Source organism: Bradyrhizobium sp. S3.7.6, assembly GCF_054061875.1.
Genome location: NZ_JBSSEQ010000001.1, coordinates 561,330 through 618,370, shown reverse-complemented (window position 1 = coordinate 618,370; position 57,041 = coordinate 561,330). Strand labels below are relative to the sequence as shown.

Below are 57,041 nucleotides of genomic sequence, written 5' to 3'. Positions count from 1 at the left end.
AGGTCAGGTGGAAGACGGTGCGAAAGCCGAGCGCCTCGGCGCGAAAGCGGTTCTCGCGGATCGCCTGGAGCACGCGTCCGAACGGCGAGTTCACGACACGCAACAGAGCGAGGATCATCAGGGCTGAGACGGCGAACACCAGGTAGAAGGTGAGGATGCGGCCGTTGATCTCGAATCCGAACAGGTTCTTGGAGATCAGCACCGTGCCGGGCCGCAGCAATTCCGGCAGCTGGAAGCTGCGCCCGTCCTCGCCGCCCGTCAGCCAGGAGAGCTGCGAAGCCAGCACCTGGAAGGCGGAGGCGACCGCGAGCGTGATCATGGCAAAGAAGATCGCGGCCACCCGCAGCGAGAACAGGCCGATCGCGAGCGTGAGCAGCGCCGCGAGCGGCAGGCCGACGACGATGCCGGTCGCGACCGCGGCCCAGTTCGGGCCCATCCCGTACAGCGCGATCGCGATGGCGTAGCTGCCGATGCCGTAGAACATGGTGTGGGCGAACGACACCGAGCCGGTATAGCCGAGCAGGAGGTCGTAGGAGGCGACCAGCGCGGCGAAGACGCAGATCTTGGCCGCGACGTTCAGCGCCTTGGCACCCGGGAACAGGAACGGCGTCGCCGCCAGCGCCAGGATGATGACGATGAGGAGGAGCGTGAGCACGCGGCTCTTCGGCGGATCGCCTGACAGGAGCATCATCGGCTGGTCACCGCATAGAGGCCGCGCGGCCGCCACATCAGAATGGCGACCATCAGCAGGATGTTGGAGACGAGGGCGAGTTTCGGCACCAGGAAGCCGCCGTAATTGGCCACCATCGCGACCAGGATGGCGCCGATGAAGCAGCCGCCGATCGAGCCGAGGCCGCCGATGATGACGACGATGAAAATCAAGACGGTGAGGTCGTCGCTCATGGAGGCGTGGACCTGCTCGCGATACAGCGCCCACATCACGCCGCCGAGGCCGGCGAGCGCCGATCCCGTCATGAACACGCCGAGGAACAGGCGGCGGATGCGATAGCCGAGCGCCTCGACCATCTCGCGGTTCTCGACGCCGGCGCGGATCAGCAGGCCGAGCTTGGTGCGGTTGAGCACGAGCTGGATCGCGATGAAGACCGCGAGGCCGACGAGCATCGCCAGCACACGGTATTTGGCGATCGCGACGTCGCCGAGGATGAAGGAGCCTCGCAGCGAGGTCGGCAAGGGTGTCGGGATGATCTGCGGTCCCCACAGCGCATAGAGCGTCTGCTCGGCGACGATCAGGCCGCCCGTCGTCATCAGGATCTGCTTCAGGTGCTGGCCGTAGACGGGCAGGATCAGCACGCGCTCGACGACCAGGCCGAGCGCGCCGGACACCGCCATCGACAGCAGCGCTGCCGGCGCCAGCACCGCGAGGTTCGTCCACAGCGAATCCGCCTGCATCGAGGCCGCGAACGGCGCCAGCACGAGGGTTGCCACATAGGCGCCGACGGCGATGAAGGCGCCGTGGCCGAAATTGAGCACGTCCATCAGGCCGAACACCAGCGTCAGCCCCGAAGCCATGATGAAGATCATCATGCCCATGGCGAGACTCGCGGCGGTCAGCGTCAGCCAGGTGCTGGGTGACCCCACCAGGGGAATCATCGCAAGCGCCAGTGCGACCGGCAGCAGGATCGGCGCGAGATCGCGCTTCGGCTTCGGCAGTGGATCATTTGCGGCGAGTTCAGTCACTGATGCGCCTCCAGGCTCAGGCCGAGCAGCCGCTCCTGCAGCGGCACGTCGGCGGCGAGCGCCGCCATCTCGCCGCGATGGACGATGGTGCCGTTGTCCATGACCAGCACGTTGTCGCCGAGCTCGCGGGCGGCAAAGAAATTCTGTTCGACCATCAGGATCGTCGCGCCCTTGCGCTCGATCTCCTTCAGGCACTCGATCAGTGCCATGACGATCGCGGGCGCCAGCCCCTTGGTCGGCTCGTCGATCAGCAGCAGCTTGCGCGGCTCGACGATGGCGCGCGCGATCGACAACATCTGCTTCTGTCCGCCCGAGAGGCTTCCCGCGCGCGACAGCCAGAACCGGCGCAGCGCGGGGAAGAAGCCGAAGATCCAGTCGAGCTGGGTATCGTCGAGCGGCCCGTCGCGCGCCGCCAGCACCAGGTTTTCCTTCACCGTGAGGTCGGAAAACACCGCCATGCTCTCCGGCACGTAGCCGACGCCGAGCCGCGCGATGTCGGGCGTGGCGCGGCTCTCGATGCGCTCGCCTGCGAGCGTGATTTCGCCGCTGGAGGCCTGCCACAGGCCCATCACGGTGCGCAGCGTCGTGGTCTTGCCGGCGCCGTTGCGGCCGAGCAGCATGGTGGTCTGGCCCTGCGGTACCGCGAGGTCGATGCCCTGGAGGATGTGGTAGCGGCCGATATGCGTGTGCACGCCGGAGAGTTTGAGCAGATCTGTCATGCGGCACTCTTTGGAGCAACGCCGAGATAGGCTTCCTGCACGATCGGTGAGGCGATCACCTCGGCCGGCGGACCGTCGGCGACAAGTTGTCCGTTGTGCAGCACGATGATGCGGTCGGCGAGCGAGCGCACCACGTCCATCTTGTGCTCGACGAGGAGGATGATCTTGCTCTTGTCCTGCTTGAGCTGGGCGATCAGGTTCAGCACGACCGGCACCTCGTCGATGCTCATGCCCGCGGTCGGCTCGTCGAACATGAACACTTTGGGTTCGAGCGCGATCATCAGCGCGACCTCGAGCTTGCGCTGGTCGCCATGCGACAGCGCAGTGGCGGCGACGCCGCGGCGATTGCCGAGTGCGACCTGGTCGAGGATGGCATCGGCGCGGGCGATCAGGTCGCGGCGGACCATCCAGGGCCGCAGCATGTCGTAATGGGTGCCGCTGGCCGCCTGCACCGCGAGGCGGACGTTCTCTTCCACGGTGAGATTCGGAAACAGGTTGGTGAGCTGGAAGGCGCGGCCAAGGCCCGCGCGGGTGCGCAGCGGCGCGGAATGTTGGGTGATGTCGGTGCCGTCGAATAGGATGCTGCCGTGTGAAGCGCGCAGCTGGCCCGAGATCAGGTTGAAATAGGTGGTCTTGCCGGCGCCGTTCGGCCCGACGATGGCGGTGAGCTCGCCGGGGCGGAACGTGCAGGTGACGTTGTTGACCGCGACATGGCCGCCGAAGCGGATGGTGAGGTCGCGCGTCTCTAGCGTCAGGGCCATGAGGATAACTCTGGAATAGGGAAGGATCCTCTCCCCGCACGGGCGGGGAGAGGGGATTCGATATCAGCGCTTGTTGCGGACCGGAACGTCCATGTCCTCGATCTTCAGCTCGCGTACCGGCTCGAGCACGGCCCAGGCGACGTTCGGATCGACCTTGACCTTGAAGTGATACATGCTCTGCAGCGCCTGATGGTCCTCCTTGCGGAACACCATCTTGCCCTTCGGCGTGTCGAACTCCAGGCCTTCCATCGCCGTGATCAGCTTCTCGGTGTCGGTCGACTTCGCCTTGGTGACGGCGGCGACGACGGACATCGCGGCGGCGAAACCGCCCGCGGTGAAGAAGTCCGGCGGCGCGTTGAAGCGCTTCTGGTGCTCGGCGACCAGCCAGTCGTTCACCGGGTTCTTCGGGATGTCGTAGTAGTAATAGGTCGCGCCTTCCATGCCGGGCAGGCCCTTATACGCCGCGAGCGCCGGCAGGATGTTGCCGCCGGTCGAGAGCTCGATGCCGTAGCGCTTCGGGTCCATGTCCTGCAGCTTGGCCAGCGGATTGCCGGCGCCGGCCCAGATCACCCAGATCACCTTGCGGCCGGGCTTGTCCTTGAGAGCGTCGAACAGGCGCTGGCCGACCGCGGTGAAGTCGGTGGTGTTGGTCGGGGCGTATTCTTCCGCGGCGAGCGTCGCGCCGGTCTTGGCGAGCGCCTCCTTGAAGGCGGCGACGCCGTCGCGGCCGAAGGCATAGTCCTGCGCCAGCGTGGCCACGGTGACGCCCTGCTTGCCGATCGCGACCGCGTTCGAGATTGCGTCCTGCGACGAGTTGCGCGCGGTGCGGAAGATGTAGCGATTCCACTTCTCGCCGGTAATCTGATCCGCGACGGCGGGCTCGACGATCAGGATCTTCTTGTTCTCCTCGGCGACGGGGAGGATGGCGAGCGCCGCGGCCGACGAGGTCGTGCCGATCGCGATGTCGGCCTTGTCGTCCTGATAGGCTTCCGCGAGCGCGGCTTTCGACAGGTCGGGCTTGCCCTGGTCGTCCTTGGTGATGACGACGATCTTGCGGCCGTCGAGCATCATGGTGCCCTTGGTGGCGTATTCAAAACCCATCTGCAGGCCGGTTTCGGTCTGCTTGGCATAGGCTTCGAGCGGGCCGGTCTTGCCGTAGATCAGCGCGACCTTGAGGTCGTCGGCCTGCGCGGAGGTGTTCGCGGCCAGGCCGAGGATGGCTGCCGTGAGAATGAGCGATCGACGCACGATGATTTCCTCCTTGAATGAACTGCCTTGATCACAGCGATTTGCACAAGTGTGCATACATTGCAATTCCACCTTCCGGCGGAGCTTGCACGAGGCTCATGTGACAGTCTCTTGACGTGCGCGTGCCGGATCGTCGCAGGCCGCGATGAGTTCGCGTTAACGATCCCCTGGCTTCACATCAGCCCATGCGTTTCCTCAGGCCGCCTCAGAGCAAGCCCTGCGCCAGATCCGGAGTTTTGCGCGGGAATGCCTGAAATTGCGGCGGATCGCGCGCGAATGCCACAGGCGAGTGCCGATATGGCGGTGTCAGGAGTCCGAGACTCCGGACACGTGCCGTCTCGAAAGTCAGACAGGCGGCGATCCCGACGCCAGTCCGAACTTGGCGAGCTTCTTGTAGAACGTCGCGCGCGAGATGCGCAGCATCCGCGCGGCTTCCGAGATCTGGCCGTTGCTGGCGGCGAGCGCATGTTCGAGCGTCTGCTTCTCGAACTCCGCCTCGGCTTCGGCATAGGGGACGACCGAGCCGGTCATCTGCGGCGCCGGTCCAGGGCCGGCCTCCGCGCTGACCGGCAGGATGTGAACGAAATCATCGCCGGTCAGGCGCCCGGAATCGCTCAGGATCAGTGCGCGTTCCAGAATGTTGCGGAGCTCGCGGACGTTGCCGGGCCAGTCGTAGCGCGCGAGCGCCGACAATCCGCTCGGCGTGATCCTGGCATTGAGGAAATCGCCGGAGGCGCTGATGTCCTCGATCAGCCGCGCACAGATGTCGGGCAGATCGTCGAGGCATTTTCTCAGAGGGGGCAGGTCGATCGAGAGCACGTTGAGGCGGTAGTAGAGATCGGCGCGGAAGGCGCCGTCGCTGACGCGCTTGCGCAAATCCACATTGGTCGCGGCAATGACGCGCACGTCGACCTTGCTGATCTTGTCCGAGCCGAGCGGCTCGATCTCGCGCTCCTGCAGCACGCGCAACAGCTTGGCCTGCAATTGCAGCGGCATCTCGCCGATCTCGTCGAGGAACAGCGTGCCGCCATCGGCGATCCGGAACTTGCCCTCGCGCCCCCTGCGGTCGGCGCCGGTATAGGCGCCCGGAGCAGTGCCGAAGAATTCGGACTCGATCAGCGTTTCCGGGATCGCCGCGACATTGACGCTGACGAACGGTTTTTCCGCGCGCGAGGACGCATTGTGGATCGCCTGCGCCAGCAGCTCCTTGCCGGTGCCGGTCTCGCCGGTGAGCAGCACGGTCACGCTCTGCCGCGCCGCGCGTTTGGCGAACTCCTTGGCCTGCGCGATCGCCGCTGTCGTGCCGACGAAATCGGCAAGGGTGAAGCGCGCCGCGCGGGCGTTGGACAATTGCCGCCGCGCCAGCCGCAGATCGCTCTCGAGCTGGGTGACGCGGGCAAGCAGCGGCTTGAGACTCTCGAGGTGGTCGTAGAGCACGAACCCGATCGCGCCGATGACGTTGCGGTCCTCGTCCTCGATCGGCATGCGCGTCACCACGAGCTGTTCGCCGCCGAGCTCCATGATGTCGAGCAGGATCGGCTCGCCGCTCTCGGCGACGTTCCGCATCAGGCTGTTCGGGATGATCTCCTCGATCGGCCGGCCGATCGCTTCGGTGGTCTGCTTGAGGCCCAGCGACGCCAGATATTTCTCGTTGACGTAGATCACCCGCCCGCCGCGATCGATCGCGATCGCGCCCTCGCACAGATGCTCCAGCCGCTCGAACAGCGTCACCATCGCCCGCGCGCGGACATAGGCGGGATCGCTGACGTCGGGGGAGGAGGGCATGGCGTACCTCAGGGAAGTCCGCCCGTGTATTAGCAAAAGGGCAGTAATTTCAAAGGGGGAAATGGGTGTTGCGGATGCGAGCCGCCCCCACCGCTGTCATGCCCCGGCTTGACCGGGGCATCCAGTACGCCGCGGCCTATCGGTTCAACCACAACCGTCTCGGCGTACTGGGTCGCCCGGTCAAGCCGGGCGACGACATCGAGATTGGAGCGGCGCTTGGGCTCTTACCGCCGATACCCGCTCGCCCGAGAATAGCCCTGCCGGTTCTGCTGCGTCGGGCGGTTGGACACGCCGGGACGGGATTCGCTGGAGGTGGGGGTGGCGAGCTTGAGCTCCTCCAGGAAGATCGGCCGGGCGAAATAATAGCCTTGCGCGTAGCGGATCTTGGTCGCGGCCTGGAGATAGGCCAGCTCCTCGTAGGATTCGAGGCCTTCGGCGATCACGGTCATCCCGAGCGCTTCGCTCAGGGATTCGATCGCGCGCAAGATGCCCTGGCTGCGCGGACGCTTATGGATGTCGGTGATGAACGAGCGGTCGATCTTGATCTCGTCGGCGGTGATGTCGGCGAGCGCCGAGAGCGAGGAATAGCCGGTGCCGAAATCGTCGATGGAGATGCCGACGCCGAGCTTGCGGAACATCGGCAGGATCTCGGTCTGGAAATGATTCTTGGCGACGAAGGCGTCTTCCGTCACCTCGATCATGAAGCGCTGCGGAAAGCCGGTCTCGTCCAGCGCCCGCGCGAAACTGCGCATGAATTCGGGATTGCCGGCCTGCTTGGCGGCGACGTTGATGCTGATGGTCGCTTCCGCGCCGAAGCTGTCGTTGATCAGGTCGATCGACTTGACGATCTCGGCGAGCACGAGATGGGTGAGCTCGTCGATGAGTCCCAATTCGCCGGCAAGGTTGATGAACGAGCCCGGCGCCTGGATCACGCCCTCGTCGTCGCGAAGGCGCACCAATGCCTCGATGCCGGTCACGGCCTGGGTGCGGATGTCGACCTTGGACTGGAACGCGCAGCAGAAGCGCTTTTCGAGGATGGCGAGCCGCAGCGACTGCTCGATCTTCATCCGCGCCAGCGCCTCGCGCTCCATGCTGGCGTCGAAGAAGGCCGCCGAGCCCTTGCCGCTGTTCTTGATGCGGTACATCGCGATGTCGGCGTTCTGGCGCAGCGTCTCGAAGCTGCGGCCGTGGTCGGGATAGAGGCTGACGCCGACGGAGGTGGAGGCGAAGACCTCCGAATTGTCGATGAAGAACGGTGCGGTCAGCCGCTCCAGCGTCGCTTGCATGAATTCGGCGACTTCCTCCTGGCTCTGGATCGGGGAGAGCAGCAGCAGGAATTCGTCGCCGGAGATGCGCGACAGCATGTCGGAATCGCGCAGGTCGCGCCCGAGCCGCTTCGACAGCTCGACCAGCAGCGCATCGCCGACGGCGTGGCCGTAATAGTCGTTGATGTGCTTGAAATTGTCGACGTCGAGAAAGGCGAGCGCGAAACGCTCGCCTTTGCCGTCGCGCGCGAGCAGGCTGGCGGCGCGATGCTCGATCACGCGCCGCGAGGGCAGGCCGGTCAGCTCGTCGAAATAGGCCGAGCGGAACAGCTGGTCCTCGAAATTCTTCTGTTCGGTGATGTCGGAGGAGGCCGAGATCAGCAGCTCGCGTCCGGCAACGCGGACGGGGCGATGGGTGGTCAGCAGCACCTGGCGTGCAGCTCCATCCTGGAGCGCTTCCTCGGAGATGACTGCCTCGCCGGACCTCAGTGCCCGCTGGCAGGCTTCCCGGCGCGGCGTCAGATCGGGCGACGGACGGCTGCCGTCCATGCCGAGCTGAGCGGCCGCGACATCGTTAACCAGGAGAAGCTCGCCCTGCGCGTCCTGCACGGTCAGACCGGCAGGCAGCATTCTAACGATTTCCTTGAGAAATCCGAGTTCGGCTTCACTCGCGCCGGAATATCTGTTGTCGTTCATAGAAGTCATGAATCTTGTTGTTTCAACGCGCCTTTGCAATGGACGCGATCTTGCGCAGTTCCCTCTTAGGTTTGGTTAAGGGGTACGGAGAAATGCGGGGGTGTTTTGCGGCGATGCGACGCGCCCGACCCATCGTCATTAACGGAGCGTCAACGCGCGCAACGAAACTGCGAGCGGGGCGCGCGTCTCTTGCGCTCGTGCCGCGTCTAACCGTTCTGCGGGATGCGGCATTGCATGATGCAATGCAGGCCGGTCTTGAGATACGAGACCTCGGACTTGCCGTCGAAAGCCGACAGCGCTGACTTCAGCAGCTTGGTGCCGAAGCCGGGCTCGGAGACCTTGTCGATGCTCGGGCCCTCGGTTTCGTCCCAGGTGACGGTCAGACGGTCGCCGCTGACGGTCCACGACACCTGCAATAATCCGCGCGGCGCGGAGAACGCACCATATTTGCCCGCGTTGGTGGCGAGCTCGTGAAACATCAGCGACAGCGTGACCGCGAGCTTCGGCGGCAGGAACAGCCGGTCGCCGTTGAGCGTGAAGCGGACATGGCCGTAAGGTCCGAGCTCTGCGATCAGGAGATCGCGGATATCGCAGCCGCCCTTGTCGATCCGCGAGATCAGATCGTCGGTTGCAGCCAGCGACCGTAGCCGCGGATCGATCCGGGCCCAGACCTGCGGCTGGTCGTGCAGCACCTGGTGCAGCACGGCGTGCGCGGTCGACAGCTTGTTCTTCAGCCGATGCTGCAGCTCGTCGACCAGCAGCTTGCGGTATTCTTCTTCCTCGATCAGCCGTTTGGAAATCCGGCGCTGTTCCGCCAGCATCCCGCGATAGTGCTCGACGCCCCAGATCGTGAGTGCGGAGACGCCCCAATAAAGGGTCAGCAAGGTGAACCTGGAGCGATCGGCAAGAGCGTCGCTGAAATTGACGACGACGCCGAGCACGCCGCCGATCAGCGCGGTGATGATGCCGATCCGCAAGCCGCCGAACGCGGCGGCAAAGAACACGGCCGGAAAGTACGGGGTGAAGTAGACGTCGGGCCGCACATGCGCGAGACCCCAGCGCGCCACCGTCGCAACCAGCAGGCAGGCGACCGCGAAGCCGAGGCTCAGAGCGAGGGATGGCGCTGCCACGCCCTGCCAGCCCTTGCGGAATTCGTCGATCAGCTTCTCCATGCCCGGCCCGGTTGCGCTATGCGCGCGTAAATCGAGAAAGGAGCGGGAATGTTACGCATGTCGCATGCACAAGCAAAGCTTGCCTTGTCGCAGACCGGCAGGAATAGTGACTGTCGCGGCGCCGAGATCGATCGGCGTCCGCCATTTGACATCAAATCATTCGAAAACAGGAACATTCCATGGGTAGGTTGGATGGCAAGGTTGCGGTGATTACGGGCGCGACGAGCGGGATCGGCCTGCGTACCGCGGAAGTCTTCGTTGCCGAAGGTGCCAAAATTGTGATCGCGGGGCGGCGCATACCGGAAGGCGAGGCGCTGGCGAAGCAGCTCGGGGTCAATTGCATCTTTCGCCAGACCGACGTGACGGTCGAAGCGCGGATGCAGGCGCTGATCGCGCTCGCGGTCGAGAAGTTCGGCCGGATCGACTGCCTGTTCAACAATGCCGGCGGCCCGGCGCAGACCGGGGGCATCGAAGGCCTCGATGTCGAGCGGTTCGACGCGGCGATGGCGACCCTGGTGCGCAGCGTCATGCTCGGCATGAAGCATGCCGCGCCCGTCATGAAGAAGCAGGGTTCTGGCAGCATCATCAACAATGGCAGCATCGCAGGCCGTCTTGCCGGCTTTTCCTCGTCGGTCGTCTATGGCGCGGCCAAGGCGGCGGTGATCCATCTCACCAAATGCGTGGCGATGGAGCTCGGCGAGTCCAACGTGCGCGTCAACTCGATCTCGCCCGGTGCGATCGCGACCGGCATTTTCGGCAAGGCGCTGGGGCTCGCGACCGATGCGGCGGAGGCGACGCCTGCCGTGATGCGCGAAGTCTTCAAGACCGCACAGCCGATCCCGCGCGCGGGCCTCCCCGATGACATCGCGCAGGCCGCGGTGTTTCTGGCGAGCGACGAATCCAGCTTCGTCAACGGACACGATCTCGTCGTCGACGGCGCCGTCACCGGCGGCCGCAACTGGAGCCAGCAGCAGCAGGGTTACGTCGCCATGCGCAAGGCGTTCGATCAGGAGGCGTAGTAGCGGCAGGTGACGGTGCCGTAGGGTGGGCAAAGCGAAGCGCGCCCACCAATTCTTTCTTCGCGAGGAATGGTGGGCACGGCGCTACGCGCCTTTGCCCACCCTACGAAAACGGTGCCTAAACCGTCTTCACCCGCACCCGCAAGCCATCCCGCGGCTTCGGGATCGGCCACATCTGCCAGTCCGGCTTGTAGCCCGGCTCCAGCGACACTTCGAGGTTCTGCAAAAAGTGCCGGGCAAAACACTTCGCCTGCATGTAGGCGAAGTGCAGGCCGAGGCACATATGCGCGCCGCCGCCGAACGGCACCCAGGCGAAGCGATGCCGGTTGCGCTGGGCTTCCTCGGTGAAGCGCAAGGGATCGAAGCGATCCGGCTCCGGCCAGATGTCCTTCATGTGGTGGGTGTAGAGCGGATTGACGCCGACGGCGGTACCGGCCGGAATCGTAAAACCCTTGAAGGTGAAATCGCGCATCGCACGGCGCGGCATCGACGGCACCGGCGGCTTGATCCGCAGGGCCTCCTTGAACGCCATCTCCGACAGCGGCATTTTTTCGAGGTCGTCGAAGCTGCTCGGCGAACCCGGTGCGAGCCCCAGCGCAAGAACCTCCGCGCGCAATCTATCCTGCCAGTCCGGATTGGCGGCGAGCTCGCCGATGAAGGAGGTCAGCGACGAGGTCAGCGTGTCGTGCGCCGCCATCATCAGGAAGCTCATATGGTCGATGATGTCCTGCTCGGAGAGCAGGGCGCCATCCTCGTGGGTGGCGCGGCAGAGCTGCGAGAACAGATCGTCGCCGCCGTGATTGCCGCGTCGCAGCGGGATCTGCTCGCGGAAATAGGCGACGATGCGTTTGCGTCCCTTCACGCCAGCCGCCATCTGCGTGCCCGGCAGCGGCCGGCGGATCGGGGCGACCGCGGCCGCGACCATGTCGACGAACGCGCGGTTGATCTCGTCGACCTCCGGCCCGATATCCGCGCCGAGGAACGACGCCGCCGCGAGGTCGAGCGTGAGCTGCTTCATCGCCGGATAGAGCTTCATCTCGCCGGGCTTCGCCTTCCACTGCGCGACGCGCGCGGCGATGCCGTAGTCGAGATCGCTCAGATACGACTTCATCGGCCCCGACTTGAACGCGACCGACAGCGCCTTGCGATGCAGACGGTGCTCGTCGAAATCGAGCAGCATCAGGCCGCGCGGAAACAACAGGCCCAGCACCTTGTTCCAGCCATGTGTCGACGAGAACAGCTTTTGCTGGTCGAACAGCACGAGCTCGTTGGCCTCGGGCCCGAGCAGCACGACATTGGTCTCGCCGAAAATATGGGTGCGGTAGACCGGGCCGTATTTGGCGCCGTTCGCCTCGATATGTCCCTTGGGGTCGGCGAGCACCTGAAAGGTCTTGCCGATGATCGGCCAGCCCTCGTCGCCAGGGATGTGCGTCAGCTCGTTGCGCCTGGGTGCGGTGAACGGAAGCGCAGGGGCGACATTCTGCATCGACATGACGATTGCTCCGGTTGACCGACCGAACAGGCGCGCGAACACAGATGACTACGACCCGCGCCAGCTGACCGGGGTCAGCATAGCACAGGCCGGTATGTCTTTCTTGTGAACGTCGTTACAAGCGTAGTTCCGACGGGCCTACCGCTTCGCCGCTTCCTTCTGCAAATCCGGGGCGTTGACGGCGGGAATGGCGACGCGGCCGGCGCCGGTCACCTTCAAGGCCTCTGCAGCCTTTTCGTTCTCCATGATCTTCGCCATCACGGCCTGCCCGGCGCGTTCGAAGATCGCGCGGTTCTCAATCACGAACTTTTGCGACTTCCGCAATCCGTCGATATAGCCGTTGATCTCCGGCACGACGTAGCGCGCCACCAGGTCCCAGCTTCGGCGGGTATTTTCGGGATTGGCCCAATCGTGCACGAAGCCGATCACGGCGCCGACGCCGCCCGACACCTGCATCACGTTCTTGATCATCTTGACGAGGTCGTCGGGCGTGCCGATCACGGAGGCCGCACCGTCGACGAAAGCGGTCTTGTCCACGGCCTCGTCGGGCGAGGCGAACGCGGTCAGGCCCGGCCGCTGCAGCGTGCCGACATTATATTCGTTGTGCCAGCGCATCAGGCCGGCGCCGGCTTCGCGGCGGGCCTGCTCGCGGGTCTCGGCGAGGTGCCAGGTCAGCAGCACGCGCCAGTTCGCCCGATCCACCTTGGTGCCGTGCTTCTTGGCGGCGTCCTCGGCGAACTGCCATTGCTGTTGCAGGGACATCAACCCTTGCGTCGTCATCGAGCCCAGCGAGATGATGCCGATGCCGTATTTGCCGGCGAGCGTCATGCCCGACGGCGAGATCTGCGAGGCCACCACGAACGGCATCTCCTCCTGCAAGGGCAGGATCTGGAGTGCGGCGTCGTTCATGGTGAACCAGTCGCTCTTCGCGGTGACGCGTTCGCCGTTGAACAGGCGGCGGATCACGCCGATGGCCTCGTCCTGGCGGTCGCGCTGCGTCATCGGGTCGATGCCGAGCGTGTGCGCGTCCGACGCCAGCGCGCCGGGGCCGGAGCCGAAGATGGCGCGGCCGCCGGTCATGTGGTCGAGCTGCACCATGCGCTGGGCGACGTTGAAGGGATGATGATAGGGCAGCGACACCACGCCGGTGCCGAGCTTGATCCGCTTGGTGCGCTCGCCGGCCGCGGCCAGAAACATCTCGGGCGAGGCGATCATCTCCCAGCCGGAGGAATGATGCTCGCCGCACCAGAACTCGTCATAGCCGAGCGCGTCGAGCTGCTCGACCAGGTCGAGATCGCGCCGGAACTGGAGCATCGGATGCTCCCCGATCGGGTGATGCGGGGCAAGGAAGGCTCCGAACTTCAGGCGCGCCATGGCGTTCTCTCCGGCTGAATTTTCTGTTTGTTGAGGCGATGAGGCTACGTGCTGGCGATAGCGAAGGCAATCGCGCGGTGTCCCGCGCGGCGGAATGCAGGCATGCGTTGAGACGCTGCAACGACCTGCCTGGCCTGCATGGTTCGAGACGCCCGCTTCGCGGGCTCCTCACCGTGAGGGTCTAACACCTCGCCGCGAAGCGAGACCTCATCCTGAGGAGACCGCGCAGCGGTCGTCTCGAAGGATGGCCGCAAAGGGACTGTTCACCAAATTTGCCGCGAAGAACGCCGCTACCGCGTCATCCTGTTCCACGCATCCAGCCCGGCGATCTTGTACGCCTCCGCCAGCGTCGGATAGTTGAACGTGTTCTGGATGAAATAGTCGATGGTGCCTTTGAGGTTCAGCACGGCCTGGCCGATATGGATCAGCTCGGTGGCGCCTTCGCCGAGGATGTGCACGCCGAGCAACCGGCGCGTCTTGGTCGAGAAGATCATCTTCATCATGCCGCTGTTCAGCCCCATGATGTGGCCGCGCGAGGTCTCGCGGAAGCGTGCGATGCCGACCTCGTAGGGAATGCCGCGCGTGCGCACCTCTTCTTCGGTGAGTCCCGTCGTCGATATTTCCGGCACCGAATAGATGCCGTAGGGGAAGAACTCCGGCGGCGCGAGCGGCTCCATGCCGAGCGCGTGGCAGGCGGCGACGCGTCCCTGCTCCATCGAGGTGGAAGCAAGGCTCGGAAAGCCGATCACGTCACCGGCGGCGTAGATGTGCGGCACGCTGGTCTGCAAGGTCACGGGATCGACCGAGATGCGGCCGCGATGGTCGACGACGATGCCGGCCGCCTCTAAGTTTAGCCGGTCGGTCGCGCCGACGCGCCCCGCCGCGAACAGCAGCATTTCCGTGGTGACGTGCCGCCCGTCCGACAAATGCGTGACGATGCCACCCTGCGCAGTCTTCTCGATCGAATTGACCTTGGCGCCGAGCCGCAGCGCGACGTTGCGGTCGCGCAGCTCGTGCACGAATTCGTCGATCAATTCCTTGTCGATGAAATCGAGGAAGGTCGGCCGCGGCTCGATCAGGGTCACTGGCACGTCGAGCGCGCTGAAGATGGTGGCGTATTCGACGCCGATCACGCCGGCGCCGATCACAGCCAGGCTGCGCGGCAGCTTTGCCAGCTCGATGATCTCGTCGCTGTCGAGCACGGTGGTGCCGTCGAACGGCACGTAGTCGGGGCGGAACGGGCGCGTGCCGCAGGCGATCAGGATGAAGGCGGCCGACACCACCTTTACCTCGCCAATTGAGCTCGTGATCTCGACCTCGTGCGGTGAGACCAGCCGCGCCTCGCCATTGGCGGTGCGCACCAGGTTGCGGCTGAACTGATGCTCGAGTACCTCGACCTCATGGTCGAGCGTCTTCTGAAGACGGATCATCAGGTCGCTCGCCGCGATGTCCTGCTTCACCTTGTAGGAGCGGCCGTAAAAGCCACGCTCGCGCCAGCCGGAGAGATTGAGCACGGTCTCGCGCAGGGTCTTTGAAGGAATCGTCCCGGTATGGACCGAGACGCCGCCGACCCGTCGGCCCTTCTCCACCACCAGCACGGCCTTGCCGAGCTTGGCACATTGCACCGCGGCCCGGCGCCCCGACGGGCCCGAGCCGATCACCACCATGTCGTAGTCGTACATCCGGAAAACTTCCGAGCCCGCGAAACCAGCGGGAATTGCCATGCAGCAATCGGGCCAAAGCGGCAAGTCCTACCTCGGAGGTAATCGCGCCAATGACGCCGATCTGCGAGTTTTGCGCGCAAATAAATCGCCGAAGGCTCGCGCGAAAATGCATCAAACCGTCACAAAACAAGTCGATTCGTCGCGCCGCTGGGCCGTGCTGGCGATCGTCGTCGCTGCTCAATTCATGTTCGGCGTCGACGCGTTCATCGTGAACGTCGCCATTCCCACTATCGCAGTGGACCTGCATGCGACGCCGGCGCAGATCGAATCCGTCATCGCGATATATCTGATCGCCTACGCCACGCTGGTCGTCACCGGCGGCCGCCTCGGCGACATCCACGGCACGAAGAATGTCTTCCTGGCCGGCGTGCTCGGTTTCACGGTGACCTCGCTGTGGTGCGGGTTGGCGCAATCGGGCGCGGAGCTGATCATCGCACGGCTGGCGCAGGGCGCGACTGCAGCGCTGATGGTGCCGCAGGTGCTGGCGACGCTGCATCTGCTCTTCACCGACGAACAGCGCAGCCGCGCTTTCGCCATCTACGGCATCGTGCTCGGGCTTGCGGGCGCCGCGGGCTTCCTGCTCGGTGGTCTCCTGGTCACGATCGACCTCGCCGGTACCGGCTGGCGCTCGGTGTTCTTCGTCAACGTGCCCTGCGGCCTCGTCATTGCGGCCGCCGCCTGGTGCATCATGCCGTCGGTGCCGCGCCGGGCCGGCACGCGGCTCGATATCAAAGGGAGCGTGGTGCTGTTCGCGGGGCTGTTGTGCCTGATCGGACCGCTGCTGTTCGGTCACGATGTCGGCTGGGCGCCGTGGCTATGGGCCGTGATGGCGGTCGGCGGCGCGATCCTTGTCGCGTTCCTGAAGCTCGAGCATGCGGTGGCGCGCGCCGGCGGCATGCCGCTGATCGATCTGACGCTGCTGTCCGATGCAGCCTTCCTGCGCGGGCTCGGCGCGGCGTTCTTTTTCTTCGTCGCCAACCTCTCGTTCTATCTGGTCATGACGCTGTTCATGCAGCGCGGCCTGAAGATCCCGCCGCTCGCAGCCGGCATGGCCTTCATTCCGCTCGCGCTGGCTTTCGTGGTCGCGTCGCGCCACAGCGGCGCGCGGGCGCGCCATCGCGGGACCAAGGTGTTGATCGAAGGCTGCATGCTGCAGATCGCGGGCCTCGCCGCACTCGCGCTGGTCACGGGGTATATCGATGCGCCCGCGCCGATCCTGCTCGCGCTCGTCATGATCATCTTCGGCTGCGGCCAGGGGCTGGTGATGGCGCCGCTATCCGGTGCGGTGCTCTCGACGGTGAAGCCTGTCGCGGCAGGCTCGGCGTCCGGCATGTACGGCACGACGGCGCAGATCGGAAATGCGGCCGGAGTGGCCGCAATCGGCGCGGCGTTAATCACGATCTGCGCCGCATTTCTGGCGTGGATGCGCCGCGTCTCTGCACGAAGTTGAGGCATTGCGGTTAATTCATGCGTATTCCTGCGGATTTTTGCGTGATTTCGGGTGATAGACAGCACACGGGCTTTTTATTTTGCACCGCAGCAACTATTTGGTTTGGGTGAACGTTGAACGTCGCCTGCCAGGAGTTGCCGTGTCGCTTGCCAAAAATCTCGCTCTCTTGAGACATCTGCCAAAGGTGGATGGTCTGCGCCTTGCCGAATTCGGCCGGAGCGCGGACGTATCCAGCCCGTTGGAAGAAGTCACGGGCTTCGGCGACAATCCCGGAAACCTGCGCATGTTCGCGTTCGTGCCGGCGCAACTCCAGAAGCCGCGCGCGCTCGTTGTCGTGCTGCATGGCTGCGGCCAGACCGCCGCTGCTTACGATCTCGGCGCGGGATGGTCGACGCTCGCGAAGCATTACGGCTTCGCGCTGGTGATGCCCGAGCAGCAACGCGTCAACAATGGCAACACCTGCTTCAACTGGTTCAATCCGGAAGACACTGCGCGGGACGGCGGCGAGGCGCGGTCGATCCGCGAGATGATCGCGCATATGGCCGAAGCGCACCGCATCGATCCCAAGCGCGTCTTCATCACCGGTCTCTCCGCCGGCGGCGGCATGACGTCGGTGATGCTCGCGACCTATCCGGAAGTTTTTGCGGCCGGTGCGGTGATCGCCGGGTTGCCCTATGGCATCGCCTCGAATCTGCGCGAGGCGCTGGACGGCATGTTTCATTCGCCGCAGCGGCCGGAGCGCGAACTCGGCGACTTCGTGCGGCGTGCCTCGAACCATCGCGGGCCGTGGCCGAAGATGTCGGTGTGGCACGGCAGCGCCGACCGCACCGTCAATCCCGGCAACGCCAGCGAGATCGTCAAGCAGTGGCTCGATTTGCACGATCTGCCGGCCGTGCCGATGGCGGAGACCATTGTCGACGGCTATCCGCGCCAGGCCTGGTGGAACAAGGACGGCGAAACCCTGGTCGAGTCCTACGCCATCACCGATATGGCCCACGGCACGCCGCTCGGCCTCGCCGACAATGATCAGCGCTACGGCATCGAAGGCGCATTCCTGATCGAGGCCGGTATTTCCTCGTCGTACAACATCGCAAAATTCTTCGGCCTCACCGGCTGGATTCCGGACGCGGCCGGGAAGAAGGCCGGGCCCGGGACGTCGAAGCCGGCGCTTTCACCCGCGCCGCATCTCGCCCGCTCGATCCGTGCTGCAGTCGCCGTTGCCGAAGAGCCGGCCGAGCCGAAGCGCGCGGCGGCGCGCGGCTTCGATCTCGGCCAGATCATCACGCGCGCACTGACCGCCGCGGGATTGATGAAGTAGTTCGTCGCTCGATAAGCGACGGCTACGCCGTCTGATCGATCCATTCGATCGGCGCCACCGTCACCTCGCCGCCGGCGACCTTCCGCGTCATCTCCTGATAGGCCTTGAAGAAGTCGCGCGATTGCAGCGCTTTTTGCGCAGCCTCGTCGGTGACGCTGGCGAGGTGGAAGTAGCTGGCGTCGTCGCGGTTCTTCGGGACCCGATAGCCGATCCGCCCCTTCAACTCCGGATCGCCCTCGATCGCCTTGATGAAGCGGCCGATCTCCTGGTGCCAGGCTTCCGTCGTGCCGTTTTTGAATTCGTACCTGATCATGAAATGCTTCATGTGACGCTCCCTGTTCGTCATGTGCGCCATCATCTGCGCCTTGCGGGCGATCCTGCAAGTATGGACAAAATTGATAGTATGGACTTTTTCGACGTCGCTCCTATCCTCCCGCAAGCTGGCTGCGTATGGAGGAGGCGACATGGCAAGGGCAAACCCGGCGCGCACCTGTCCGGTTACGGCCTTTCAGAAGATGATCAGCGGCAAGTACAAGCTCCGCATCGTCTGGGACCTCAAGGACGGTCCGCGCCGCTATGGCGAGATCAGGAGCGGCCTGTTGCGCGGCATGGCCGGCAGCGCCGAGATCACCCCGCGCGTGCTCAGCCGCGAATTGAAGGCGCTGACCCAAAGCGGCCTGATCGACCGCAAGGATTTTGGCGAGGTGCCGCCGAAGGTCGAGTATCGCCTGACGCGCAAAGGCAAGAGCTTCGTGCCGGTCGTCGCCGCGATCCGCGACTGGGGCGAACGCAACCTCAGTGACACCGCGGCGTTGGCGGAGGCCGCCGAGTAGAGCATGATCCGGAAAAGTGTGAAGCGGTTTTCCGAAAAGATCATGCTCAAGTAAAAGGCTACATCTCGCCGGTGATGAACGGATTGGTCATCCGTTCCTGGCCGATGCTCGAGCCGGCGCCGTGGCCGCAGATGAAGCCGACGTCGTCGCCGAGCGGCAAGAGCTTGGTCTTGATCGAGTTGATCAGCGTGGCGTGACTGCCGCCGGGCAGGTCGGTGCGCCCGACCGAGCCCGCAAACAGCACGTCGCCGACATGGGCAAAGCGCAAGTCCTTGTTGAAGAACACCACGCTGCCGGGCGAGTGGCCCGGGCAGTGCAAAATATCGAACTGCAGGCCGCCGATCGACACGCTGTCGCCCTCGTCGAGCCAGCGGTCCGGCTCGAAATTGCGGCCGCCGGTCATGCCGAAGCGCGCGCCGCTCTCGACCACGTTGTCGAGCAGGAATTTATCCGCGACATGCGGCCCCTCGATCGGCACCTTCAGCGCATCGCGCAATTCGGCCGCGCCGCCGACATGGTCGATATGGCCGTGGGTCAGCCAGATCTTCTCTACGGTGACGCCGGTCTGCTTGATCGCGTCCAGAATCTTCGGCACGTCCCCGCCGGGGTCGATCACCACGGCCTTCTTGCCGGGCTCGTCCCAGATGATGGTGCAGTTCTGCTCGAACAGCGTCACGGGGACGATGATCGCGCCAGCCTTGGCTTGCTGTGATTCTTGGGTATTGTTTTGCTCGGTCATGGCCTCACAATGCCGATTTTTGCCATGCCGCCAAGCAAAAGATTTGTGTCGTAGCCCCGGGAACAGCCGGTCGTCACACGGCCGTCCCAATTGGCCTGCTGGTTTGAACCGGGGCGTTCCTTTCGCGTTTTCTCGCGCAGGGTAGATTAGTGAGTGGTATTCCGGCCATGGCTCAGGGCGGCGACAATTGGTGGCGCGACGGCATCTTCTATCAGATCTACCCGCGCTCCTTTCAGGACTCAGACGGTGACGGCGTCGGCGATCTCGCCGGCATCCTGCGCCGGCTGCCTTACGTGAAATCGCTCGGCGTCGACGCGATCTGGCTGTCGCCGATCTTTCCCTCGCCGATGGCCGATTTCGGCTACGACATCTCCGACTATACCGGCATCGATCCGCTGTTCGGCACGATGGCGGATTTCGATGCGCTGCTCGCGGCTGCGCATGAAACCGGGCTGAAACTGATCCTCGACCTCGTGCCGAACCACACATCAAGCCAGCATCCCTGGTTCGTCGAGAGCCGGTCCTCGCGCGACAATCCCAAACGCGACTGGTACGTCTGGCGCGATCCGGCCGCCGATGGCGGTGTCCCGAACAACTGGCTGTCCGAATTTGGCGGCAGCGCCTGGCAATTCGACGAGACGACAGGTCAATATTACTACCACGCCTTCCTTGCCGAGCAGCCGGACCTCAACTGGCGCAATCCGGATGTCCGCGCGGCGATCTACGACGCGATGCGGTTCTGGCTGGAGAAAGGCGTCGACGGCTTCCGCGTCGATGTGATCTGGCACCTGATCAAGGATGCCGAATTCCGCGACAACCCGCCGAACCCGCATTACGTCGAGGGCCGGCCGCCGAACGAGAGGATCCTGACGCAATACTCCACCGACCAGCCGGAGGTGCATGACGTCATCGCCGAGATGCGGCGCGTCACGGATGCGTATCGCGACCGCGTGCTGATCGGCGAAATCTATCTGCCGCTGCACCGTCTGATGGCCTATTACGGCAACGATCTCACCGGCGCGCAGATGCCGTTCAACTTCGCGCTGCTCTCGACGTTCTGGAGCGCGCGCTCGATCGAGACAATCGTCGAGGATTACGAGAAGGCGCTGCCGAAGGGCGCCTGGCCGAACTGGGTGCTCGGCAATCACGATCGTCCGCGCGTCGCGAGTCGTGTCGGGCCGGAGCAGGCCCGCGTCGCCGCCATGTTGCTGCTGACGCTGCGCGGTACGCCGACGCTCTATTACGGCGACGAGATCGGCATGCATCAGCTGGCGATCTCCCCCGAGGACGTGCGCGATCCCTTCGAGAAGAATGTGCCCGGCATCGGAGTGGGGCGCGACGGCTGCCGTACGCCGATGCAGTGGGATGCGTCGCCGGCCAGCGGCTTCTCCGGCGTAAGGCCCTGGCTGCCGCTGCCGGAGGACCATATCCGCGAGAACGTCGCCGATCTCGAAGCCGATTCGCGTTCGATCCTCAGTCTGTACAAGCGGCTGATTGCCTTGCGGAAGGCATCTCCGGCGCTGGTCGAGGGCGACTACCATCCGATCGCCGCGCAAGGCGATCTGCTGGTCTATCGCCGCGAGGCCGAGGGCACCGCGATCATCGTCGTGCTCAATCTCGGGCCCGACCCGATCGCCGTGACCACCAGCGCGATCCGTTTCAACAGCGAGATCTTGCTGTCGACGTTTCTGGATCGCGAGGGCGAGAGGCTGGAAGGCGTGCTGGATCTGCGCGGGAACGAGGGCGTGGTGGTGATGCCGCCATATATCTAGCCGTTCGCGGGGACGACAGATGAGCGTGTGGCCGCGGTTCATCGGACAGTGTCCGCACCAACCGGAATCGGCTAAGCTCCCCCCATGGACAGCCCCGCCCGCAACATCGCTCTCGTTCCGCCGCCCGATCGCCGCCAGTCCGAGACGGCGCTTGCGATCGCGCGCGGCACGGCGCGGTTGCTGCGCTCGCTCGGCTTTACCTGCATCAGCGAATTACCGCTGCCGTCGGGCCGGCGCGCCGATCTGGTGGCGCTCAACGAGCGCGGCGAGATCTGGATCGTCGAGATCAAATCGTCGGTCGAGGATTTGCGTGCCGACCAGAAATGGCACGAATACCGCGCCCATTGCGACCGGCTGTTCTTCGCCTTCACGCAGGATCTGCCGTGCGAGATCTTCCCGCAAGACACCGGCCTGATCATTGCGGACGCCTATGGCGCGCACATGCAGTGCGAGGCGCCCGAGCACAAGCTTCAGGCCGCCACGCGCAAGCAGATGACGGTGCGTTTCGCGATGGCGGCAGCGCTCCGGATCAACCGTCTGGTCGACCCGCAGGGCCACGCGGATTTTTGGGAATGAAGTCGTAGGGTGGATTAGCGTAGACGCCGTAGGGTGGGCAAAGCGTAGCGTGCCCACCATCCAAGCCGATCAAAATTGAAGCAGAGTTGGTGGGCACGGCGCTACGCGCCTTTGCCCACCCTACGAGACCGTTACCGCGGCGCGCGCTTCGCCAGAATCCGCTGCAACGTACGACGGTGCATATTCAGCCGGCGCGCCGTCTCCGAGACGTTGCGGTTGCACATCTCGTAGATGCGCTGGATGTGCTCCCAGCGGACGCGGTCGGCGGACATCGGGTTGGTCGGCAACTCGGATTTCTCCGAGCTGGTCGAGAGCAGGGCGGCGACGACGTCGTCGGCATCCGCGGGCTTCGACAGATAATCGATCGCACCCATCTTCACGGCGGTCACGGCGGTGGCGATGTTGCCATAGCCGGTCAGCACGATCGCGCGGGCTTCGGGGCGCTTCTTCTTCAGCGCGGAGACGACGTCGAGACCATTGCCGTCGCCGAGCCGCAGATCCACGACGGCGAATGCGGGCGCGGCCTTGCCGATCTGCGCGAGGCCATCCGAGACGGTGTCACACGACGTCACCGCAAAGCCACGGGTCTCCATCGCGCGCGACAACCGCTCCAGGAACGGCTTGTCGTCCTCCACGATGAGAAGCGAGCGGTCGGTCTGTTCGTTCAGTTCGGCGATGGCGTTCAAGGTGTTGTCCTCTCTCTGCACATCTACATATGGCGTCGCAATCAGGCGGTGCCAAGGCCGCAAATAGTCGATCGGCCCTGCTGTGCGACGCAAGGTCGCGGCCTATCCTATTGTTTCTTCGAGCGTCTCGATAGTCTCAAAACGCTCTCTCGGCCAATTGATGTGAACCACAGCACCGTGTTCCGGAAAGGTCCGGTTGGTAAACGAGACCTTGGCCCCGGTGCGTTCCAGCAAGGTGCGCGCGATGAACACGCCAAGCCCGAGCCCGCGCCGCTCGCCGCCGCCGTCATCCAGATTGCGCCGCCGCGACAAATAGGGCTCGCCGATCCGGTTAAGGATATCGGGCGGAATGCCCGGGCCGTCGTCGGAGATCACGAGCTCGATCGTGTCCTTGTTCCACCATGCATTCACCTCGACGGTGGTGCGGGCGAAATCGACTGCGTTCTCGACGATGTTGCCGACGCCGTAGAGGATCGCCGGGTTGCGCGAGCCGATCGGCTCGGCGAAGGCCGCCACCGCGATCCGCACCTTGATGTCGACGCCGAAATCGCGGTGCGGGGCCACCACCTCCTCGATCAGCTCAGACATTTTCATGCGGTCGAACGGCGCGCCTTCGGAGGAAAGCTGGGTGATCTTGCTCAAGATGTCGCGGCAGCGCTGGGTCTGCTCGCGCAGGGTTTTCAGGTCGGCGGCGAAACTTGGGTCCTTCACCGTCTTTTCCAGCTCGCGCGAGATCAGGAAGATGGTCGCGAGCGGCGTGCCGAGCTCGTGCGCGGCTGCGGCGGCCAGGCCGTCGAGCTGGGTCAGATGCTGCTCGCGTGTCAGCACCAGCTCGGTCGCAGCCAGCGCGTCGGCGAGCTTGCGCGCCTCCTCCGTCACCTGGAACGAGTAGAGACTGGTGACGCCGATCGCGAGCACGATCGAGAGCCAGATGCCGATGAGATAAATCGGCGGCAGCACCAGGGGATCGTCGGAATCCCAGGGCAGCGGCAGATGGAAGAAGAACAGGACCGAAGCACAGGCCACCGCGAGCAGGCCGAGGCCGAAGGTGAGGCGGGCCGGCAGCGCCGTGGCCGAGATCAGAACGGGCGCGAGGAACAGGAACGAGAACGGGTTCTGCAGCCCGCCGGTGAAGAACAGCAGCCCCGCCAGCTCCACGATGTTCAGCGCGAGCAGTCCGGCCGCCTGCATCGGCTCCAGCCGTTGCAGCGGATTGGACACGGTCTGGAGCGCCAGGTTGAGCGCCGCCGACAGCGCGATGATGCTGACGCAGGGGACGATCTCGACGTTGAACTCCAGCCCCTGCGCCACGATGAAGATCGCCGCGAGCTGGCCGAGCACCGCGAGCCAGCGCAGCCGCAGGATCGTGTCCAGGCGGATATGCCGCTGTGCGTGGCGGAAATCGGTATCGGCAGTCTCAGTCATCTCGGCCAATGTGGCGGTGCCTTCTCGGTCACAAACGCGGGGCTCGCGGAACCACCCGGATTACAAGCCTTGCGCTATCCGCTGCAATAGCAGAAGAACGGCTAGCATGACCGGGAATGACAAAGCTTCAAGTCCGCCGACTGTCGCGGAGCGCGGCTCCTCTGCGGCCATTGCGGTCGATCACCTCGTCAAGGTCTACAAGCAGACCCGCGCCGTCGACGATATCTCCTTTTCGCTGCCGCGTGGCAGCATCACCGGGCTCCTGGGCGGCAACGGCGCCGGCAAGACCACGACCATCGCGATGATCATGGGCCTGGTGCTGCCGACCTCCGGCCGCGTGCAGGTGCTCGGGCATCGGATGCCGGAGCAGAGCGCGGCGGTGCTGGGGCGGATGAATTTCGAGAGCCCCTATGTCGACATGCCGATGCGCCTCACGGTGCGGCAGAACCTCACCGTGTTCGGCAAGCTCTATGCGGTGAAGAACGTCTCCGATCGCATCGCCAGGCTGGCCGACGAGCTTGATCTCACCGAATTCATCGACCGCGCCAACGGCAAGCTCTCCGCCGGGCAGAAGACCCGCGTCGCGCTGGCGAAGGCGCTGATCAACCAGCCCGCGCTTTTGTTGCTGGACGAGCCCACCGCCTCGCTCGACCCGGATACGGCCGACTGGGTGCGGGCGCATATGGAGCGCTATCGCAAGGAGAACAACGCCACCATCCTTCTGGCTTCGCACAACATGCTCGAGGTCGAGCGTCTGTGCGACCGCGTCATCATCATGAAGCGCGGCCGCATCGAGGACGACGACACGCCGGAGGCCATCATGGCGCGCTACAACCGCACCACGCTGGAGGAGGTGTTCCTGGACGTCGCGCGCGGGCGGGCGAACGGTGCGAAGGAGGCGGCGCGATGACCGAGCTCTCCCTCCACCGCGGCATTTCCATCCATCGCATCGGCGCGATGATCCTGCGCTACTGGTATCTGTTGATGTCGTCCTGGCCGCGGCTGCTCGAGCTGCTTTATTGGCCCGCGCTCCAGGTCATCACCTGGGGCTTTCTCCAGCTCTACATCGCCGAGAACGCCAATTTCTTCGCGCGCGCCGGCGGCACGCTGATCGGCGCCGTCATCCTCTGGGACATCCTGTTCCGCGGCCAGCTCGGCTTCTCGATCTCGTTCCTGGAGGAGATGTGGGCGCGCAACATCGGCAACCTCATGATGAGCCCCTTGAAGCCGATCGAGTTTCTGCTGTCGCTGATGATCATGAGCATGATCCGGCTCGCGATCGGCGTCATCCCGATGACGCTGCTCGCGCTGTTCCTGTTTCACTTCAACGTCTATGCCCTCGGTCTGCCGCTGATCGCGTTCTTCTGCAATCTGATCTTCACCAGCTGGGCGGTCGGCATCTTCGTCTCGGGGCTGGTCTTACGAAACGGCCTTGGCGCCGAGAGCATCGTCTGGACCCTGATGTTCGCGATCATGCCGCTCGCCTGCGTCTACTATCCCGTCAGCGTGCTGCCGGCATGGCTGCAGTACGTCGCCTGGTCGCTGCCGCCGACCTATGTGTTCGAGGGAATGCGGGCGCTCCTGATCGAACAGACCCTCCGGATCGATCTGATGTTGCGTGCGTTGGCCATCAACGCGGTGCTGCTGGTTGCATCTTTTGGGGCATTCCTTGCCCTTTTGCGGAGCGCCAAGAAGCACGGCTCGCTGCTCTCGAGCGGTGAATAATCTCACTTTCCCGTGGATTCAGGCTGATTTAGCCGTTCCGGCTCCGTAGATGTACGGAACCATGCATTGACGCAATATTACGCATTCGGCAGTATGTTGCGATGCGAAGAGGATTTTAACGATGCCTATTGGTGAGTTCGGCGGCGCGCCGCCCCTGGCGGCCGAAGGCAGTCCGGTCCTGACGACGCCGATGTACTGGATGTACGAGATGGGGCAGGCCTCTCTCAATCCGGCGCGTGCGGTCACCGATGCGACCAAGCTCCTGTTTCAGAATCCCCTCAATCCGTGGGCGCGCACCGAGGTCGGCAAGTCCGTCGCCGCGGCCTGTGAATTGTTCGAACGCACCACGCGCCGTTACGGCAAGCCGGAATGGGGCCTCAACGACACCGAGGTCAACGGCATCCGCGTTCCCGTCGAGGTCCGCTCGGTCTGGGAAAAGCCGTTCTGCAAGCTGCTCTACTTCGATCGCAAGTTCGCCCGTCCCTTGCGCAGCCCGCAGCCGCGCGTGCTGATCGTGGCGCCGATGTCCGGCCACTACGCGACGCTGCTGCGCGGCACGGTCGAGGCGTTCCTGCCGGCGCATGAGGTCTACATCACCGATTGGGCCGACGCCCGCATGGTGCCCCTGAGCGATGGCCGCTTCGATCTCGACGACTACATCGACTACGTCATCGAGATGCTGCACGTCCTTGGCGGCAACACCCATGTCATGGCGGTGTGCCAGCCCTCCGTTCCCGTCGTTGCCGCCGTCTCGATCATGGAAGCGCGGCGCGACCCCTTCGTGCCGACGTCGATGACGCTGATGGGCGGCCCGATCGACACCCGCCGCAATCCGACCGGGGTGAACAAGCTCGCCCAGGAGCGCGGCATCGACTGGTTCCGCAACACCGTCATCACCAAGGTGCCGTTCCCGCATCCGGGCATGATGCGCGACGTCTATCCGGGCTTCCTGCAGCTCAACGGGTTCATCAGCATGAACCTCGACCGGCACATGGACGCCCACAAGCGCCTGTTCGCCAATCTGGTGAAGGGCGACGGCGACCTCGTCGACAAGCATCGCGACTTCTACGACGAATATCTCGCGGTGATGGATCTCTCCGCCGAGTATTATCTGCAGACGGTCGACACCGTGTTCGTGAAGCACTCGCTGCCGAAGGGCGAGATGACCCATCGCGGAACACGCGTCGACCCCTCGAAGGTCACGCGCGTGGCGCTGATGACGGTCGAAGGCGAGAACGACGACATCTCCGGGCTCGGTCAGACCGAAGCAACACACACATTGTGCAGCTCGATCCCCGATCACCGCCGCGTTCATTACGTTCAGAAGGGCGTCGGGCATTACGGCGTGTTCAACGGCTCGCGCTTCAAGTCGGAAATCGTGCCGCGCATCCATGACTTCATGGTCTCGGCTGCGAATCCGAGCTCGTTGCAGGCCCTCGCGGCCGAATAAGCGCGTTTTTCGGCTTTCCCGCTGAAAATCGACGCCCTGCCGGGGGTTCCGGCAGGAGTTGGTTCCCTCCAGATTCGCGGTATTTAGGTAGCTTTATAGGAGTGATTCCCACCTCAGCCCTTGGGGGTGCCGCATGCGTCCAGCGGGGGCGAAAAAACCGGGTTCCAACCCCAGTCTGTAGGGTCTCCCGGACGCTAGACCGCTGTATATTGGGCAAATGATTTGTTTTTGCGCCGAGCGCTTTCCCTGGCGGCGGTTATGGCAGAATCCGGGCGCCCTCCTGCCCCCCGGACTGACAGACATGGCCACTCGCGCACTCCTCTATCGACGGCCCCACGAGCCGAAGACCCTGGTCATCACCCATGGATCGCAGTTTTTTGCGATTCGATTGCGTCGGCACCGCCGCGCGCGCCGCTACACGCTCAGAATCCATCCGAGCGATCGCGAAGCCATCCTCACCATCCCGCCGCGCGGCACGCTGGCCGAAGCCAAGGACTTCGCACAACGTCACGGCGCGTGGATCGCTGCACGTCTCGGCCGTTTGCCGAAGGCTGCGCCGTTCCAACCCGGCACAGTGATACCGCTACGCGGCACGGCCCATCGTATCGTTCATCGTGCCGGCACGCGCGGCACGGTATGGACGGAAGTGCGCGACAGCGGTGAACGCATTCTCTGCGTCGCCGGCGGGGTCGAGCATGTCGACCGCCGCGTCAGCGACTTCCTCAAGCGCGAGGCGCGCCACGATCTCCAGCGCTCGGCGGAGGCCTATGCCGTCGAGCTCGGCGTCAGGGTCAAGCGCCTCTCGATCCGCGATCAGTCCAGCCGTTGGGGCTCCTGCACCTCGGCCGGCTCGCTGTCGTTCTCCTGGCGCCTGATCCTCGCGCCGCCCTACGTGCTCGACTACCTCGCCGCGCACGAGGTCGCCCATCTCGTCGAGATGAACCACTCGGCGCGGTTCTGGCGCGTCTGCGGAAAGGCCTGCCCGTCGATGGAGCGCGCCAAGAAGTGGCTCGATACGCACGGCAACGACCTGCACCGCTATGGGGTCGAGGATTGATCCTCGTCGCAGACTAGGCCTCGCTGCTAGCCCAACACTCACTGTCGTCGCCCGGCTTGACCGGGCGACCCAGTATTCCAGAGGCGGTTATTGTTAAGCCGAGAAGCCGCAGCGTACTGGATTCCCCGCTTTCGCGGGGAATGACAGCGGAGGACGGGGCGACATCAGTGCGTCTCGTGCCACGCTTTCCGATTTCCCCGAACGACCGACCCATCGGACTATCTAAGGCGAGCAGCTCTCGTCGCGCGACATCGCGGACGCTGAACGCCGGCGATAGCTGCTCGTTGTTCGGCGTCAGCCGGGATGATCTTGCTTGATGTGCTTTGACTCGTCGCCCGGATGCCGGGCGTCCTCAGACCATCTCTCAGGTCAGGCGCTGATATCTGCGCTTGTCCCCGGCTGCGCGCGCGAGGCGAGATAGGACGATTGCAGTTGCACGGCGGCCTTCGGGCCCTCGGCCAGCATCGCCTGGAAGGCCGCGTCGAGCTGATCGCGACTATAGGTGGCAGAATTGCTTTGACGCGGTGTCCATTGCGATTGCGTGATCGCGGTGGACGCTTTTTCGACGGTGCCGCCAAGCAGCTTGGCGTAATTGTCGGCTCGCCATTGCGCCAGATCAGGTCCACTCAGGCCGGGAGGATCCTCGAGCTTGCCGATCTTTGCGGCCGCCGCGTTGGTCATCGTCGAGGACCCGCCATTGTACAGAGTGGCCACCACCTTGCCGTCAACCTTCACCTGGGCATAGGTGTTCTCAGGTGCATCGTCCGAGGCGGCCGGTTGAGTCGCGTTCGCGCCGTGGGTCATCAGCCAATTCGTTGCCATCAGGTCGCGCAGGACTGGGTTATCAGCCACCGAGATCGGCTTGGCGCCTTGCAGCGGCTTGAGTTGCGACACGCTGATTCCGGGGCTGCTGGTCGCAGCGTCAGTTGCAGTCGACGCCTCCGGCTGGAGATCTGATGTCGTTGTCACATTGGAACCGGACGTTGATGCAGGACGCAGATGGGGCAACGCCGCGCTGGATAGACCTGTAATCATGGAACGCTCCTTCCCACTAAACCCGAGTCTTCGGAACTCAACCTAAGAGAGCAATTCCTGGGCCGATGTCGGAGCCTTGAAGAGACTGGTGTTTTGGCGTTCAGGGATATTTCGGCATCGGTAAATCTTGCCGTCTTGGGCAGGACTTGTTGGGCAGGACTTGTTGGGCAGGACTTGCCGAAGCCGTGGCGCGATGTCAGCCGGAGCAAAACGCTGCTGGCCGCATCCAGTACGCCGCGGCAGCTGTTTTGAATCTCGACGTCTCGGAATACTGGATTCCCCGCTGGAGCCCGTCATTGGGCTAGCCGAAGGCGAGACCCGGTGGCGGGGAATGACAGTTGAGAGTGGGGCGACGTCAGCGCGCTTTGCGCGATCCCCGCCATACTTCGCGACGATTGCGCGGCACGCTCGATTTGTCCCGCCGGATCAAACGTTTCCTACAATCCACCGCGCGGCGCGCCTGAAGTCACCGGCTACTGTGCATGGGGTTGTTTTCGCGTTTTTTGTCTTGAGGCCCTGGGGACCTCAGCTCGAAGCTACCGATTTCCGCCGAACAGCCGGTCCATCAGCCAGCCGTCGAGGCCTGCTGCGGCTTCCGGCCGCACATTGGCGCGCGTCGGAGGCGGGCGATAGCCGCCACTGCTCGCCGGTGCCGGTCCAGGCGCCACCGCCGTCGGCGGCGACACCTGCGATGCCGCCTGCGCGAGGTTCGAGAGGCCCCAGGTCGCTTGCGAGTTCGGCAAGGCGGCCACCGGCACGCCCTCGTGCGCCGTGCGCATGAAGCGCGACCAGACTTCGACGGGCAGGCCGCCGCCGGTCGCCTTCTTGGTCGGCGAGTTGTCGTCATTGCCGAGCCAGACGCCGGTGACGAGGTTGGCGGTGTAGCCGATGAACCAGGCGTCGCGATAATCCTGGCTGGTACCGGTCTTGCCGGCCGCCGGCCAGCCGGGGATCTCCGCCTTCTTGGCGGTGCCTGATATCAGCGTCTCCCGCATCATCGTGTTCATCATGCCGACATAGCGCGGGTCGATCACCTGATTGCGCTCTTCCGCTTGCCGCATGTAGAGCAGCTTGCCACTGAGCGTCCTGATCCGTGTGACGACATGCGGCGCCACGGCGAAGCCGCCATTGGCGAAGGGGGCGTAGGCGCCGACCAGCTCGACGACCGAGACTTCGGAGGTGCCGAGCGCGATCGAGGCATTGGGCTCGAGCTTCGAGGAGATGCCGAGCCGGTGCGCGGTGCGCACAACGTTCTTCGGCCCGACCTCGAGACCGAGGCGGATGGCGACGGTGTTGAGCGACATCGCCAGCGCCTGCGTCAGCGTCACCGCGCCGAAATATTCATGGGTGTAGTTCTCGGGCTTCCAGCCCTTGACCTCGATCGGCGCGTCCTGGCGCACCGTGTCCGGCGTCAGCCCCTGCTCGAGCGCGGTCAGGTACACGAACGGCTTGAACGAGGAGCCCGGCTGGCGCTTCGCAGTGACCGCGCGGTTGTACTGGCTGTCGGAATAGTTCCGTCCGCCGACCAAGGCGCGCACCGCGCCGTCGGGCGTCATCGCCACCAGCGCGCCCTGGCTGACATTGAACTTGACGCTCTTGGCCGCGAGCTCGTCGATGATGGCGGCTTCCGCCACGCTCTGCAGCTTCGGATCGATCGTGGTCTCGACCTTGATGCTCTCGTCGATCTGGCCGACCAGATCGTCCAGCACCTCGCCGATCCAGTCGGCGACGTAGTTGAGCGTGCCGGCGCCGGCCGGCTTCACGTTGTAGGAGGGGTGGCCGATCGAGGCCTGCGCCTGTGCTTCGGTGATGAACTTGGCATCCGCCATCGCCGCGAGCACGATCTGCGCGCGCGCTTCCGCGCCTTCCGGATTGCGGTTCGGCGCCAGCCGCGACGGCGATTTGACGAGGCCCGCCAGCATCGCGGCCTCGGCGACGGTGACGTCCTTCGCCGACTTGCCGAAATATTTCTGCGCCGCGGCCTCGACGCCATAGGCGCCCGAGCCGAAATAGACGCGGTTGAGATAGAGCTCCAGAATCTCGTTCTTGGAATGCTTGCGCTCCAGCCAGATCGCGAGCTCCGCCTCCTGCAGCTTGCGCGCCATGGTCCGCTCCTGGGTCAGGAACAGGTTTTTCGCGAGCTGCTGCGTCAAGGTCGAGCCGCCCTGCGAGACGCCGCGATGGAGTACGTTGGTGACGAGGGCCCGCAGGATGCCAATCGGGTCGATGCCGAAATGCGAGTAGAAGCGGCGATCCTCGATGGCGATGAAGGCCTTCGGCAGATAGGGGGGCAGGTCCTTCAGCGAGACGTTGGCGCCCGCCATCTCGCCGCGCTGCGCCAGCATACTGCCGTCGATGCCGACGATCTGGATCGTCGGCGGGCGCTTGGGAATCTCCAGCGACTGGATCGGCGGCAGATGGGCGCCGACATAGATCACGACGCCGATCACGGCGATCATGCCCCACAGGCCGAGCACCGCACCCCAATAGACGAGGCGGCCGAGGCTGAAGCCTCCGCCCGATTTCGACCGGCGCTTGGCGCCGCTGCGGCCGGCTTGTGCCTTCCGCTCGCGCGGCGGCTCGTCGCCGGCATCCTCGCTCTTGCGCTTGGCGGATGATTTCGTTGATTTCTTCGGCTTGTCCTCGCCGCCGGGGACGCGGTCGGCCGCGGTCAGGCGCAGATCGGCGAGCGCAGCAGGCAAGCCGAACAACGGCTCCTTCCGCCCACCCTTTTTCTTTCCCCACGCCATACGCAAAACGCCCGGTCAGCCCGCCCCGCCGCACGCTACCGGTCGCTGTTTAAGGCCCGGTTACCCAGAGCTTAACGCGCGATTAGGAGGTGCGGCATTCGCCTGCCGCAGTTCCGCTCGCCGGGCGGCAGGGCTAGGATCGCCCGCATAAAACAAGAGGGAACCGGCATGGGCCATATCGATCCGAGCAAGGAGATTTTCGCGCAGTTCCGGGACAACGACCGCCCCGGCCCGATCCACATGCTCAATCTGGTGCGTTTGCGCAAAGAGGCGGCCTATCCTGACGGCCGCAAGGCGAGCGGCGCGGAAGCCTACGCTGCCTATGGCCGCAACAGCGGCCCGGTGTTCGAGCGCCTCGGCGGCCGCATCGTCTGGCAGGGCAAATTCGAGCTGATGCTGATTGGCCCGCAAGAGGAGCGCTGGGACCATTGCTTCATCGCCGAATATCCAAGCGTTGCCGCCTTCGTCGAGATGATCCGCGATCCCGTCTATCGCGAAGCGGTGAAGCATCGGCAGGCCGCGGTGGAGGATTCACGGCTGATACGGCACGCGGTGCTGCCGGTGGGGAAGAATTTTGGGGAGATACCGGAGTAGATGTCTCTGCGCGCATCTCCCTCCGCCGTCATGGCCGGGCTTGACCCGGCCATCCACGCCCTTGCCTTGCCGCTCCAAGAACGTGGATGCCCGGGCCTTCGCCGCGCCGAAGCGGCTTCGGCCGCGCAGGCGGGACAAGCCCGGGCATGACGTCGTTGAGGCAGTTGTTTCCGAGAACTAATCGATCGGGCCGGCATCCTCCAGGATCGGGCCGAACAGCTCCCAGCGCTCACCGTTGAACTTCATCATCTGAAGCTGCTTGTTGACGCGGTAGTCGGTCGGCGAGGTGTTGGCCTTGATGCCGGGCAGCGCGGTGTCACTGACGACGTCCTTCAGCGACGCGGCCTGCTTCATAACGTTCTCGCGCGTCAGGTCGTCGCCGCACTGCTTCAGCACATGGACCAGCAGCTGCGCCGTGCTGTAGCCGTAGGTGTTGAAGTTCGAGTCCTTGTCGCCGTCCGGATAGTACTTCGCCATGAAGTCGAAATACCTCTTCAGGCCGGCATCGTCCTTCCAGGTCGGATCGAGCGGTTCCTTGCCGTAGTTGACGCTGATCAAACCCTTGGCGGCATCGAGGCCGGCCGGCTTCAGCACCGCGCCGACCGAGGTGGCGTTGATGTCGACGATCTGCACCGGATGCCAGCCCATCTCGGCGATCTTCTTGATCGCTTGTGCGGCCTGCTTCGGCGTGGTGGCGCTGAAGAACAGATCGGCGCCGGCGTCCTTGATCTTGAGGACCTGCGAATCGACGGTCGGATCGGAGACTTCGTAGGAGGCTTCGGTCACGATCATCTTGGCGGCCTTGTCGCCGAGGCCGGCCTTGATGCCGTTCAGATAGTCCTTGCCGAGGTCGTCGTTCTGATAGAGCACGCCGATCTTGGCGTTGGGATGCTCCTTCAGAATGTACTGGCCGTAGATGCGGCCTTCGACGAAGTAGTTGGGATTGAAGCCCATGGTCCACGGGAAGTTCTTCGGATCGGTGAACCTCGATGCGCCGGTGGCCGCGAACAACTGCGGCACCTTCTTGGAGTTGAGATATTTCTGCACCGCCGCGTTCACGGGCGTGCCGATGATCTGGAAGGTCAGCAACACCTCGTCGCTCTCGACGAGCTTGCGGATCTGCTCCACGGCCTTCGGCGGCGAATAGGCGTCGTCATACTGGATCAGGTTGATTTTGCGACCGTTGACGCCGCCCTGGTCGTTGATCATCTTGAAATAGGCGGCCTGGGTCTTGCCGATCGACGAATAGACCGATGCAGGTCCCGAGAACGGCATGGTCTGTCCGACCTTGATCTCGGTGTCGCTGGCGCCCGGATCATATTTTTTCTGGGCACTGGCCGTGGTGACCGACAGCGCCAGGGTCAGCGCCGTTGTCGCGGCCAGATGCAGCATTCCATTCCTCATTCGCAATTTCCTCAGTTTGTTATTGCCGATGATCTGCCCGGATGCTCTTGCGCACAGGACGTCACCGCTGAGGGCGATTGTGGATGAGGCGTTGCTGCAACGCAAGGTGGGTGGAGACGCGCAGTTCGTAGGGTGGGTCAGCCTTGCGGCTGCGCGAAGCGCAGTCCGCCAGGCGTAACCCACCACTTCTGTTGCCGCGGATGTCGAAGAGGTGGATTACGCCGAGCAGATGCGCTTTGCGCATCTGCAGGGCTAATCCACCCTGCGCAGTTACTAACCCGCCGGGCCGTTGTCCTCGATGATCGGGCCGAACAGCTCCCAACGCTCGCCGTTGAACTTCATCATCTGCATCTGCTTGTTGACGCGATAATCGTTCGGTCCGGTGTTGATCTTGATGCCGGGCAGCGCGAAGCTCGGGGTGAAGTCCTTGATGTTGGCGACCTGCTTCATCACGTTCTCACGCGACAGGTCGTCGCCGCACTGTTTCAGCACCTGCGTCAGCAACTCGGCGACCGAATAAGCATAGGTGTTGACCGTGTTGAGCTTGTCGCCTTCGGGGAAATACTTGTCCATGAAGGCGAAGAACGCTTTCACGCCCGGATCGTCCTTCCACTGCGGGTCACTCGGCTCCTTGCCGTATTGGGTCGAGATGATGCCCTTGGAGATGTCGAGGCCGGCCGGCTTTAGCGTCGCCGAGATCGGGCTCGCGTTGATGTCGAGGATGTGCACCGGCGTCCAGCCGAGCTCGGCCACCTTCTTGATGGCCTGCGCCGCGAACTTCGGCGTCGAGGCATCGTAGAAAAGATCGGCACCGAGCGACTTCAGCTTGACCACCTGCGAGTCGACGGTCGGGTCGGTGACCTCGTAGGACACTTCGCCGACGATCATCTTGGCGGCCTTGTCGCCGAGGCCGCTCTTGAGGCCGGCGAGATAGTCGCGGCCCATGTCGTCGTTCTGGTAGAGCACGCCGATCTTGGCATTGGGGTGATTGGCGAGAATGTACTTGGCGTAGATGCGTCCCTCGGACACGTAGTTGGGATTGTAGGCGATGGTCCAGGGATAGTTCTGCGGATCGTTGAAGCGTGCGGCGCCGGTGGAGGCCAGCAGCTGCGGGATCTTCTTGCCGTTGAGATATTTCTGCACGGCGGCGTTCGCGGCCGTGCCGATGATCTGGAAGGTGAACAGCACCTCGTCGCCTTCGACGAGCTTGCGCACCTGCTCGACCGTCTTCGGCGGCGAATAGGCATCGTCATACTGGATCAGATTGATCTTGCGGCCGTTGATGCCGCCCTGATCGTTGATCATCTTGAAGTAGGCGGCCTGGGTCTTGCCGATATTGGCGTAGACGGAATAGGCACCGGAGAACGGCACGGTCTGGCCGATCTTGATCTCGGTGTCGCTCGCGCCGGTGTCGTATTTCTTCTGGGCGAGGGCTTGGCTGGCGGAGAACGCGAAGGCGAGCGCCGCCGTGGCAGCTATGAAGGCTCTGCGATTGTTCATCTTGGTTGTTCCTCCTGACGGAATTTCCGGTCGACGGTCTTTTCCCGTTGATTGCAACGGTCGCCATCGCTGCCGGAGAGTGTGGAGGAAGGTCCGGCGCCGCGCAAGGATCGCGACGCTGCGCCGTAGCGTCTCAGGTCACGAGAATCAGGTCAGAAACAGCGCAACCAGCGCGATCGCCGCCGGCAGCGCCTGCACGAGCAGGATGCGGGTGCTAACGGTCGCCGCACCATAGGCGCCGGCCACGATCACGCAGAGCAGGAAGAATGCCTTGATCTGGAATGCGAAGGCCGGGTTGCCGTGGACGAGACCCCAGATCAGGCCGGCGGCGAGGAAGCCGTTATAGAGCCCTTGGTTGGCCGCCAGCACCTTCGTGATCTCGGCCTTTTCAGGCGTATTGCGGAATGTCTTCAAGCCAAGCGGCTTGTCCCAGAGAAACATCTCCAGGATCAGGAAGTAGGCGTGCAGTGCGGCGACCAGCGCCACCAGGACATTGGTGATCAGAATCAAGTTGAGCCCCCCAAAGCGTCAGCTTTCGGGTGGACGTTAGCACGGCCGGCATGGCAAGTGCGATGGCGTGTTTCGATGCAATGGTGCCGCAATGCCCGCTCGATCAACCAAACCGCCTGAACGATTCGGCCTCGATCGCCTGACGACGCCGATCGGGATCGCGCTGCTCGTCACCGATGCCGAGGGTGCGCTGCGCGCGCTCGACTGGGAAGACTACGAGCCCCGCATGCGCGAGCTGTTGCGCCTGCACTACGGCGCCGTGGATCTGAGCGATCAGCCTGCGCCGACGGAGATGCGGACGGCGTTGTCGGGCTATTTCGAAGGCGATCTCGGCCAGCTCTCGGGCGTCGCATGGCGCATCGCCGGCACGCCGTTCCAGCAGAAGGTCTGGACCGCGTTGGCAAAGATCCCTGCCGGCACCACGATGAGCTATGGCGCGCTGGCCGCAAGGATCGATATGCCCAAAGCCATTCGTGCCGTCGGCCATGCCAACGGCTCAAACCCGATCAGCGTGGTGCTGCCCTGTCACCGCCTGATCGGCGCGGATGGCTCGCTGGTGAAATATGGCGGCGGGCTCGAGCGGAAGCGCTGGCTGCTGCGGCATGAGGGGGTAGAGATTTAGCTCTCTCCTCACGCCGCCGGCTGCACCGCCTTGTCGCCGGCCATCACGTGGGTCAGCGCGCTCTTGATTGCGGACTGGCGCGTCGGCGCGTTGATCTGCGCGCCCAGGAGGTCGGTGACGTAGAACACGTCGCGGGCACGCTCGCCGAAGGTCGCGACATGGGCCGAGGCGATGTTCAGATTGAGCTTCGAGATCGCGGTGGTCAGCTCGTAGAGCAGGCCGGGGCGGTCGAGGCCGGACATCTCGATCACGGTGTAGCGGTCGGACCATTGGTTGTTGATGGTCACTTCCGGCTCGATCGTGAAAGGCCGCGCCTTGCTGCGCACGGTGCGCCGCGCCACCACTTCGGGCAGCCGCAGCTTGCCTTCCAGCACGTCCTCGATCATCTCGCCGATGCGCGTGGCGCGCCGGCCCTCGTCCTCGTCGCGGTCGTATTCCCTGGAGATCGAGATCGTGTCGAGCGCGCGGCCGTCGGTCGTGGTGTAGATCTGCGCGTCGACGATGTTGGCGCCGGCCGAGGCGCAGGCGCCGGCGATGATCGAGAGCAGCCAGGGATGGTCGGCGGCGAAGATCGTCAGCTCGGTGACGCCGCGCACCTCGTCGAAGCCGACATTGATCGCGAGCTTGTGGCCGGCCTGCTCGCTGGAGCGGACGAAGCGGGCATGGCGGATCTTCCGCGGCAGCTCGACCTTGAGCCAATAGGCGGGATAGTGCCGGCCGATATAGGCATCGAGCTCGTCCGCCGGCCACTCGGCGAAGGCCATGCGGAATTCGGCGTAGGCGGCCGTGAGGCGCTTGCCGCGGTCGACTTCCGAGAAGCCGCCGGTCAGCACCGGTTCGGTTTCATAATAGAGCGAGCGCAGCAGCTGCGCCTTCCAGCCGTTCCACACGCCCGGGCCGACGCCGCGGATGTCGGCGGTGGTCAGGATCGTGAGCAATTTCATCTGCTCGACCGATTGCACCACGGCGGCGAAATTCTCGATGGTCTTGCGGTCAGAGAGGTCGCGCGACTGCGCGACCGTGGACATCGTCAGATGCTCCTCGATCAGCCAGGCCACGAGCTCGGTGTCGGCCGCGCTGAAGCCGAGCCGCGGGCACAGCCGGCGCGCCACCTTGGCGCCCGCGATCGAGTGATCCTCCGGCCGTCCCTTGGCGATGTCGTGCAGCAGCGTCGTGATGTAGATCACCGCACGGTGCTCGGGCCGGATCTTGCGGAAGAGATCGCTGGCGACCGTGAACTCCTCGATGCCGCCGCGCTCGATGTCCTGCAGGAAGCCGACGCAGCGGATCAGATGCTCGTCGACGGTGTAGTGATGATACATGTTGAACTGCATCATCGAGACGATCTTGCCGAAGGCGCGGATGAAATGGCCGAGCACGCCGGTCTCGTTCATCCGACGCAGCACGATCTCGGCGTTGTCGGAGGTCAGGATCTCCATGAACAGCCGGTTGGCTTCCGGGTTCTCGCGCAGCTGCGCGTTGATCAGTCCGAGCGAGCGCGTCACGTCGCGCATCGCGTCCGGATGGAAGGCGAGGTTGTTCTTCTGCGCCAGGCGGAAGATCCGGATCAAATTGACCGGATCGTGCTTGAACACGTCGGGCGCGGCGACGTTGATGCGGTTGTTGTCGACGAGGAAGTCGTCGCTGTCGGGGACGCGGCGCTTCGCGGGGGCGGGGCGCAGCCGCGCCATCATCCGGCTCAGCACCGGCGCGGGCTTGGCCTGCTGGTCCTCGAGCTTGGCGCAGAGGATGGCGGTGAGGTTGCCCACTTCCTTGGCGACCAGGAAGTAGTGCTTCATGAAGCGCTCGACGTCCTGCATGCCGGGATGCGAGGTGTAGCCGAGCCGGACCGCGATCTCGCGCTGGAGATCGAAGGAGAGGCGCTCCTCCGCGCGGCCGGAGTAGAAGTGCAGATTGCAGCGCACCGACCAGAGGAAGTCGGCGCAGCGGCGAAACGTGCGGTATTCCTGCGCGTCAAACACGCCGCGCTCGACCAGCTCGTCGGTATCACGGACGCGGTAGACGTATTTGGCGATCCAGAACAGCGTGTGCAGGTCGCGCAGGGCGCCCTTGCCGTCCTTGACGTTGGGCTCGACCAGGTAGCGCGACTGCCCGCCGCGGCGGTGGCGCTCCTCGCGCTCGGCGAGCTTTGCGGTGACGAATTCGGACGCCGTGCCCTGCACCACGTCCTTGTCGAAGCGCGCGACCAGTTCGTCATAGAGCGGCTGGTCGCCGGTCAGGAAGCGCGTTTCCAGGATTGCGGTGCGGATGGTCATGTCGCCGCGCGCCTGCCGGATCGATTCATCGACCGAGCGCGTGGCGTGTCCGACCTTCAGTCCCATGTCCCAGAGACAGTAGAGAATGGCCTCAGCCACCTGCTCACCCCAGGCGGTCTGCTTGTAGGGCAGGATGAACAGGAGATCGATGTCGGATTCCGGGGCCATCAGGCCGCGGCCATACCCGCCGGTCGCGACCACCGCCATGCGCTCCGCGCCGCTCGGGATCGGCGAGCGGTAGAGATGCCGGGTCGCTGCCGAATACAGGATGCGGATGATCTCGTCCTGCACGTGGCACAGCCGCTCGGCGCAGCGCCTTCCGTGACGGTCCTTCAGCAGGATCGCCTGCGCCGCAGCGCGCGCCGCGATCAGCTCGGCCTTGAGCAATTGCGCCATGGCCGTGCGGAACGTGTCCTCACGTCCCTGATGCTTCTCGGCAAGCGCATCGACCGCGGCGGTGATCCGCGCGGTGTCGAAGCGATCGTCCACCTCGGCCTTGTGCTCAGTCGCGACGCTGTCCATGTCTCACCGGATATAAGAGGTGACAGGCGCTGTCACCCGCCATTCTCTGGCAATAGTCGTTCCATGCTGGAAAAGCCCCGCTTTGAGCAAATCTGTTCTCAGCAGACGGGCTTTCGGGATAGCGATTTTCTCGTTGACCTCTAGAAATAACTCATTGAAAAACAATGAAGTTTGTTGAGGAGGCTGGGCATGACCGGGATTACACGACGCATTCTGTTGGCGGGGGCTGTTGCGCTCGCCATGACCCCTGCGGCACGGGCGGCGGATCCGCTCAAGGAAATCCGCATCGACTGGGCGACCTACAATCCGGTGTCGATGGTCCTGAAGCAGAAGGGCCTGCTGGAGAAGGAATTCGCCAAGGACGGCATCAGCATCATTTGGGTGCAGTCGGCCGGCTCCAACAAGGCGCTCGAATTCCTCAACGCCGGCTCGATCGATTTCGGCTCGACCGCGGGCTCGGCGGCGCTGGTGGCGAAGATCAACGGAAACCCCATCAAGTCGATCTATGTCTATTCGCGTCCCGAATGGACGGCGCTGGTGACATCAAAGGATTCCAAGATCGCGAGCGTTGCTGATCTCAAGGGCAAGCGCGTCGCGGTGACGCGCGGCACCGATCCGCACATCTTCCTTGTGCGCGCGCTGCTCGGTGCAGGCCTCACCGAAAAGGACATCACGCCGGTGCTGCTCCAGCACGCCGACGGCAAGACCGCGCTGATCCGCGGCGATGTCGATGCCTGGGCTGGCCTCGATCCGATGATGGCGCAGGCCGAGGTCGAGGAAGGTGCAAAACTGTTCTATCGCAAGGCGGATGCCAACACCTGGGGCATCCTCAATGTGCGCGAGCAGTTCTTGAAGGACTATCCGGACGCCGCCCGCCGCGTACTCGCGGTGTATGAAGAGGCCCGCAAATATTCGCTGGCGAATTACGATGACCTGAAGAAGACCTTCATCGCCGTGACCAAGCTGCCGGAGGCCGTCGTCGACAAGCAGCTCAAGGAGCGCACCGAGCTCACCCACAGCCGCATCGGCGCACCCCAGCGCGAGTCGATCCTCGCTGCCGGCCTTGCCCTGCAGCAGGCCGGCGTCGTCGACGCCAAGGTCGACGTGAAGGCGACGCTGGATGCCCTGATCGACGACCAGGTCCCGCTGCCGACGAACTAGTTCTGCGCAAGAGGCAGGCGCGCGCAACAAACTCCGCTGTCGTCCCGGGGCGCGAAGCGAGCCCGGGACCCATAACCCCAGGGAGTAGTTTGACGCGAAGGCGGTCACTCCGAGTCCCCGTAGCCATGTCTGCCTGTGGCTATGGGTCCCGGGCTCGCGCTTCGCGCGCCCCGGGACGACGGGCTGAGGGCGCGGCAAGAGTCATGTTGCATTCCGGCGTGAGACGCGCTTCCTACCGGCCATGATCACCGACGCGCCAGTCCTGCAACAGACCTCGGAACCGGCCGAAAGTGCCGCCGCGCCCTCGCGGCTGTCGCGTTATGCGCGGCCGTTGCTTGGAATCTTGCTGCCGCTCATCCTCGCGCTCGGCTGGGAGCTGGTGGTCTGGTCCGGCTGGTCCAACGGCCGTCTGGTGCCGTCGCCCTCGCGCGTCTTTGCGACCATCACCGAACTCGCCCGCTCCGGCGAGCTGGTCCGCCACATCGCCGCGACGCTGTGGCGGGTCGGTCTCGGCTTCGCCTTCGGCGTGATCGCGGGCACCGTGCTCGGTGCCATCTCCGGCTATTGGTCGCTGGCGCGGCGGCTGCTCGATCCGACCGTGCAGGCGCTGCGTGCGATCCCTTCGCTGGCCTGGGTGCCGTTATTCATCCTCTGGCTCGGCATCTTCGAGACCTCCAAGATCGCGCTGATCGCGGTCGGCGTGTTCTTCCCGGTCTATCTCGGCGTGATGGGCGCGATCCTTTCCGTCGATCGCAAGATCGTCGAGGTCGGTCGCACCTTCCGCCTCTCCGGGTTCGCCATGATCCGCCGCATCCTGCTGCCCGCGGTGCTGCCGGCCTATGTGGTGTCCTTGCGTGTCGGCCTTGGTCTGGGCTGGATGTTCGTGGTGGCGGCCGAGCTGATCGGCGCTTCCGAAGGCCTCGGCTATCTCCTGCTCGACGGCCAGCAGCTCGGCAAGCCTGCGCAGATTTTGGCCGCGATCGTGATCTTCGCCATCCTCGGCAAGCTTACCGACTGGCTGATCGAGGTCGGGGCTGCGCCGTTCCTGCGCTGGCAGGACGCCTTCGGGCGCGCGAAGGGAACGTAACACGATGCTGGCGCTCGACCGGGTCAGCAAGACCTATCCCAACGGCGTGCAGGCGCTGGCGCGTTTTTCCGCCGAGATCAAACAGGGCGAGATCGTCGCCATCATCGGCGGCTCCGGCTGCGGCAAGTCCACGCTGCTGCGCGCCATCGCAGGCCTCGATCGCGCGAGCGCAGGCACGGTGACGCTCGACAGCGAGGCGATCAATTCGCCGCACGCAAAAATCGGCATCATCTTCCAGGAGCCGCGGCTTCTGCCCTGGCTCAGCGTCGCCGACAATATCGGCTTCGGCCTTGCCGACCTGCCCGCGACCGAGCGGCGCGAGAAGGTGGCGCGCGCGCTCGCCCGCGTCGGGCTCACTGATAAGGCGCAGGCCTGGCCGCGCGAGCTCTCGGGCGGGCAGGCGCAGCGCGTCGCGATCGCGCGTGCGCTGGTGCCGCAACCGGAAGTGCTGCTGCTCGACGAGCCGTTCTCCGCGCTCGACGCCTTCACCCGCAGGGATCTCCAGGATCATCTGCTCGACCTCTGGGCCGACACCCGGCCGACGCTCATCCTCGTCACACATGACGTCGACGAGGCCGTGGTGCTGGCTGATCGCGTTTTGGTGATGCGGCCGCGGCCGGGCCGGCTGTTCGACCAGATCGAGATCAATCTGGGCCGGCCGCGCGATCGCAATTCGCCGCTGTTCGAGAATTTCAAGCGAAGTGTGCTGACGTCACTCGACCGTTCGCTCGACCGCAACGTGCCCGACCGTGACGCAACCCAGGGTCCCGGTCAGGCCATGTGGTGGTGACATTTTCTCTCTGAGCCGGTACATCGAGGGACGATTTTTCCGGGAGAGAACAAGATGGACGCCGCAGCACTGCGCCAGATGCAGGCCCCGATCAAGGAACGCTACAAGACCGATCCCAAGACCGCGATGATCACGCTGAAGGCCAAGGGCTCGACCGACAGCGAAGGCATCGCCTGCAAGGTCGAGACCGGTCGCGCCATCGCGATGGCTGGCCTGCATCCCGCGACCGGCGGCTCCGGCCTCGAGCTGTGCTCCGGCGACATGCTGCTTGAAGCGCTGGTTGCCTGCGCCGGCGTCACGCTGAAATCGGTCGCGACCGCCATCGAGATCCCGCTCAAGACCGGCAACGTCTATGCCGAGGGCGATCTCGATTTCCGCGGCACGCTCGGCGTCGACAAGGAGACCCCGGTCGGCTTCGCCGAGATCCGCCTGCGCTTCGAGGTCGACACCGACGCGCCGCAGGACAAGCTTGATCTGCTCCTGAAACTCACCGAGCGCTATTGCGTGGTCTACCAGACCATCAAGAACGGCCCGAAGGTTTCGGTGTCGATGCAGCGGATGTGACTTCCTGACCCTCCCCTTGAGGGGGAGGGTCGATCGCGCGCAGCGCGAGCGGGGCGGGTGATCTCTCCACTCGGGCGCCGTATCCGTCGAGAGACTGTCACCCCACCCCGTCTCATATTTCGCTACGCTCCATATGAGCCGACCCTCCCCTTCAGGGCAGGGTAAGAAGCAAAAAATGCCCCCCGAGCTCCACTTCATCATCTTCCTCGTCCTGCGCATGGCGATCGCCGCGGCGTTCGTCGTGTCCGCGTCGTTCATTGCCGAGCGCACCGGTCCGGTGATCGGCGGACTGGTGGCGACCTTGCCGATCTCGGCCGGTCCTTCCTACGTCTTCCTCGCGCTCGACCATGATGCCGCCTTCATCGCGCAGGGCGCGCTGTCGAGCCTTCCGGTCAACGCGGCGACGATCGTCCTTGGGCTCACCTATGTCGTGCTGGCGCAGCGGAACAATCTGCTGGTGAGCGCCGGCAGCGCGGTCGCGGTGTGGATCGTGCTGGCCTCCATCATCCGCCTGTTCGACTGGACCCTGACCGCCGGGCTCGCTGTCAACCTGGTCGCCTTCGGCATCTGCATTCCGCTGCTCGCACGATACCGCCATGTGAAGATGCCGCTGGTGACGCGTCGCTGGTACGACATTCCATTCCGCGCCTCGCTGGTCGCGACGCTGGTTGCGATCGTGGTCTCGACCTCGGGCTGGGTCGGCCCGCGGGTGAGCGGCGTCATCGCGCTCTACCCGATCGTGTTCACCAGCATGATGGTGATCCTGCATCCGCGCATCGGCGGCCCGCCGACCGCCGCCGTGCTCGCCAACTCCGCCTGGGGCCTGCTCGGCTTCGGTCTGGCAATTGCGGTGCTGCACGTCGCCGTCACGCAGTTCGGCTCGGCGATCGGCTTGAGTTGCGCACTCGCCACCTGCATCGGCTGGAACCTGACGCTGTGGTGGATGGGACGACGGAAGAGGCCGATGCATCAGCCGCGCCGCGCTTCGTAAGGCGAGTTACGCTGCGCTTGGGACCTCAACCCTGCGTCAGGATAGTTAGTTACCCGGGCTGGCAGACCCGCTAAACTGGCAACAGAGCAAGATCGGGGCGTGCAGTGGAGGGATTGTACAAGGTCGAATACGATATCAACGACGGCTCCGGCCGCAGCGTGCTGTACGCCCATGCCGGGAAAATGCTTGGCGGCAACACGGCCTTCGCGCACTTCGGCACCTACGAGATTGGTGGACGGCGAAATCGTCGCCAGGCTCCGGACGAAGCGCCACAGCCGGTCGCCGCAGCACAGGTCGCTGGTCAGTTCCGACGCCGTCACAATCAGCATTCGCGGTCGACCGCAGGGCAAGCTCTACCGCTTCGAGGGAGAAGTGGTCGAGGACGCCTCGGTGTTTCGCGCCGTGATGACGCCGCTCGGCGACGATGACGTTCCCCCGCCCGGTGCGGTCGGCGAGGGCGGCATCGTCAGCGGACTCTATTCGATCGATATCCGGATGCTGGATGGAATTACCGGTGGCCATACCGGCGTGATGTTGCTGCGCGACGGCCGCATCCTCGGCGGCGATGCCTTCTTCTATTATCTCGGCGCCTATTCTTCGGCGAACGGTCGCTGGAAAGGCGAATTCGTCAATCAGGAACACACGCTGGCAAAGAGCGAGCATCCCTTGTTCGGTGGCTATGAGGTGGGCATCGGCTTCTCCGGCCACTGCGATGACAAGGGCGCCGACATGGAAGCGATCGCGCTCGCCGGCAAGCGCAGCATCCGCCTCGCCGCCACCTTGAAGCTGATCGAGCCGTTTGCCAGGGTGGGCCGCTGACGGCCGCCGGAAGGCGTTGCGTTAATGGGGCAGCATCCTGGACGGTAGTCGCGCGGAAAAGCGCGCGCGGGGCCGCAATCCGTTCATGTCGCGACGTCGCTAAGTATCGATTTGATCGTTGCTAATTCGCGTTTCGGCCGTTTCTTCCGCCGGCCATTTTCGGTTCCATCACTCCGTATTTCTTCGGAGATGGGCTGCCCGATTCCGATAGGTGCATTAATCTAAATTTGGTGCATTCCCCGTAAAGCTACTCGTCGGTTGTCGTTTCCGCGTTTGGGCGGACATGGGCATCAAGGCGGGTCCTCTGTACGCGTGAACGGACCCACATAGTTCACAGCTAGTCATATTCCAACGCTCGGTCTGTCCGAGGGCGTCCGCTCGCCTGTCTTTGAGGCGCGTTGCGCTGCGGCACCATGCGATCCATTCTGGAGATGTTTTGATGTTTGGTCGTAATCCCAATGGAAATGCCCAGGCACAGCTCGACGCCATCGGCCGTTCGCAGGCGACGATCGAATTTGCACTGGATGGCACCATCCTCACCGCGAACGAGAATTTCCTGAAGGCCCTGGGCTATGGGCTGGAGGAGATCAAGGGAAAGCATCACTCCATGTTCGTGCCCGCCGATCAGCGAGGCGGCGCGGCGTACAAGGCGTTCTGGTCCGCGTTGAAGAGCGGCGAGTTCCAGGCCGCGGAGTTCAAGCGGATTGCAAAGGGCGGTCGCGAGATCTGGATCGAGGCGTCGTATAATCCCGTGCTTGACGGCGACGGCAAGCCGATCAAGGTCGTGAAGATCGCGACCGATATCACCGCGAAGAAGATCAATGCCATGACGGAAGCCTCCAAGGTGTCCGCCATCGGCCGCGCCCAGGCCGTCATCGAGTTCAAGCTCGACGGCACTATCGTGACTGCGAACCAGAATTTCTGCCAGGCGCTCGGCTATTCGCTGGCCGAGATCGAGGGCAAGCATCACAGCCTGTTCGTGGCCCCCGCTGAGCGCGACAGCGCGGCCTATCGCGAATTCTGGGCCAGGCTTAACCGCGGTGAATACCAGGCGGGCGAATACAAACGTATCGGCAAGGGCGGCCGCGAGGTCTGGATCCTCGCCTCTTATAACCCGCTGCTCGACGAGAACGGCAAGCCGTTCGGCGTTGCCAAATTTGCGACCGACGTCACCGCGGAGAAGCTGAAGAACGCCGACCTCGCTGGTCAGATCTCGGCGATCGACAAGGCGCAGGCCGTGATCGATTTCAACATGGACGGCACGATCATCACCGCCAATGCCAATTTTCTCGGCACGCTCGGCTATTCGCTGGCCGAGATCAAGGGCAAGCATCACAGCATGTTCGTCGAGCCATCGGAGCGCGACGGCGCTGCCTATCGCGAGTTCTGGGCCACGCTCAATCGCGGCCAGTACCAGGCGGCTGAATACAAGCGCATCGGCAAGGGCGGCAAGGAGGTCTACATCCAGGCCTCCTACAACCCGATCCTCGATCTCAACGGCAAGCCGTTCAAGGTCGTGAAATACGCCACTGACACCACGCGGCAGGTGCTGGTCCGCATGGGCAATGAGCGCGTCCGCGGCATGATGGAATCGGTCGCCGCAGGCTCGGAGGAGCTGAACGCGTCGGTGCGCGAGATCTCCGAAGCGATGACCAAGTCCCGCGAGACCGCGATGAGCGCGGTGGAGCAGGTTGCCTCTGCCGACGCGCAGGCGCAGCGGCTGACCGAAGCGGCGAAGGCGATGAGCGGCATCATCGAGATGATCAACAGCATTACCAGTCAGATCAACCTGCTCGCGCTCAACGCCACGATCGAATCGGCGCGCGCCGGCGAGGCTGGCCGCGGCTTCGCGGTGGTCGCTTCCGAGGTGAAGAGCCTCGCCAATCAGGCGAGACAGGCGACCGACAAGATCGGCCAGGAGATCGGCAGCCTCAACGGCATCTCCGGCGACGTCGTCAGCGCGCTCGGCTCGATCAAGCAGGCCATCAACAACGTCAGCGAATACGTCACCTCGACAGCCGCCGCCGTCGAGGAGCAGAGCACGGTCACGAACGAGATGTCGACCAGCATGCAGCGCGCCGCCGCGGAAGCTGCTGCGATGGCGGCAAGGGCGTAAGCCAAGCGCGCAGAAGTCGTAGGGTGGGCAAAGGCGCGCTCTTCGCGCGCCGTGCCCACCATCTTTCCGCGAATTGGTCGTTGAATGGTGGGCACGCTGCGCTTTGCCCACCCTACGGCACCGTCACGGCTTCGGCAGCTTGGCCTTCAACGCATAGAGCGCATCCAGCGCCTCGCGCGGGGACATCTCGTCCGGGTGGAGGGCCTTCACGGCGTCCATCAATAGCTCGGCCTCGGTCGGCGGTGCGGCTTCGGCGGCGGCGCGCGAGGGCACCGCGAACAGCGGGAGGTCGTCGGCAAGCGCGCGGGCGGTCTGGCCGCGGTCCTGGGCTTCGAGTTTCGCCAGCACGGATTTCGCACGCGTGATCACGGCCGGCGGCAGGCCGGCGAGCTTGGCGACCTGGATGCCGTAGGAGCGGTCGGCCGAGCCCGGCAGCACCTCGTGCAGGAACACGACATTGCCCTGCCATTCCTTCACCCGCACCGTCGCGTTGAACATGCGCGGCAGTTTTGCCGAGAGCGCCGTCAGCTCGTGATAATGCGTCGCGAACAGCGTGCGGCAGCGGTTGCTCTCGTGCAGATGCTCGATCGCGGCCCAGGCGATGGAGAGGCCGTCGAACGTCGCGGTGCCGCGGCCGATCTCGTCGAGGATCACGAGCGCGCGCTCGCCGGCCTGGTTCAGGATCGCTGCGGTCTCGACCATCTCCACCATGAAGGTGGAGCGGCCGCGCGCGAGATCGTCGGCGGCGCCGACGCGCGAGAACAGGCGGTCGATGATGCCGATCCGCGCGCGCGTCGCCGGCACGAAGCTGCCGATCTGCGCCAGCAGCGCGATCAGCGCGTTCTGGCGCAGGAAGGTCGATTTACCGGCCATGTTGGGACCGGTCAGCAGCCAGAGCTGGCCGGATTTTTGCGCCGGTGTTGGCGAGAGATCGCAGGCATTGGCAATGAATGGCTCGCCATTGCGCTTCAAGGCCTGCTCGACCACGGGATGGCGGCCCGCCTCGATCGCGAAGCCGAGGGAGTCATCCACGTCCGGCCGCACATAATTGTCGTCGACCGCGAGCTTGGCCAGCGAGGTCGCAACGTCGAGCAGCGCAAAGGCATGGGCGGCGGCGCGCAGATCGTCGCTGATATCAAGCGCCTTCGCGGACAGCCGCTCGAAGATCTCGAGCTCGAGGCCGAGCGCGCGGTCGCCGGCATTGGCGATCTTGGCCTCGATCTCGCCGAGCTCCGAGGTGGTGAAGCGCACCTGTCCGGCCAGCGTCTGGCGATGGATGAAGGTCGCATTCAGCGGCGCCGACATCAGCTTGTCGCCGTGCTGCGCGGTGACCTCGACGAAATAGCCGAGCACGTTGTTGTGCCGGATCTTGAGGCCCTTCACACCGGTATGATCGGCGTAGCGCGCCTGCATCGAGGCCACGACGAGGCGCGAAGCATCACGCAGGCTTCGCGTTTCGTCGAGCGCGGGCTCGTAGCCCTGACGCACGAAGCCGCCGTCGCGCTTGATCAGCGGCAGCGGGTCATCGAGGGCACTTGCGAATTCAGCGGCGAGCTCGCGCGACGGACGCTGCAGGGCCGCCATCACCACCGCGATTTCCTGCGGCGGCTGGTCGAGCTCGGAAAGGCGCGTCAGCACCTGGTCGGCGGCAATGATGCCGTCGCGCAGGCCGGCGAGGTCGCGCGGTCCGCCGCGGCCGACCGAAAGACGGGCCAGCGCCCGCGACATGTCGGGCGCGCCGCGCAGGATGCTGCGGATGTCTTCGCGCGCAGCGGAGTCCGCAACGAAGGCGCTGACGGCATCGAGCCGCCGCGCGATTGCGGGCGCGTCCGTCAGCGGCGCCGCGAGCCGCTGCGCCAGCAGGCGCGAGCCGGCCGAGGTCACCGTGCAGTCGATCGCGTCGAGCAGCGAGCCGCGGCGTTCGCCCGCGAGCGTTCGCGTCAATTCGAGATTGGCGCGGGTGGCCGGATCGATCGCCATGGTCGCGCCCGAGGCCTCGCGCGCGGGTGGCGACAACGGCGGATGCTTGCCGACCTGGGTGCGGTCGACATAGGTGACGGCGGCGGCTGCGGCGGTCGCTTCGAGCCGCGTGAGCTGCGCGAGCCCGTCCATGGTCGCGACGGCGAAATAATCGCACAGGCGTTTTTCCGCGGTGGCGCCGTCGAAGACGTCGCGGGTCAGCGGCGTCACCGCCGGCAGCTCGCGCAAGGTCTGTCCGAGCTCGCTGTCATTGTAGAGCGCGTCGGTGACGATCGCCTCGTTCGGATTGATGCGCGCCAGCGTCGCGGCGAGCTCGCCGCTAGAGCATTCCATCACCGTGAATTCGGCGGTCGAGATGTCGATCCAGGCGAGCCCAAAACGGTCGCCGCCACCGGAGGCGCGGGCACGCGCGATCGCCAGCAGATAATTGTTGGCGCGCGCGTCTAACAGCGTGTCCTCGGTCAGCGTACCCGGCGTGACCAGCCGCACCACGCCACGGCGCACCACGCTCTTGTTGCCGCGCGCTTTGGCGGCGGCGGGATCCTCGGTCTGCTCGCACACGGCGACCCGGTGGCCGGCGCTGATCAGGCGATGCAGATAGTCCTCGGAACGCTCGACCGGCACGCCGCACATCGGGATGTCGGCGCCCTGATGCTTGCCGCGCTTGGTCAAGACGATGCCGAGCGTCTTCGAGGCGATCTCGGCGTCCTCGAAGAACAGCTCGTAGAAGTCGCCCATCCGGTAGAACAGCAGCAGGCCCTGATGAGCCGCCTTGATTTCAAGGTACTGTTCCATCATCGGCGTGACGCGCGCGATGGCTTCCGCCGGCGGCGTGGGCGCTTCGTCAGGGGGCGGCACAGGTATCGGCTGTTGCATTGTCATGGGCGGCGCAACCTACAAAATTTCGCCTCCTGCTCCTACCGGTTTGGCCGGCGAGGGGAGGTTTTCCACGTTGTCCGCACCACGGCATGCATTGGCAGCGTGCGCCCCCCTCGGAACAAGCAAGAAACCGTCAATTGACCTGCCGCGGGCGCCCTCCTAAAACTCCGCGGACATTGAAGAATTTGGGCCGGACCGCGGCATTCAGGGAGAGCAACGATGCGTGACGTCTTTATCTGCGATGCCGTGCGGACCCCGATCGGCCGTTTCGGCGGCTCGCTCGCCAAGGTGCGCGCCGACGACCTCGCGGCGGCCCCGATCAAGGCGCTGATGGCCAAGCATCCCAATCTCGATTGGGCACAGGTCGACGAAGTCTTCTTCGGCTGCGCCAACCAGGCCGGCGAGGACAACCGCAACGTCGCGCGCATGGCGCTGCTGCTTGCGGGCCTGCCGGATTCGGTTCCCGGCCAGACCCTGAACCGGCTCTGCGCCTCCGGCCTCGACGCGGTCGGTGCGGCCGGCCGCGCCATCCGTTCCGGCGAGATCGAGCTTGCGATCGCGGGCGGCGTCGAATCCATGACCCGCGCGCCCTTCGTGATGGGCAAGGCGCAGGAAGCCTTCTCGCGCTCCGCCGAGATTTTTGACACCACCATCGGCTGGCGTTTCATCAATCCGCTGTTGAAGGCGCAATATGGCGTCGACGCCATGCCGGAGACCGGCGAGAACGTCGCCGAGGAATTCCAGGTCTCGCGCGCCGACCAGGACGCCTTCGCGATCCGCTCGCAGCAGCGCGCAGGCGCGGCGATCGCGGCGGGTTATTTCGCCGAGGAAATCACGCCGATCACCATTCCCGGCGGCAAGGCCGGCCCGATTACGGTCGACAAGGACGAGCATCCGCGCCCGGAGGCGACGCTGGAAGGCCTGGCAAAACTGAAGCCGATCGTGCGCAATCCCGGTACCGTGACCGCCGGCAACGCCTCCGGCGTCAATGACGGCGCGGCCGCGATGATCCTGGCTTCTGAAGCCGCCGTGAAGAAGCATGGCCTCACCCCGCGCGCACGCATCCTCGGCCTCGCCTCGGCCGGCGTGCCGCCGCGCATCATGGGCATCGGCCCGGTGCCGGCGACCCGCAAGCTGATGGAACGCCTCGGCAAGAAGATCAGCGATTTCGACCTGATCGAGCTCAATGAGGCCTTCGCCTCGCAAGGCATTGCCTGCATGCGCCAGCTCGGCGTTGCCGACGATGCCGATTTTGTCAATCCGCATGGCGGCGCCATCGCGCTCGGCCATCCCCTCGGCATGAGCGGCGCGCGCCTCGCGCTCACCGCCGTCCACGGCATGGAAAAGCGCGGCGGCAAGCTGGCGCTGGCCACCATGTGCGTCGGCGTCGGCCAGGGTGTTGCGGTCGCGATCGAGAAGCTGAACTGAGCTTTCTCCTCTCCCTCTCCCCGCAAGCGGGGAGAGGCGAAGATTCCGGGCTCGTTCGTTTCACTCGCGCCCGGAATGACGGGTAATCCGGAGACGAGCATGATCATCGAGCGCGAGCAGGACGTCACGGCCGCGGCACTGGCGGTGATGGAGCGGACGTCCGATCCGCGGCTGCGTCAGATCATGGTCTCCCTGGTCAAGCATCTGCACGCCTTCGTCCGCGATGTCCGCCTGACCGAGAAGGAGTTCCGGGACGCGACCGCGATCGTGGCCGAGCTCGGCAAGCTCACGACCGACACGCACAACGAAGTCGTGCTGATGGCGGGCTCGCTCGGCGTCTCGCCGCTGCTGTGCCTGCTCAACAACGGCGATCAGGGCAATACCGAAACCGATCAGTCGCTGCTCGGCCCGTTCTGGCGGCTGAACTCGCCGCGGGTCGAGAATGGCGGCTCGATCGTCCGCTCGGAGACGCCCGGCGCGCCGCTGTTCGTCAGCGCCCGCGTCGTCGACAAAGACGGCCGTCCCGTCGCCGATGCGGAGGTCGATGTCTGGCACGCCTCGCCGGTCGGTCTCTACGAGAACCAGGACCCTGATCAAGCCGACATGAACCTGCGCGGCAAGTTCACGACCGACCAGGACGGACGTTTCGCCTTCCGCTCGGTGATGATGGTGGGCTATCCCATCCCGACCGACGGCGTGGTCGGGCGCCTCCTCGAGGCGCAGAGCCGGCATCCCTATCGGCCCGCGCATCTGCACGCGCTGATCTTCAAGCCCGGATTCAAGGTGCTGATCTCGCAGGTCTACGACCCCGCCGACCCGCATATCGACAGCGACGTGCAGTTCGGGGTGACGCAGGCACTGATCGGCAAGTTCCAGCGCCACGACACGCCGCATCCGACCGCACGAGACGTCCCGACCCCCTGGTATTCGCTCGACCACACCTATCGGCTGGAGGCCGGTGAGGCCGTGTTACCGCGTCCGCCGATCAAATAGCGTGGCCCTGCCGGGCGCAGAACGCCCGCCAAACCCGCTTCCCTAGATTAGTTATGTTCTATAATGATCGGGGGAAGCGTTGACCGGCTGGAGCAAAATGGCCGGGGAGGAGTTCGCCAATGACATTCATCTATCCCGTCGACAGCAACAAGGCGCATCCGCTGCCGCTGTCGCCCGAATACAAGAGCTCGATCAAGCGCGCGCCGAACAAGCCCTTGATCCCGATGCGCCACACGCTGTCGGAATTGACCGGCCCGGTCTACGGCCACGAGACCGTGCGCGAGGGCGATGCCGATCTCACCACCCAGCATACCGGCGAGCCGATCGGCGAGCGCATCATCGTGCACGGCCATGTGCGCGACGAGGACGGACGCGGCGTGCCGAACTCGCTGGTCGAGATCTGGCAGGCCAATTCCTGCGGCCGCTACGTCCATGTCCGCGACCAGCACCCGGCGCCGCTCGATCCGAACTTCACCGGCGCGGGCCGCACCGTGAGCGATGCCGCCGGCTACTACCGTTTCGTCACCATCAAGCCTGGCGCCTATCCCTGGGGCAATCACCACAACGCCTGGCGTCCCGCGCATATCCATCTGTCGGTGTTCGGCCATTCCTTCGTCACGCGGCTCGTGACGCAGATGTATTTCCCGAACGACCCGCTGTTCCCGTTCGACCCGATCTTCAATTCGGTGCCGGACGAGAAGGCGCGGGCGCGGATGGTGTCGTCTTTCGACCTCGAGAACACGCAGCCCGAATGGGCGCTGTGCTACCGCTTTGACATCGTGCTGCGCGGCAAGAACGCCACGCCAATGGAGAACACCTAAGTGCAGGACAACGGTATTACCCCATCGCAGACCGTCGGTCCGTTCTTCAAATACGGCCTGACGCCGACCGGCGAATACGCCTGGAACGACGCGTTCACCAACTCGACGCTGACGCCCGACGTCACCGGGGATCGCGTCCGCATCGAAGGCCGCGTGTTCGACGGCGACGGCGTCGTGGTGCCCGACGTCATGCTGGAGATCTGGCAGGCGGATGCGCAGGGCCGCTTCGCCGACCCCCAGGACAAGCGCGCTCTGCCCAATGCCAGCTTCCGCGGCTTTGCCCGCTGCGGCACCGACAAGGACGGCAATTATTCCTTCGACACCGTCAAGCCGGGCGCGGTGCCCGATCCCGACGGCAAGCCGCAGGCGCCGCACATCGTGCTTGCGGTGTTCGGTCGCGGCATGCTGCGGCATCTCTACACCCGCATCTATTTCAGCGACGAGGCCGGCAATGCCACCGATCCCGTGCTGGGACTGGTGCCGGCCGATCGCCGCGCGACGCTGATCGCGACGCGCGAGGCGGGGAAGGCGGTCTATCGGCTCGACCTGCGGCTTCAGGGCGACGACGAGACGGTCTTCTTCGACATGTGAGGCAGCAACGCGTGGCGGCGATATCGACAGCCGCCACGCGTTTCTCATCCAGCGCAACTGAGCTGGTTGCTGCGTTTCATCGGGCCTGAGACGTTTCTGTTCGTGCCCCGAGTCGATCTCGCTGACTCAAAAACGACCGACTGACGTCCTCTTTTCGTAATTTTCCGGTGCCCGCGGGATACAATTTCCGCGCGAAGCAATCCCGTGTTTACCGCAGTTGTTTAGGGTCCGTTCGGATTTCGACCTGCGCCATTGGATTGTTTCATGAAAATTCGTCTCTCGCTTTCTTCTGCGGTCATTGCATTCGGGATCGTTCTCGCCATCGGCTTTACTGCCGTCGTCTCGACCAGCCTTTACGCCCTGCGCGAGCTCAAGGTCGGCGGTCCGCTTTATTCCGACATCAAGCTCGGCAACGACCTCATCGCGGACATCCTGCCGCCGCCCGAATATGTGATCGAAGCCTATCTCGAGGCCACGCTCGCCATGCGCGAGCCGGACCAGCTGTCGGCCCATGGCGAACGCCTGGTCCAGCTCCGCAAGGATTACGATGAGCGCAAGGCATTCTGGACCACCTCCAGCCTCTCCACCGATCTGAAGACGGCGCTGGTGTCGAAATCTGACGCCGAGGTGCAGAAGTTCTGGAAGCTTCTGTCTGATCAGCTCCTGCCGGCCCTCAAAGCCAAGGACGTGGCCGGCGCCGAACGCGCCTATGCGCAGCTCAAGGACGCCTACACCGCGCACCGCGCCGTCATCGACAGCATCGTCGAGAGCGCAAACAAGCAGAATGCCGACATGGAGAAGCTGGCGGCCGAGCGCGACAGCTCGATCCTCTACATTCTCCTCGGCGTCTCCGCAGCCGTCCTGGCCCTTATTGCCGCAGGCCTGCTCGGCGTCGCGCTTGGCGTGGTGCGCCCGATCGTGCGCATGACGGACACGATGCAGAAGCTCGCGACCGGCGATCTCGCCGCCGACATCCCCTTCGCGCACCGCCAGGACGAGGTCGGCTCGATGGCGGGTGCGCTCCAGGTGTTCAAGCAGGGGGCGATCGAGAATTCGCGCCTGCGCGAGGAGCAGTTGCGGAAGGAGCAGGAGGCCGCGACGGCCAAGCGCGGCGCCCTGCACCAGATGGCCGAGACCGTCGAGCGCGAGACCGGCCGCTCGGTCGATTCCGCGAGCGTGGCAAGCCAGGGCGTCGAACGGGCCGCCTCCAGCCTGTCCGAGATCGCCCGGTCGCTGTCCGCGGAGTCGCAGGCGGTGGCCTCGGCCTCCACCCAGGCGCTGGGTAGCTCGCAGACCGTCTCGGCCGCCGCCGAACAACTGAGCGCCTCGATCCGGGACATCGCAACCCAGGTGGCACGGACCAGCACTGTCACGAAATCGGCGGTCGCGGGCCGCGAGCAGGCGCGTTCGACCATCCAGGCGCTGGCGGGCGCAGTGAAGAAGATTGCGGAGGTCTCCGACCTCATTGGCGGCATCGCCGGCCAGACCAACCTCCTGGCGCTCAATGCCACGATCGAGGCCGCGCGGGCCGGCGAGGCCGGCCGCGGCTTTGCGGTGGTTGCGGCCGAAGTGAAATCCCTGTCCGACCAGACCGCCAAATCCACCGAAGAGATCGGGCGCCTGATCGCCGAGGTTCAGGCCTCGACCCAGGCCGCAGTCGATGCCGTCGAGACGATGGGAGGCCACATCGTCGAGATCGACGGCGTGGCGACGTCGGTCGCGGCGGCGATGGAAGAGCAGGACTCCGCGACGCGGGAGATCGCGCGGTCGATTTCCGAATCGGCATCCGCTGCGAAGGAGGTCTCGGCCAAGATCGCCAATGTCAGCCGCGACGCCGCCTCGGTGGACGCGCGCGCCACGGAGGTGAGGCAGGCGATCGCGGGCATGGCGGCCAACCTGGAATCGCTGCGGTCGGTCGTCGTCCGGACCGTGCGCGACTCGACCGCAGCGGCTTGAGCCGGGCGCCGGGTCTGCGGCTGGTGCGTGGGGTCGTGATCGTGCAGTATTGCGCGGGACAGGGGCATCGTGGTCATGACACCTCCACAACTGCCGGCGGTCGTTGAGCCCGCCCAACTGACGGCTGCGCTGCGCAGGGGTGGCGTGCTGGACGCTGGCGCCGTGCGCGAGGTGAAGGTGCTGCATCAGCGTGACACCGTCGTGTCACACATCGTCCGCCTCGGCCTGCGCTATGTCGGGGAATCCGCCGGTGCGCCGCAATCGCTGATCCTGAAGACCGCCAATTCCGCGTTTGCGCAGACGCTCGCCAATGCCGGCCGGCACGAGGTGGCGTACTACACGCAGCCTGCGCCGAAGATGCCGCTGGGATTGGTGCCGCGCTGCTTCGACGCGCATTTCGACGAAGAAAGCCTCGCCTGGCACCTGCTGCTCGAGGATCTCACCGACAGCCACGAGGTCGCAACGCAATGGCCGCTGCCGCCGTCACGCGAGCAGGCGATCGCGATCGTCACGACGCTGGCGCGCTGGCATGCGGCCTGGTGGGACCATCCCGATCTCGGCGAGACCGTCGGCAGCTGGGCGAGCACCGAAGACAGCACGCAGCACATGGAGGCGTTCGCGGGTCATTACGACCGCTTTGCCGATTTGCTCGGTGACCGTCTCAGCGAGGAGCGACGCCTCATCTACCGTCGCCTCATCGATCAGTCGGCCCGGCTATCCGAGCGCTATCATTCGCGCCGTCATCTCAGCATCACCCATGGTGATGCCCATAGCTGGAATTTCCTGCTGCCCACCGGTGTCGCCGATACCGCGCGCATCTTCGACTTCGACCTGTGGGGCATCGACGTCCCGACCAACGATCTCGCCTACATGATGGCGATGCAATGGTACCCGGAGCGACGGCAGGCGCTCGAACGCTCGCTGCTCAATTTCTATCATAACACGCTGATCGAAAGCGGCATCACGGGCTACACGCGAGGTGCGCTCGATCGCGACTACCGTTGGTCCGTGCTCTGGCACATCACCAAGCCGGTCTGGCAGTGGAGCATCCAGATCCCGCCGTTGATCTGGTGGAATAATCTGGAGCGGGTGATGATGGCGGTGGACGATTTGGGCTGCGAGGAGTTGTTGTAGAAGCTCGTGCCACCTGTTCGCTGTCGTTGCCCGGCTTGACCGGGCGACCCAGTATTCCAGAGACGGTTGTGGGATTCGGAGAAGCTGCGGCGTACTGAATGCCCCGGTCAAGCCGGGGCATGACACCTGTGGTTACTCCATCACCGCATGTTCCGGCCCCGCGGCCTGCTTGCGCAGCGTGGCCTTGGTCGAGCCGATCAGCAAGGCGAGCGGGATGGTGCAGAGGATGAAGATCATCACCAGCATATAGTCGTGTGCGAAGGCGATGATCTGCGCCTGCACGCTGACCATCCTGTCGGCCATGGCGCGGCCGGCGTCGGTGGAGAGATTGATCATGCCGCTGACGCTGGGCATCTGGAGCGCGTGGTTGAACGGGTTGATGTACTCGGACAGGATCGCGTAGGTCCTCCGCGTTCCCTGCGTCAGTTCGGCGATGACGACGGAGATGCCGACCGAGCTCGCGACGTTGCGCATCAGGGTCAGCATCGCGGTGCCGTCGGTGCGCAGCTCGTTCGACAGGGTCAGGAACGCCAC

48 protein-coding genes (2 of these 48 cut by a window edge) are annotated in these 57,041 nt (G+C 64.7%); 25 read left to right on the top strand and 23 right to left on the bottom strand.

The genetic code is table 11. The annotated features are described in order from the left end of the window. From ACVJ5M_RS02920 to ACVJ5M_RS02885, 8 genes are all read right to left on the bottom strand, one after another. A protein-coding gene (locus tag ACVJ5M_RS02920; RefSeq protein ID WP_456679255.1) for a branched-chain amino acid ABC transporter permease crosses the window boundary here: on the bottom strand, positions 1–691 show its 5' portion. It extends 395 nt beyond the left edge of the window; only the first 691 of its 1,086 coding nucleotides appear in the window; the start codon lies at positions 689–691; its stop codon lies beyond the left edge, outside the window. Continuing rightward, positions 688–1,698 carry a branched-chain amino acid ABC transporter permease gene (locus tag ACVJ5M_RS02915; RefSeq protein WP_063980068.1) on the bottom strand — a complete coding sequence of 337 codons (1,011 nt, stop codon included), beginning with the start codon at positions 1,696–1,698 and terminating at the stop codon, positions 688–690. Before ACVJ5M_RS02915 ends, ACVJ5M_RS02920 begins: the two co-directional genes overlap by 4 nt. Then, positions 1,695–2,417, bottom strand: a complete 723-nt coding sequence (locus tag ACVJ5M_RS02910; RefSeq protein ID WP_063980067.1) for an ABC transporter ATP-binding protein — start codon at positions 2,415–2,417, stop codon at positions 1,695–1,697. Before ACVJ5M_RS02910 ends, ACVJ5M_RS02915 begins: the two co-directional genes overlap by 4 nt. Next, on the bottom strand, positions 2,414–3,178 hold the full coding sequence (locus ACVJ5M_RS02905) for an ABC transporter ATP-binding protein (protein WP_028155337.1): 765 nt from the start codon (positions 3,176–3,178) through the stop codon (positions 2,414–2,416). Before ACVJ5M_RS02905 ends, ACVJ5M_RS02910 begins: the two co-directional genes overlap by 4 nt. A 63-nt stretch (positions 3,179–3,241) precedes the next feature. Next, positions 3,242–4,426, bottom strand: a complete 1,185-nt coding sequence (locus ACVJ5M_RS02900; RefSeq protein ID WP_063985950.1) for a substrate-binding domain-containing protein — start codon at positions 4,424–4,426, stop codon at positions 3,242–3,244. A gap of 345 nt (positions 4,427–4,771) precedes the next feature. Next, the gene (locus ACVJ5M_RS02895; RefSeq protein ID WP_063980066.1) at positions 4,772–6,211 is read right to left on the bottom strand and encodes a sigma-54 interaction domain-containing protein; all 1,440 of its coding nucleotides are present in this window, start codon (positions 6,209–6,211) and stop codon (positions 4,772–4,774) included. Positions 6,212–6,435: 224 nt separating this feature from the next. Further along, positions 6,436–8,172, bottom strand: coding sequence for a putative bifunctional diguanylate cyclase/phosphodiesterase (locus ACVJ5M_RS02890; RefSeq protein WP_063980065.1), 1,737 nt, complete (start codon positions 8,170–8,172; stop codon positions 6,436–6,438). Between the two features lie 206 nt (positions 8,173–8,378). After that, a complete protein-coding gene (locus ACVJ5M_RS02885; RefSeq protein WP_063980064.1) occupies positions 8,379–9,344 on the bottom strand; it encodes a sensor histidine kinase in 966 nt (321 codons plus the stop codon). 179 nt (positions 9,345–9,523) lie between these two features. Between ACVJ5M_RS02885 and ACVJ5M_RS02880 the strand changes: the two genes are divergently transcribed. Next, complete coding sequence (locus tag ACVJ5M_RS02880; RefSeq protein WP_063980063.1) at positions 9,524–10,363, top strand: SDR family NAD(P)-dependent oxidoreductase; 840 nt, start codon at positions 9,524–9,526, stop codon at positions 10,361–10,363. Positions 10,364–10,481: 118 nt separating this feature from the next. On the opposite strand, the gene ACVJ5M_RS02875 is transcribed toward ACVJ5M_RS02880, so the two are convergent. The 3 genes from ACVJ5M_RS02875 to sthA form a co-directional block, all read right to left on the bottom strand. Then, on the bottom strand, positions 10,482–11,855 hold the full coding sequence (locus ACVJ5M_RS02875; RefSeq protein ID WP_063980062.1) for a cytochrome P450: 1,374 nt from the start codon (positions 11,853–11,855) through the stop codon (positions 10,482–10,484). A 138-nt stretch (positions 11,856–11,993) separates the two neighbouring features. Beyond that, positions 11,994–13,229: an LLM class flavin-dependent oxidoreductase gene (locus ACVJ5M_RS02870; protein ID WP_014491084.1), complete on the bottom strand. Its 1,236-nt coding sequence runs from the start codon at positions 13,227–13,229 to the stop codon at positions 11,994–11,996. Between the two features lie 290 nt (positions 13,230–13,519). Continuing rightward, on the bottom strand, positions 13,520–14,911 hold the full coding sequence (gene sthA / locus ACVJ5M_RS02865) for a Si-specific NAD(P)(+) transhydrogenase (RefSeq protein WP_063980061.1): 1,392 nt from the start codon (positions 14,909–14,911) through the stop codon (positions 13,520–13,522). Between the two features lie 148 nt (positions 14,912–15,059). Here sthA and ACVJ5M_RS02860 point away from each other — a divergent pair, with 148 nt between their 5' ends. Further along, entirely contained in the window at positions 15,060–16,403 is a 1,344-nt protein-coding gene (locus ACVJ5M_RS02860) for an MFS transporter (RefSeq protein ID WP_456679254.1), read from the top strand. A 139-nt stretch (positions 16,404–16,542) separates the two neighbouring features. Beyond that, positions 16,543–17,721: an extracellular catalytic domain type 1 short-chain-length polyhydroxyalkanoate depolymerase gene (locus ACVJ5M_RS02855; RefSeq protein ID WP_063980060.1), complete on the top strand. Its 1,179-nt coding sequence runs from the start codon at positions 16,543–16,545 to the stop codon at positions 17,719–17,721. 22 nt (positions 17,722–17,743) lie between these two features. Here the strand turns inward: ACVJ5M_RS02855 and ACVJ5M_RS02850 are convergent, their stop codons facing one another. Next, positions 17,744–18,046, bottom strand: a complete 303-nt coding sequence (locus ACVJ5M_RS02850; RefSeq protein WP_354099468.1) for a hypothetical protein — start codon at positions 18,044–18,046, stop codon at positions 17,744–17,746. Between the two features lie 139 nt (positions 18,047–18,185). Between ACVJ5M_RS02850 and ACVJ5M_RS02845 the strand changes: the two genes are divergently transcribed. Beyond that, on the top strand, positions 18,186–18,554 hold the full coding sequence (locus ACVJ5M_RS02845) for a winged helix-turn-helix transcriptional regulator (RefSeq protein WP_063980058.1): 369 nt from the start codon (positions 18,186–18,188) through the stop codon (positions 18,552–18,554). A gap of 58 nt (positions 18,555–18,612) precedes the next feature. Here ACVJ5M_RS02845 and ACVJ5M_RS02840 read toward each other — a convergent pair whose 3' ends face one another. Next, on the bottom strand, positions 18,613–19,293 hold the full coding sequence (locus tag ACVJ5M_RS02840) for an MBL fold metallo-hydrolase (RefSeq protein ID WP_063980057.1): 681 nt from the start codon (positions 19,291–19,293) through the stop codon (positions 18,613–18,615). 167 nt (positions 19,294–19,460) lie between these two features. Here ACVJ5M_RS02840 and ACVJ5M_RS02835 point away from each other — a divergent pair, with 167 nt between their 5' ends. Both ACVJ5M_RS02835 and ACVJ5M_RS02830 read left to right on the top strand, forming a co-directional pair. After that, positions 19,461–21,065, top strand: coding sequence for an alpha-amylase family glycosyl hydrolase (locus ACVJ5M_RS02835; RefSeq protein WP_063980056.1), 1,605 nt, complete (start codon positions 19,461–19,463; stop codon positions 21,063–21,065). A gap of 84 nt (positions 21,066–21,149) precedes the next feature. Beyond that, the gene (locus ACVJ5M_RS02830) at positions 21,150–21,641 is read left to right on the top strand and encodes an MmcB family DNA repair protein (protein WP_063980055.1); all 492 of its coding nucleotides are present in this window, start codon (positions 21,150–21,152) and stop codon (positions 21,639–21,641) included. Between the two features lie 131 nt (positions 21,642–21,772). Here the strand turns inward: ACVJ5M_RS02830 and ACVJ5M_RS02825 are convergent, their stop codons facing one another. Further along, positions 21,773–22,327, bottom strand: coding sequence for an ActR/PrrA/RegA family redox response regulator transcription factor (locus tag ACVJ5M_RS02825; protein WP_014491094.1), 555 nt, complete (start codon positions 22,325–22,327; stop codon positions 21,773–21,775). A gap of 102 nt (positions 22,328–22,429) precedes the next feature. Then, positions 22,430–23,752 (bottom strand): ActS/PrrB/RegB family redox-sensitive histidine kinase, encoded by a 1,323-nt coding sequence (locus ACVJ5M_RS02820; RefSeq protein WP_028149359.1) that lies wholly within the window; start codon positions 23,750–23,752, stop codon positions 22,430–22,432. A 106-nt stretch (positions 23,753–23,858) separates the two neighbouring features. Between ACVJ5M_RS02820 and ACVJ5M_RS02815 the strand changes: the two genes are divergently transcribed. The 4 genes from ACVJ5M_RS02815 to ACVJ5M_RS02800 all read left to right on the top strand — a co-directional run bounded on the left by ACVJ5M_RS02815 (position 23,859) and on the right by ACVJ5M_RS02800 (position 27,984). Further along, positions 23,859–24,662: an ABC transporter ATP-binding protein gene (locus tag ACVJ5M_RS02815; protein ID WP_063980054.1), complete on the top strand. Its 804-nt coding sequence runs from the start codon at positions 23,859–23,861 to the stop codon at positions 24,660–24,662. Then, a complete protein-coding gene (locus tag ACVJ5M_RS02810) occupies positions 24,659–25,477 on the top strand; it encodes an ABC transporter permease (RefSeq protein ID WP_063980053.1) in 819 nt (272 codons plus the stop codon). Before ACVJ5M_RS02815 ends, ACVJ5M_RS02810 begins: the two co-directional genes overlap by 4 nt. Before the next feature lie 121 nt (positions 25,478–25,598). Continuing rightward, on the top strand, positions 25,599–26,927 hold the full coding sequence (locus ACVJ5M_RS02805) for a polyhydroxyalkanoate depolymerase (protein WP_063980052.1): 1,329 nt from the start codon (positions 25,599–25,601) through the stop codon (positions 26,925–26,927). Between the two features lie 217 nt (positions 26,928–27,144). Beyond that, complete coding sequence (locus ACVJ5M_RS02800) at positions 27,145–27,984, top strand: M48 family metallopeptidase (protein WP_063980051.1); 840 nt, start codon at positions 27,145–27,147, stop codon at positions 27,982–27,984. Positions 27,985–28,353: 369 nt separating this feature from the next. On the opposite strand, the gene ACVJ5M_RS02795 is transcribed toward ACVJ5M_RS02800, so the two are convergent. Both ACVJ5M_RS02795 and ACVJ5M_RS02790 read right to left on the bottom strand, forming a co-directional pair. Next, on the bottom strand, positions 28,354–29,019 hold the full coding sequence (locus ACVJ5M_RS02795) for a hypothetical protein (RefSeq protein WP_063980050.1): 666 nt from the start codon (positions 29,017–29,019) through the stop codon (positions 28,354–28,356). A gap of 536 nt (positions 29,020–29,555) precedes the next feature. Further along, the gene (locus tag ACVJ5M_RS02790; protein ID WP_063980049.1) at positions 29,556–31,769 is read right to left on the bottom strand and encodes a transglycosylase domain-containing protein; all 2,214 of its coding nucleotides are present in this window, start codon (positions 31,767–31,769) and stop codon (positions 29,556–29,558) included. Between the two features lie 168 nt (positions 31,770–31,937). Here ACVJ5M_RS02790 and ACVJ5M_RS02785 point away from each other — a divergent pair, with 168 nt between their 5' ends. Next, a complete protein-coding gene (locus ACVJ5M_RS02785) occupies positions 31,938–32,363 on the top strand; it encodes a DUF1330 domain-containing protein (RefSeq protein WP_063980048.1) in 426 nt (141 codons plus the stop codon). A 177-nt stretch (positions 32,364–32,540) separates the two neighbouring features. Here the strand turns inward: ACVJ5M_RS02785 and ACVJ5M_RS02780 are convergent, their stop codons facing one another. The 3 genes from ACVJ5M_RS02780 to ACVJ5M_RS02770 all read right to left on the bottom strand — a co-directional run bounded on the left by ACVJ5M_RS02780 (position 32,541) and on the right by ACVJ5M_RS02770 (position 35,771). Then, on the bottom strand, positions 32,541–33,767 hold the full coding sequence (locus ACVJ5M_RS02780; RefSeq protein WP_063980047.1) for an ABC transporter substrate-binding protein: 1,227 nt from the start codon (positions 33,765–33,767) through the stop codon (positions 32,541–32,543). A gap of 273 nt (positions 33,768–34,040) precedes the next feature. Beyond that, positions 34,041–35,267: an ABC transporter substrate-binding protein gene (locus ACVJ5M_RS02775; protein ID WP_063980046.1), complete on the bottom strand. Its 1,227-nt coding sequence runs from the start codon at positions 35,265–35,267 to the stop codon at positions 34,041–34,043. 147 nt (positions 35,268–35,414) lie between these two features. Continuing rightward, positions 35,415–35,771, bottom strand: coding sequence for a DUF1304 domain-containing protein (locus tag ACVJ5M_RS02770; protein WP_187388035.1), 357 nt, complete (start codon positions 35,769–35,771; stop codon positions 35,415–35,417). A 97-nt stretch (positions 35,772–35,868) separates the two neighbouring features. On the opposite strand from ACVJ5M_RS02770, the gene ACVJ5M_RS02765 reads away from it, so the two are divergent. Beyond that, complete coding sequence (locus ACVJ5M_RS02765; RefSeq protein ID WP_063980044.1) at positions 35,869–36,399, top strand: methylated-DNA--[protein]-cysteine S-methyltransferase; 531 nt, start codon at positions 35,869–35,871, stop codon at positions 36,397–36,399. Positions 36,400–36,407: 8 nt separating this feature from the next. Here the strand turns inward: ACVJ5M_RS02765 and ACVJ5M_RS02760 are convergent, their stop codons facing one another. After that, positions 36,408–39,197, bottom strand: coding sequence for a [protein-PII] uridylyltransferase (locus ACVJ5M_RS02760; RefSeq protein ID WP_063980043.1), 2,790 nt, complete (start codon positions 39,195–39,197; stop codon positions 36,408–36,410). A gap of 189 nt (positions 39,198–39,386) precedes the next feature. On the opposite strand from ACVJ5M_RS02760, the gene ACVJ5M_RS02755 reads away from it, so the two are divergent. The 7 genes from ACVJ5M_RS02755 to ACVJ5M_RS02725 all read left to right on the top strand — a co-directional run bounded on the left by ACVJ5M_RS02755 (position 39,387) and on the right by ACVJ5M_RS02725 (position 46,725). Further along, positions 39,387–40,358, top strand: a complete 972-nt coding sequence (locus tag ACVJ5M_RS02755) for an aliphatic sulfonate ABC transporter substrate-binding protein (protein WP_038943838.1) — start codon at positions 39,387–39,389, stop codon at positions 40,356–40,358. Positions 40,359–40,599: 241 nt separating this feature from the next. Beyond that, positions 40,600–41,445: an ABC transporter permease gene (locus ACVJ5M_RS02750; RefSeq protein ID WP_063980042.1), complete on the top strand. Its 846-nt coding sequence runs from the start codon at positions 40,600–40,602 to the stop codon at positions 41,443–41,445. A 4-nt stretch (positions 41,446–41,449) separates the two neighbouring features. Then, a complete protein-coding gene (locus ACVJ5M_RS02745; RefSeq protein ID WP_063980041.1) occupies positions 41,450–42,235 on the top strand; it encodes an ABC transporter ATP-binding protein in 786 nt (261 codons plus the stop codon). A 54-nt stretch (positions 42,236–42,289) separates the two neighbouring features. Next, positions 42,290–42,799 carry an OsmC family protein gene (locus ACVJ5M_RS02740; RefSeq protein WP_028149375.1) on the top strand — a complete coding sequence of 170 codons (510 nt, stop codon included), beginning with the start codon at positions 42,290–42,292 and terminating at the stop codon, positions 42,797–42,799. 175 nt (positions 42,800–42,974) lie between these two features. Beyond that, positions 42,975–43,790, top strand: a complete 816-nt coding sequence (locus ACVJ5M_RS02735) for a hypothetical protein (protein WP_063980040.1) — start codon at positions 42,975–42,977, stop codon at positions 43,788–43,790. Between the two features lie 231 nt (positions 43,791–44,021). Next, positions 44,022–44,609, top strand: coding sequence for a GrlR family regulatory protein (locus tag ACVJ5M_RS02730; RefSeq protein WP_456679253.1), 588 nt, complete (start codon positions 44,022–44,024; stop codon positions 44,607–44,609). A 439-nt stretch (positions 44,610–45,048) separates the two neighbouring features. After that, complete coding sequence (locus tag ACVJ5M_RS02725) at positions 45,049–46,725, top strand: methyl-accepting chemotaxis protein (protein ID WP_187387844.1); 1,677 nt, start codon at positions 45,049–45,051, stop codon at positions 46,723–46,725. Between the two features lie 123 nt (positions 46,726–46,848). On the opposite strand, the gene mutS is transcribed toward ACVJ5M_RS02725, so the two are convergent. After that, the gene (mutS, locus tag ACVJ5M_RS02720; RefSeq protein ID WP_063980037.1) at positions 46,849–49,587 is read right to left on the bottom strand and encodes a DNA mismatch repair protein MutS; all 2,739 of its coding nucleotides are present in this window, start codon (positions 49,585–49,587) and stop codon (positions 46,849–46,851) included. 216 nt (positions 49,588–49,803) lie between these two features. Between mutS and pcaF the strand changes: the two genes are divergently transcribed. From pcaF to ACVJ5M_RS02690, 6 genes are all read left to right on the top strand, one after another. Further along, positions 49,804–51,012 (top strand): 3-oxoadipyl-CoA thiolase, encoded by a 1,209-nt coding sequence (gene pcaF / locus ACVJ5M_RS02715; RefSeq protein WP_063980036.1) that lies wholly within the window; start codon positions 49,804–49,806, stop codon positions 51,010–51,012. A gap of 99 nt (positions 51,013–51,111) precedes the next feature. After that, entirely contained in the window at positions 51,112–52,005 is an 894-nt protein-coding gene (locus tag ACVJ5M_RS02710) for a dioxygenase family protein (protein ID WP_063985948.1), read from the top strand. A 119-nt stretch (positions 52,006–52,124) separates the two neighbouring features. After that, positions 52,125–52,826, top strand: coding sequence for a protocatechuate 3,4-dioxygenase subunit beta (pcaH, locus tag ACVJ5M_RS02705; RefSeq protein ID WP_028155300.1), 702 nt, complete (start codon positions 52,125–52,127; stop codon positions 52,824–52,826). Next, positions 52,827–53,417, top strand: coding sequence for a protocatechuate 3,4-dioxygenase subunit alpha (gene pcaG / locus ACVJ5M_RS02700; RefSeq protein WP_063980035.1), 591 nt, complete (start codon positions 52,827–52,829; stop codon positions 53,415–53,417). Between the two features lie 264 nt (positions 53,418–53,681). Then, complete coding sequence (locus ACVJ5M_RS02695; protein ID WP_063980034.1) at positions 53,682–55,373, top strand: methyl-accepting chemotaxis protein; 1,692 nt, start codon at positions 53,682–53,684, stop codon at positions 55,371–55,373. A 48-nt stretch (positions 55,374–55,421) separates the two neighbouring features. Further along, positions 55,422–56,507, top strand: coding sequence for a phosphotransferase (locus tag ACVJ5M_RS02690; RefSeq protein ID WP_354099485.1), 1,086 nt, complete (start codon positions 55,422–55,424; stop codon positions 56,505–56,507). A gap of 132 nt (positions 56,508–56,639) precedes the next feature. Here the strand turns inward: ACVJ5M_RS02690 and ACVJ5M_RS02685 are convergent, their stop codons facing one another. Next, positions 56,640–57,041, bottom strand: the end of a protein-coding gene (locus ACVJ5M_RS02685; protein WP_063980032.1) for an MDR family MFS transporter. The gene runs 1,155 nt beyond the window's last position; 402 of the gene's 1,557 nt are visible here — the last part of the coding sequence; its start codon lies off the right edge, out of view — the gene reads right to left on this strand; the stop codon is at positions 56,640–56,642.

Excerpts from the sequence above, each read along its gene's own strand:
- ACVJ5M_RS02910 (WP_063980067.1), bottom strand. The coding sequence starts at position 2,417 with ATGACAGATCTGCTCAAACTCTCCGGCGTGCACACGCATATCGGCCGC.
- ACVJ5M_RS02905 (WP_028155337.1), bottom strand. The coding sequence starts at position 3,178 with ATGGCCCTGACGCTAGAGACGCGCGACCTCACCATCCGCTTCGGCGGC.
- ACVJ5M_RS02895 (WP_063980066.1), bottom strand. The coding sequence starts at position 6,211 with ATGCCCTCCTCCCCCGACGTCAGCGATCCCGCCTATGTCCGCGCGCGG.
- ACVJ5M_RS02890 (WP_063980065.1), bottom strand. The coding sequence starts at position 8,172 with ATGAACGACAACAGATATTCCGGCGCGAGTGAAGCCGAACTCGGATTT.
- ACVJ5M_RS02885 (WP_063980064.1), bottom strand. The coding sequence starts at position 9,344 with ATGGAGAAGCTGATCGACGAATTCCGCAAGGGCTGGCAGGGCGTGGCA.
- ACVJ5M_RS02880 (WP_063980063.1), top strand. The coding sequence starts at position 9,524 with ATGGGTAGGTTGGATGGCAAGGTTGCGGTGATTACGGGCGCGACGAGC.
- ACVJ5M_RS02875 (WP_063980062.1), bottom strand. The coding sequence starts at position 11,855 with ATGTCGATGCAGAATGTCGCCCCTGCGCTTCCGTTCACCGCACCCAGG.
- ACVJ5M_RS02870 (WP_014491084.1), bottom strand. The coding sequence starts at position 13,229 with ATGGCGCGCCTGAAGTTCGGAGCCTTCCTTGCCCCGCATCACCCGATC.
- sthA (WP_063980061.1), bottom strand. The coding sequence starts at position 14,911 with ATGTACGACTACGACATGGTGGTGATCGGCTCGGGCCCGTCGGGGCGC.
- ACVJ5M_RS02860 (WP_456679254.1), top strand. The coding sequence starts at position 15,060 with ATGCATCAAACCGTCACAAAACAAGTCGATTCGTCGCGCCGCTGGGCC.
- ACVJ5M_RS02850 (WP_354099468.1), bottom strand. The coding sequence starts at position 18,046 with ATGAAGCATTTCATGATCAGGTACGAATTCAAAAACGGCACGACGGAA.
- ACVJ5M_RS02845 (WP_063980058.1), top strand. The coding sequence starts at position 18,186 with ATGGCAAGGGCAAACCCGGCGCGCACCTGTCCGGTTACGGCCTTTCAG.
- ACVJ5M_RS02840 (WP_063980057.1), bottom strand. The coding sequence starts at position 19,293 with ATGACCGAGCAAAACAATACCCAAGAATCACAGCAAGCCAAGGCTGGC.
- ACVJ5M_RS02835 (WP_063980056.1), top strand. The coding sequence starts at position 19,461 with ATGGCTCAGGGCGGCGACAATTGGTGGCGCGACGGCATCTTCTATCAG.
- ACVJ5M_RS02830 (WP_063980055.1), top strand. The coding sequence starts at position 21,150 with ATGGACAGCCCCGCCCGCAACATCGCTCTCGTTCCGCCGCCCGATCGC.
- ACVJ5M_RS02820 (WP_028149359.1), bottom strand. The coding sequence starts at position 23,752 with ATGACTGAGACTGCCGATACCGATTTCCGCCACGCACAGCGGCATATC.
- ACVJ5M_RS02815 (WP_063980054.1), top strand. The coding sequence starts at position 23,859 with ATGACCGGGAATGACAAAGCTTCAAGTCCGCCGACTGTCGCGGAGCGC.
- ACVJ5M_RS02810 (WP_063980053.1), top strand. The coding sequence starts at position 24,659 with ATGACCGAGCTCTCCCTCCACCGCGGCATTTCCATCCATCGCATCGGC.
- ACVJ5M_RS02805 (WP_063980052.1), top strand. The coding sequence starts at position 25,599 with ATGCCTATTGGTGAGTTCGGCGGCGCGCCGCCCCTGGCGGCCGAAGGC.
- ACVJ5M_RS02800 (WP_063980051.1), top strand. The coding sequence starts at position 27,145 with ATGATTTGTTTTTGCGCCGAGCGCTTTCCCTGGCGGCGGTTATGGCAG.
- ACVJ5M_RS02795 (WP_063980050.1), bottom strand. The coding sequence starts at position 29,019 with ATGATTACAGGTCTATCCAGCGCGGCGTTGCCCCATCTGCGTCCTGCA.
- ACVJ5M_RS02790 (WP_063980049.1), bottom strand. The coding sequence starts at position 31,769 with ATGGCGTGGGGAAAGAAAAAGGGTGGGCGGAAGGAGCCGTTGTTCGGC.
- ACVJ5M_RS02785 (WP_063980048.1), top strand. The coding sequence starts at position 31,938 with ATGGGCCATATCGATCCGAGCAAGGAGATTTTCGCGCAGTTCCGGGAC.
- ACVJ5M_RS02780 (WP_063980047.1), bottom strand. The coding sequence starts at position 33,767 with ATGAGGAATGGAATGCTGCATCTGGCCGCGACAACGGCGCTGACCCTG.
- ACVJ5M_RS02775 (WP_063980046.1), bottom strand. The coding sequence starts at position 35,267 with ATGAACAATCGCAGAGCCTTCATAGCTGCCACGGCGGCGCTCGCCTTC.
- ACVJ5M_RS02765 (WP_063980044.1), top strand. The coding sequence starts at position 35,869 with ATGCCCGCTCGATCAACCAAACCGCCTGAACGATTCGGCCTCGATCGC.
- ACVJ5M_RS02760 (WP_063980043.1), bottom strand. The coding sequence starts at position 39,197 with ATGGACAGCGTCGCGACTGAGCACAAGGCCGAGGTGGACGATCGCTTC.
- ACVJ5M_RS02755 (WP_038943838.1), top strand. The coding sequence starts at position 39,387 with ATGACCGGGATTACACGACGCATTCTGTTGGCGGGGGCTGTTGCGCTC.
- ACVJ5M_RS02750 (WP_063980042.1), top strand. The coding sequence starts at position 40,600 with ATGATCACCGACGCGCCAGTCCTGCAACAGACCTCGGAACCGGCCGAA.
- ACVJ5M_RS02745 (WP_063980041.1), top strand. The coding sequence starts at position 41,450 with ATGCTGGCGCTCGACCGGGTCAGCAAGACCTATCCCAACGGCGTGCAG.
- ACVJ5M_RS02740 (WP_028149375.1), top strand. The coding sequence starts at position 42,290 with ATGGACGCCGCAGCACTGCGCCAGATGCAGGCCCCGATCAAGGAACGC.
- ACVJ5M_RS02735 (WP_063980040.1), top strand. The coding sequence starts at position 42,975 with ATGCCCCCCGAGCTCCACTTCATCATCTTCCTCGTCCTGCGCATGGCG.
- ACVJ5M_RS02725 (WP_187387844.1), top strand. The coding sequence starts at position 45,049 with ATGTTTGGTCGTAATCCCAATGGAAATGCCCAGGCACAGCTCGACGCC.
- mutS (WP_063980037.1), bottom strand. The coding sequence starts at position 49,587 with ATGACAATGCAACAGCCGATACCTGTGCCGCCCCCTGACGAAGCGCCC.
- pcaF (WP_063980036.1), top strand. The coding sequence starts at position 49,804 with ATGCGTGACGTCTTTATCTGCGATGCCGTGCGGACCCCGATCGGCCGT.
- ACVJ5M_RS02710 (WP_063985948.1), top strand. The coding sequence starts at position 51,112 with ATGATCATCGAGCGCGAGCAGGACGTCACGGCCGCGGCACTGGCGGTG.
- pcaH (WP_028155300.1), top strand. The coding sequence starts at position 52,125 with ATGACATTCATCTATCCCGTCGACAGCAACAAGGCGCATCCGCTGCCG.
- ACVJ5M_RS02695 (WP_063980034.1), top strand. The coding sequence starts at position 53,682 with ATGAAAATTCGTCTCTCGCTTTCTTCTGCGGTCATTGCATTCGGGATC.